Genomic DNA, 57,671 nt, shown 5'->3' on the forward strand with positions numbered 1-57,671 from the left:
CGAGGTCGCCGAGTTCGGCGTCAAGGTCACCATCATCGAGCCCGGCGGCTTCGCCACCCGGGGCGGCAAGAACCCCAACCCGCTCGACAACGGCCACGTGGCCACACCCGACCCCGCCTACGACGGGTTGCGCCGCCGCCTGGGCGCCATGGCCGGCAAGCAGCCCGCCGGCGACCCCGCCGCCGCCGCCCAGGCCCTGCTCACCCTCGTCGACTCCGACAACCCGCCCCTGCGCATCCTGTTCGGCCAGGGCTTCCGCCCGATGATCGAGCAGGCCTACGCCGACCGGCTGAAGACGTGGGCCGACTGGCAGGATCTGTCTGCGCAGGCCCAGGGCCACCTCGACCAGGCGGCCGCGCTCTGAGCCCCTCCCGCCGATCCGGCGGCGGAATCCGGTTGCGAGGCGCCGATGGGACTGGTGTGGTGCACGCATGAGAAGTGCCAAGAGCCGGCACGACGGACGAGGACCGGAAGGGATCCGCACAGGCACGCGATCACCGGCGCCATGGCACGCCTTGGCGGTGCTCGGCGCCCTGATGCTGGCCGCCCTCACCTTCAACACCGCGGAGAACCTGCCGGTCGGCCTCCTGGGGCTCATCGCCGACGACCTCCAGGTCTCTCTGTCGGCGGTCGGTCTCCTGGTCACCGGGTACGGCGTGACAGTGGCCGTCGCGTCCGTGCCGATCGCGCACCTCGTGCGGGCGGTGCCCCGGCGCCATGTGCTCTCGGGGCTGCTGGGGGCGCTCGTGGTGTCCAGTCTCGTCGCGGCGCTGGCGCCCTCGTACTGGCTGCTCCTCGTGGCGCGGCTGCTGACGGCGCTCGCCCAGGCGCTGTTCTGGGCCGTGATGGGGCCGGTCGCGGTGGGCCTGTTCGCGCCGCGGGCGCGGGGGCGGGTGATGGGGGCGTTGTCCGTCGCCGGTTCGCTCGCCCTCGTGCTCGGGGTGCCCGCCGGGACCTGGCTGGGCCGGCAGAGCGGCTGGCAGGTGCCCGTCGCCGTGCTGGCGGCTCTGGGGCTGGTCTCGCTGGTGACGATCGCCGTACTGCTGCCGACGTCGCGTCCGGACGAGGAGCCCGCCGCCTACGCGACCAGTCCCGACGTACGGCGGTTCGGCACGGTGCTGGCGGCCGGAGCCTTGTCCGCCACCGGGGCGTTCACCGGATACACCTACATCGTGACGTTCCTGGGTGACGTGAGCGGATTCTCCCCGGACACGGTCAGCGTCCTGTTCGTGGTGTTCGGTGTCGCGTGCCTGGCCGGGGTGAGCGTCACCGGGGCGTTGCTGGACCGCTTCCCGCAGTCCGCGCTGGCCGCCGCCGTGGCCACGCAGGCGGTGGGCATGCTGGGCCTGTACGCGTTCGGCGCTCACCAGGTGGCGGCGGTGGTGTTCCTGACGCTGATGGGGGGTGCGCTCGGCCCGGTGTTCATGACGACGCAGAACGCGATGCTGCACTGCGCCCCGGGCCGCACGGACATCGCCCTGGCGGCGAACTCCGGCGCCTACAACGCCGGCATCGCGGCGGGTGCCGCGCTGGGGGCGTTGGTCCTGTCGCTCGCCGAGGTGCGGGGCACCTTCCTCGCCGGCGGGCTGCTGACCGCCGGGTCCTGCGTGGTCCTCCTCGGGGGCCGGCTGCTGCGCGGGCGCCGTCGTCCGGAGCGTTCAGCACGCCGATGAGCCGCCGGCCGGCCAGCAGCCGGCGGCTCAGGCGACCGCCACGGGCCGCAGCCGGGGACTCGGCGTCTCCCCCGCGACGTCCCGCGACGCCGGCGGGCAGCCGGCCGTCAGGCGGTGATCTCGGCGGTGGCGGTCAGGACCGCGCGGCCGAGGATGTGGCCGGACATGGTGAAGCCGAGGAAGGCCGGAGTGGCGTCGGCCGGGACGCCGATGGACTCGACGTCGAGGGCGTGCACCACGACGAAGTAGCGGTGCGGCCCGTGCCCGGCCGGCGGGGCGGCGCCGATGAAGCGGGCCACGCGGGCGTCGTTGGGCAGTTGGTAGGCGCCCTCGGGCAGGCCCGAGCCGGTGTCGTCGCCCGCGCCCTCGGGCAGGTCGGTGACGGTGGCGGGGATGTCGGCGACCGCCCAGTGCCAGAACCCGGACCCGGTGGGGGCGTCGGGGTCGTAGACGGTGACGGCATAGCTTCTGGTGCCTTCCGGCGCGCCGCTCCAGGACAACTGCGGGGAGATGTCCTGCCCTCCGGGGACGCCGGAGGAGAACTGCTCGGCCGGCCAGGGAGCGCCGTCGGCGACGGTGGTGCTGGTCACGGTGAAGGAGGCCGCCTCGGGAAGGCGGGCGAAGGGGTCGTTGGCGCTCATCGCGTCGGTCCTCTCAAGTCGCGGAATTGAATCGACCATAACACGGATAATCGATTATTTGCTCAATCGTCTACGATATGGCCATGACGGACCACACCCCGCCCCCGCCGGGGAAGCAGATGCTCTCCGAGCAGGTCTACGTGCGCCTGCGGGACGCGATCATGCGCGGCGACTACGCCCCCGGGGACGCCCTGAAGCCGCAGGAGCTCGCCCGGCAGCAGGGCGTGAGCCTGGCCGTCGTGCGCGAGGCGCTCGTGCGGGTGGTCGGCGAGGGCCTCGCCGACCGGCTGCCCAACCGCGGCTTCGCCGTCCCGTCCTTCTCCGACCGCCGCTGGCAGCAGATCGCCGAGGCCCGCCGGACCGTCGAGCCGGCCGTGCTGCGCATGTCCGTCGAGCGGGGCGACGTCGACTGGGAGGCCCGCGTACGAGCCGCCCACCATCGTCTGGCCCGCACCCCGCCGTACCCGCGGGGCGAGAGCGAGCACTACAGCGAGGCGTGGTCCGAGGCGCACCGGGTCTTCCACCGCACCCTGCTGGAGGGCTGCGGCAACCCCGTCCTGCTGGAGACCTTCGACCGGATGTGGACCGCCGGCGAGCTGGCCCGGCGCTGGTCGGCGCACCGCGATCCCGGTCGCGACGGCGTCGGCGAGCACCGCCGGCTGGAGGAGGCCGCGCTGGCCCGCGACGCCGACGCCGCGGCCGAGCTGCTGACCCGGCACCTCACCCAGACCGCGGCCGCGCTCACCGACGGCGCCCACTACGACGCGGCGAAACGACCAGAATAAAGTTCTGTGAATGAGTTGGCTTCCGGATGTCGAGAACGCGGCGCCGGCTCCGTCCCAGGGGCACGAGCGACCACGACGGGCCGCGCGACGGACAAGACGAACCAGGAGAACCACCATGAAGTACCTGCTGCTGAAGCACTACCGGGGCGCACCGGCAGCCGTCAACGACGTGCCGATGGACCGGTGGACGCCTGAGGAGGTCGACGCGCATGTGCAGTACATGCGCGACTTCGCGGCCCGCCTGACGGAGACGGGCGAGTTCGTCGACGGCCAGGCGCTGTCACCCGAGGGCGCGTTCGTCCGGTACGACGGCGAGGGGCGGCCGCCGGTGACCGACGGCCCGTTCGCCGAGACCAAGGACCTCATCGCCGGCTGGATGATCATCGACGTGGAGTCCTGGGACCGCGCGGTCCAGCTCGCCGGGGAGCTCTCCGCCGCCCCCGGGGCCGGCGGCGAGCCGATCCACGAGTGGCTCGAGGTCCGGCCGTTCCTCACCGAGTCTCACACGGTCACCGAGTGAACGAGTCCCTGCTGCGGGAGCTCGTGCCCGCGGTGATCGGCGTCCTCGTCCGGCGCGGAGCCGACTTCGCCTCGGCCGAGGACGCCGTGCAGGAGTCCCTGATCCGGGCCCTGGAGACCTGGCCGGACGACCCGCCGCGCGACCCGAAGGCGTGGCTCGTGGCGGTCGCGTGGCGCAAGTTCCTCGACGCCGCCCGCGCCGAGGCGTCGCGCCGGGGGCGGGAGCTCACCGTGGAGGCCGAGCCTCCCGCGGGTCCCGCGCCCGCCGCCGACGACACGCTGCGGCTGTACTTCCTGTGCGCGCACCCCACCCTGCCGCAGGGCTCGGCCGTCGCCCTGACGCTGCGCGCGGTCGGCGGCCTGACCACGCGGCAGATCGCCGCGGCGTACCTCGTCCCCGAGGCCACCATGGCGCAGCGGATCAGCCGGGCCAAGCGGCGTATCGCGGGACAGCCGCTCGACCGGCCCGGCGACCTCGGGACGGTGCTGCGGGTGCTCTACCTCGTCTTCAACGAGGGGTACGGCGGGGACGTCGACCTGGCGGCCGAGGCGATCCGCCTCACCCGCCAGCTCGTCGCCCTGACCGGCGAGCCCGAGGCCGCGGGCCTGCTCGCGCTCATGCTGCTGCACCACGCGCGCCGCGCGTCCCGCACGGACCCGGCGGGCCGGCTGGTGCCGCTCGCCCAGCAGGACCGGTCCCGCTGGGACACCGCCCTGATCAGCGAGGGGGTGACGATCCTGCAGGCCGCGCTGGCCCGCGACCGGCTGGGCGAGTACCAGGCGCAGGCCGCGATCGCCGCCCTGCACGCGGACGCCCGCAGCGCCGCCGAGACGGACTGGGTGCAGATCGTGGAGTGGTACGACGAACTGCTCGCCCTCACCGGCAGCCCGGTGGTGCGGCTCAACCGCGCGGTGGCGGTCGGGGAGGCCGACGGAGCGGGCGCGGGCCTGGCGGCGCTCGCCGACGTGTCCCCTGACCTGCCCCGTCACGCCGCGGTGGCGGCGTACCTGCACGAACGCGCCGGTGACCTCGAACGCGCCGCCGAGCTGTACGCCGAGGCGTCCCGCGCCGCCACCAGCGTGCCGGAGCGCGACCACCTGACCCGGGAGGCCGCACGGGTGCGGCAACTGCTGCGTCCGTGAGCGGCCGTCCCGATGCCGGCTACCCGTCGGCCGGGTGTCGCGCCGGCGGGATGGTGTGGTTGATGCGGAAAAGGTGGTTCGGGTCGTACGTGGCCTTCACCGCGGTCAGCCGCCGGTGGTCCGCCTCGGTGTAGGCCCGCCTGACCCGTTCGGGAGCCGAGTCGTGGTCGAACAGGAAGCCGGGCAGCATGGCGCCGGTGTCCCACCGCCGGAGCCGCGCCAGCATCTCGTCGGCGGCCCCGCGCACCGCGTCGGCCTGATCGGGCGGGGCCGGCATCCGCAGCCACAGGTGGAAGGCCGCGCCCTGGGTGCTGACCGCGTGCGCGCGGCCCGGCGGCCGGTCCAGCGCCCCGCCCAGGTGCCGCAGCTCGATGCCCGGGAACGGCCCGCCGGACTTCGCGGGGTCGATGAACGAGACCAGCTCCGCCACGGCCTCGTCGTCCGGTTCGCGGAGCAACGCGCCGCGCAGGTGCGCCCCGACCGGGTTCTTGGGGTCCTGGTGGATCTCGGTGATCCGCGTGTACGGCATGGCGCCGCAGGTGTCCTGCGCCGGGCCGAGCGCGCGCAGCGGCTCCACCAGCCGCGCGCCCAGCTCCTCCTCCCCCACGTGGACCAGCGTGACCAGCACGAGCGAACGGCCGCGGAGCTCCTCGGGAAGCTGCGGCGCGTCGGGGAAGCGCATCAGCGTCACCGACGACGACATCTCCTCCGGCTGCTCCCTGGCCCAGGCCAGGTAGGAGCGGAGCACGCGGGTGGCCTGCTCGCGGTTCTCGACCGGGTAGTGGAGCCGGCCGCCGTAGATCGTGCGCAGCGGCAGCAGCTCGATCTCGGCCGCGACCACCACGCCGAAGTTGCTCTTGCCGCCCCGCACCGCCCAGAACAGGTCCGGCTCCTGAAGGGGAGACACGGTGCGCAGCAGGCCGTTGGCGGTGACGATGTCGAGCGAGCGGACGCGGTCGGCGGCGAAGCCGTACGTGCGGCCGGTCAGCGGGAGCCCGCCGCCGGTCAGGAAGCCCATCACCCCGACCTGGCCGGAGGAGCCGCACAGCGGCGCGAGGCCGTGCTCGGCCGCCGCGGCGACCACCTCGTCCCAGCGCAGCCCGGCCCCGATCCGCGCGGTGCCGGCACGCGGGTCCACCGACAGCTCGCGCAGCTCGCCGGTGGCGATGAACACGGCTCCGTCCGCGGGCACCGACTTGCCGTGCCCGGTCGACTGCACCGCGACCGGCCGCCCCGCCTGCGCCGCGAACCGGACGGCGGCGGCCACGTCGTCGGCGTCGGCGGCGACCACGACCGCCGCGGGCCGGTGCTCGACCGTCAGCAGCCAGCCCGAGCAGGCCTGCTCGAAGCCCTCGTCGCCGGGGTGGAGCGTGCGCCCCCGGATCGACGCGCCCAGGCTCACCACGTCGTGCCAGGCCGCCGGCTCCCCCGCGAGGCGGTCGGCGGTGAACTGCACCGGGGCGGCGGCGCGCGCCGGAGCGCCGCCGGCGCTGACGGTGCCCGTCCCGTGATACGCGGCGCCGTCCAGGTGTGCCTCGACGTGGATCCGCCGGCGACCGTGGTGGTCCGCGTCCGGAGCGGGAGTCTCGGTGAGCTCGTAGGAGAAGCGGCCGGGCCCGTCGGCGCTCCAGACGCCGGTGCCCACGCCGTGCGGGGTGCGCAGCGCGACGGTGCCGTCGGGGGCGAAGGAGATGGTGAAGGGGCCGGTCCGGTCGTCGTGGCGCGTCCGGCCGGTCCAGACGCCCGTGAGGGTCTGGAGGGCGCCGGCCGTGGAATCGGTGTCCAGCATTGGGTGATCCGCCTTTCCAAAGAACGTTGGTATGGCCAACGTTGGCGCGGCCAACAGTACACCGAATCGTGGGTGCGGCCAACAAGTTGCTAGATTGGCCCCGTGGACACCCCAGAGGGCCCGCCGCCCGAGCGGCTGCGCATGCTGCCGAGCAGGTTGGCCAACCATGCGGCGATGACCGCCAACCGCATCGTGGATCGGGCGCTCGCCCAGGCCGGCGTCCGGCGCTACCACTACGCCCTGCTCGCCGCGCTGGAGGAGTACGGCCCCGCCAGCCAGGCCGCCCTCGGCCGCCGCATCGGCATCGACCGCAGCGACATGGTGGCGACCGTCAACGAGCTCGCCGAACGGCACGTCGTGGAGCGCGCGCCCGACCCGGAGGACCGCCGGCGCAACATCGTCACCATCACCGCCGAGGGCCGGAGTCTCCTCACCGACCTCGACCGGCTGATCGCCGCCGCCCAGGACGAGTTCCTCGCCCCGCTGCCCGCGGCGGACCGGCGGCACCTGATCGACCTGCTCACCCGCCTCGCCGAGCATCGCGACTGACCGGTCACCCGGTGACCGGGGAGCACCCGGCGATCAGGCCGGCCGCGGCGTCGGGTCAGAGGCGGTGTCAGCACGGCGACGGCCCGGTATCAGCGCGGCCGGCGATGGTGAGTGCGTGAACGGTTCAGCGATCGCGGCCCGAGGCCGGGTGCGATCCGCCCGGGCGGCCTGGCCCGAGCGATCCACCTCTCGGCGCCGTTCGCGGTATCCGTCCGTCCATCTTGACTTCCGTGCCAGAACGAGGGAGCACGCCGCCATGTCCATCACCCTGACCGACCAGGACAAGCTCACCCTGCGGATCGCCGCGTGGGGCGCCGTCTCGCTGATGTCCGCCGCCGGTGTCGCCGACTCGGCGCACAAGGTCGCCACCAGGGGCTCCATCGCCCTGACCGCCGCGACCGGCCTGGTCGGGCACGTGCTCGCCAAGGGGCCCAGGGGCGTGAAGTACGGCAAGTCCGTGGCCGAACTCGCCGACCAGGTGTTTCCGGCGCTGACGGCGTCCATGAACCTGCTCAAGCAGCACGATCCGGCAGAGGCCGAGAACTTCCGCCGCACCGTCATCGTCGCCACCGAGGCATCCGCCCGGGCCCAGCAGGGCGAGCCCAGCCCGCCCCTGGCCGAGATGGCCCGCAAGATCACCGAAGCCCTCGACGCCGCCTGAGGATTCATCACGCCTGAAGGTCCACCGGGGCACGGTCAGTCACGCGACCAGGCGCAACCAGGCCGCCGCGAGTGCGGCGTGACCGGCCGGCGTCGGGTGCACGCCGTCCATGGCCCAGTACTCAGGCCCGGTCGTCGCGGCGAGCTCGGCGAACATGCCGTCCGCGGCGAGCAGGTGCGCGCCGTACGTGCGGGCGAGCTCGCGCACGGCCTGGATCTTCGGGTCCAGGTCGGCGCGCCACTCCTTCCGCTCCTCCTCGCCGATGTGGGCATCGCCGACCTCGACCAGGCCGCGAATCGGCAGGAGGAACGGCTCGATGAGGATCAGGCCGGCCCCGGCCTCGGCGAGGGGGGCGAGCAGCCGGTCGTAGCCCGCCGCGTACTCCTCCGCGGGGATCACGTGTCCGTCCGGGTCGTACGTGTGCCAGCCCATGTCGTTGCCGCCGACGAGGATCGACACCACGTCCGGGCGCGCGTCGAGCACGTCCGCCTGCCAGCGGGCTTCGAGGTCCATCACCTTGTCGCCCGCGACCCCGGTGTTCAGCCAGGTCACGGGCCGGTCGGGGTGCCGCAGGCCCCACTCGCCCGCGATGCGCAGCGGGTAACCGGACCCGAGGCCCTCTTCGCTCTCCAGCCGCCGGCAGTCGGTGACCGAATCGCCGGTGAACATCACGGTGCTTCCCGGGCGGAGGGTGATCGTCATGTGGTTCTCCTGGACATCGGTCGAGGGGAGGAAAGGTTCACCGTTCGAGCGGCTCATCATCCGGTTGCCGGCCGGCCGAACCAACGGCTCGCGGCCCGCTCGAACCCGTCACGATCGGGCTCGTGATCGCCCACCCAGGCGACCACGCCGTCGGGCCGGACAAGCACGGCACCCGATCCGAGGTCGTCTCCCGCCGGCCCGGCCACGTACCGGATCCGGCCCGTCCACCCCGTCGCCGAGTCGGCCAGGCGCCGGTCGACGCTGAAGTCGAGAGCGACGCCGCGTCCGTCCCGCATCAGGTCGCCGAGGCGAGTGCCGTCCCCGAGACGAAGGTCCGGGGCGTTGCGGCCGGTCAGCGGATGCCCGCCGCCGAGGGCGTAGCGGATCGACGATCCCGACGTCTTCTCGAACACGTACGTCGTCCCGTCACGGGTCCCGATCAGGTCTCGGACCACGCCCTGGATCGCCTGGGCATGCGCGTCCGGCCGCATGACCGCCGTCTGGGCGCGCGTCCAGTCGAGCGCCCAGGCGCCGACCGGACGGCGCTCGCCGGTGTAGGTGTCGAGCAGCCCGTCCGGCGCGTGCCCGTGCACGGTCGCCGCGAGCTTCCATCCCAGGTTCATGGCGTCGCCGATGCCGAGGTTGAGTCCCTGCGCCCCGAGGGGAGAGTGGATGTGGGCGGCGTCGCCCGCGAGCAGGACGCGCCCCCGCCGGTAGGTGGTCGTCTGCATCGCCCGATCGGTGAAGCTGGAGGCGAGGCGGACGTCGCTCAGCGTCACGTCCGTACCGGACACCCGGCGCAGGACCGCCTGGAGATGGTCGCGAGTCGGCCGCTGCGAGCGATCGAACGCGCCGCCGTCGAACTCCAGCATGCCGACGTACCCCTCCGCCGGCGTCCGGAGGTACATGCCCGTCGGCGTCAGGTTGAAGCCGGGGCGCAGCTTCTCGGGATCGGCGACGGTGGCGAGCACGACGTAGCCGGTGAACTGCGGCTCGGTGCCGAGGAACTCGAAGCCCGCGAGCCCGCGCACCGTGCTGCGTCCGCCATCGCAGCCGACGACCCAGCGCGCCGCGTACTCGTGCTCGCCGGCTCGCACGACCACGACCCCGTCGTCCTCATCGTCCCGCGCGATGCCGGAGACGGCGACGCCGCGCCTGACCTGCACGCCGAGCACGGACGCCCGCTCGGACAGCACCGTCTCGACCGCTTCGAGGTCGGTCATGACGCCGTCCATCGCCGGGCCGGGAAGCCGGAACGGCAGGGCGGCGATGTCGACGTTGGCCGGATCGAGCATCATGCCGGCGAAGTGGCCCGCGCCACGAGGCTGTGCCGGCTCCTCCGCGACGGGACGGTCGCCGACGCCCGACGCCTTCAGCAGCGGGTGCAGCATTCCCCGCCGGTAGAACGCCTCGACCGACGCCGCGGACAGGCCCCGCATCCCGAGCGGGTCCGCCTTCCACGGGGAACCGGGCTCCGGCTCCCGCTCCAGCACCAGGACAGAACAGCCCGCGAGGCCGAGCTCGCAGGCGAGGAGAAGACCCACCGGGCCGGCGCCCACGATCACTACGTCATGCATCAGAACTCCCTTCCGAAGCCTGTCTTCCGATGCACGCCAAGACTGACCCGGGCCGCTCACATGGGGCGCACACGGCGCTGACATGGCGGTCACGCACGGCACTTGCCGGTCCTGCCATGATTTGGGGACTCGAAGGTGCGCACGCCAAGATTGGGAGATGGACGGGGATGCGCCGCTTCGTGTCACGCTGCTCGGCGCTTTTCAGGCGTCCCGCGGTGACGCCGCCCTGCCCGTTCCGGGTGCCCGGTTGCAGGCTCTGCTCGTACGGCTGGCGCTCGCCGGCGGGCGCCCGATCGATCAGGGCGTCCTGGTCGACGCGATCTGGGCCGAGGACCTGCCCGCCGGCCCCGCCCACGCCCTGCAGGCCCTGGTCTCGCGGCTGCGCCGGGCCCTCGGCTCGGCCGGCGACGTCGCGCAGGTCGCCGGCGGCTACCGGCTGAACGTGGACGCGGCCGACGTGGACGCGCTGCGGTTCGAGCGGCTCGCCGCCGCCGGCCGTGACCGCGTGCGCGCCGGCGACACGCATGCCGCGGCTGCCTTGCTCGCCGAGGCCGTGGCGCTGTGGGGCGACCGTCCCGGCGCCGAGCCCACGGCCGTCGCCGCGGTGGCGCCCGCCGCCGCGACCCGGCTGGCCCACGCCTCGGTCGAAGCCGTCGCCGACCTCGCCGGCGCCGAGCTGACGCTGGGCCGCGCCGACGCGGCCGCCGCCCGCCTGACCGCCCTGCTCACCGAGCACCCCGTCCACGAGCGGGCGGCCGCGCTGCTCATGGACGCGCTCACCGCCCAGGGCCGCCAGGCCGAGGCCCTGGCCCTGTACGAGCGGGTCCGCGCAACCCTGGCCGACGTGCTCGGCGCCGACCCGGGCGCCGCGCTGCGCGAGCGCCACCTGCGTCTGCTGCGCGCCGAGCGGCCCGCCCCGGCGTCCGGCACCGCGCGGACCGGGCCGAGCAACCTGCCCGCCCCGGCGTCCGGCACCGCGCGGACCAGGCCGAGCAACCTCCCCGCGCCGCTGACCGGCTTCATCGGGCGCGACGACGACCTCGCCCGGATCGACACGCTGCTCGCCGCCGGGCGCCTGGTCACCGTGCTCGGTCCCGGCGGCGCCGGCAAGACCAGGCTCGCCGTCGAGGCCGCCCGCCGGCACCACGACGCGTACGGCCACGACGCCTGGATGATCGATCTCGCCTCGGTCACCGAGCCGGCCAAGGTCGGCGCGGCCGTGCTCGCCGGGATCGGGCTGCGCGGCGGCGCGATGTTCGAGGCCCGGACGCGGGTCGAGGGCTCCGACCTGGACGTGCTCGCCGACCAGCTCGGTGACCGGGAGAGCCTGCTGCTGGTCGACAACTGCGAGCACCTGATCGACGCCGTGGCCCACCTGGTCGCGGCCCTGCTGCCCCGATGCTCCGCGCTGCGCGTGCTGGCCACCAGCCGCGAACCCCTCGCGGTCGACGGCGAGGCGCTGGTGCCGCTCGGCCCGCTCCCGCTGCCCGGGCCGGACGACGGCGTCGAGCAGACCCGGCGGGCGGCGTCGGTACGCCTGTTCACCGAGCGGGCCGCGGCCGTGCGCCCGGGCTTCGAGGTGGACGAGACGACGTTGCCCGAGGTCCGGCGGGTGGTCCGCGGCCTGGACGGGATGCCGCTGGCGCTGGAGCTGGCCGCGGCCCGGCTGCGGACGCTGTCGCTGCCCGAGCTGGCCGACGGGCTGTCCGACCGGTTCCGGCTGCTCACCACCGGCAGCCGCACCGCGCTGCCCCGGCACCGCACGCTGCGCGCGGTCATCGCCTGGAGCTGGCAGCTGCTGAGCGAGCACGAGCGTACAGTCGCCGAACGCGTCTCGATCCTGCCCGGCGGCGTCACACCGGCCTCGGCCACCGCGGTCTGCGCCGGCACCGCGGTGCCGGCTGCCGACATTCCCGAGCTGCTCGCGGCCCTGGTCGACCGGTCGCTGCTGCAGCTCGCGCCCGATCCGGGCCGCTACCGCATGCTGGAGACGCTGCGCGAGTACGGCACCGGCCGCCTGGCCGAGACGGGCGACCTCGGCACCGTCCGCGACCTGGCCGCCGGCCACTTCACCGCGCTCATGGCCCGGTACGATCCGCAGCTGCGCGGCCCCGGCCAGCTCGCGGCCATGCGCGTCATCAGCGCCGAGTACGACAACGCGCTGGCCGCCCTGCGCCGGCGGTGCGACACCGGCGACGCTCCCGGCGCGGTCGCGCTCGCCCTGAGCCTGACCTGGTACTGGCAGATGTTCGGCCGACACCGCGACGCGGCCTACTGGCTGGGCGAGGCCCTGGCGGTGCCCTGCGGGGAGCCGACGCCCGACCGCGACTGCGCCCAGGCGATCTACCTGTCCAACCGGCTCGACACCCGGCCAGGGATGACCGCCGGGGAGGCCGCGGGCGACCGGGCGCGGATACGTGAGCTGACCAACCGGCTGCTCGCCCACCCGGAGCTGCCCGGCCCGTACGGCGCGTACGCGCTCACGCTCGCGTTCCTGCAGGAGGAGAAGGCCGCGCTCGCGATCGTCGAGCACCTGGCCGACGGCGACGACGTGTGGCTGTCCGGGCTGGCCCACATGTTCCGGGCCCGGCTCGCCGAGAACGCGGGCGAGCTCGGCAGGACGCGCACCGACGTGACCGCGGCCCTGGCCCGTTTCCGGCAGGTCGGCGACCGCTGGGGCCAGGCCGCCGCCCTGCCGATGCGCGCCCAGCTGCGGCAGTACGACGGCGACCTCGGCGGCGCGCTGGCCGACCTGCGCGAGGCCCGGTCGCTGGCCGGCGAGTTCGGCCCGCTCGGCCTCGGCGACCAGGTGTTCAGCGACCTGCGCTGGATCGACCTGCACCTTCGGCGCGGCGAGAGCGACCTGGCGATCGCGATGACCGAGTCGGCCCGCGAGCGGGCGCGGCGGGCGACCTCGAAGGAGCTGCTGCTCCTCTTCGACGCGTGGGAGGCCGGCTTCCGGGTGCGGCTCGGCGACCTGGACCGGGCGCGGGCACTGCTCGACGACGCCGAACGAGAGCTCGACGGCGACGCCACGTTCGCCGGTGACCACGTGCGGACGCTGGTCGGCAGCGCACGGGCCGCGCTCTGCCTGGAGACGGGCGACCTGGCCGGCGCGGAGAAGGCGCTGGAGAAGGCGTACGCGGCGGCGTCGGCCAGCCGGGACCTGCCGATCCTGTCGCTGGTGGCGGTGAACGCCGCCGCGTACGCCGGGGCGCACGGACGGCACCACGAGTCGGCCGTCCTGCTCGGCGCCGCGTCCCGGCTGCGCGGCGCTCACGACCACACCGATCGGCAGGTCCTCGAGCTCACCCGCCGGGGGCGGGCCGCGCTGGGCGAGGACGCCTTCGCCGCGGCGTACGGGAAGGGCTGGCAACTGGACGGGAAGACGGCCACGACCGCAGCCGACCCGGCCCGGCTGCGCGGGGAAACTGGTCCGCGCTCGATGTGAGTCACCTGGCCACCGGCACGTCTCCCACACCTCCACCGCGTTTCGCGACCTGACCGCCGACGGCACGTCCACAACCTGAAGGAACGCCGCTCGCCGCCACCGCCGCCCGCACGGGCTCAGAACCGGTAGCGGAGAATGCGCACTCCTTGCCGGGACAAGACCGTGCTGCGGGCGGTGAGACGGGTCAGCGCCCGCAGGGGTTGCGGGAACCGGGCTATTTCCGGTGCGCGGGTGAGGATCTGCTCCTCGATCAGTTCGAGGCCGGCGCCCCAGGACTCCGGCTCGTGTGGGTCGTCGAAGCCCTGGGCGGCTTTGATGCCGAGCGCCTTGATGGTCGGGTGGTACTTCATGGCCCAGGCGGCGAAGCGGGTGTAGCCGTTGAGCGCGAACTCGCCCGAAGGGAAATGGCCGGCCAGCGCGCGGGTCATCGCCTGGAAGGAGTCGCCGGGCATGAAGGGAAGCAGCCCCTCGGCGACGATCATGGCCGGCCGGTCGCCGGGGATGGCTGTGAGCCAGTCGGAGCTGGTGAGGTCGGCTCCGACCAGGTGGGAACGGCCGGGCAGACGTTCGGCCCGCAGCTGCACCACTTCCGGGAAGTCGATGTCGTACCAGTCGACGCCGGGCGGAGGATCACAGCGGACCATCCTGGTGTCCAGGCCGCAGCCCAGGTCGAGCACCACGCATCCCGGATGAGCGGCGATGTAGGCGCGGACGACGCCGTCGAGCTTCTTGGCGCGCAGTGCTGTGGTGAGGACGAGGTTGGGTTTGACCTTCAGCTTGCCGAAGTCGTAATCGATGGTGCCGGCCAGGTCGGCGGAGAGCGTGTCGCCGAGGATCGGGCTGGGCCGCCCGGCGTCCAGGGCCCTGGCGTACAGAGTGAGCAGCAGCGTTTCCTGGATCAGCCCGAGCTTGGGTTGCCAGCGGTGCATGGGGATTCCTTAACGGCGTAGCGGATGACGGGCCGCGAGATTCTGCAGCCACGTCAGGGAGTCGTGGGCGGCCTTGATGCGCTCGGCGCGGTGCCCCTCGCCGCCCACGATGTCGAGCCCTTCGTCGGCGATCTCGCCGAACGCGCTCAGGCTTTCGAGCTTGCGCTGGATGACCTTCTGCCAGGCGTCGTCTTCGATGCGGTAGTAGGAGACGCGATCGCCGGGCCGTCTCACCTTCTTGACCAGGCCGATGGCCGTGAGGAAGCGCATGTTCGAGGTGAGCGAGGCCCGGCTGGCCTGGATGACGTCCGCGATCTGGCCGGCGGACTGCTCGGCCGGGTCGCAGATCATGAGCCATCCGAGGATGCGTCCGGTGATGGGTGGCAGCCCCCACTCCTCGACGCAGAAGGCGGTCACCCGCTCCACCCAGCGGAGCAGCCGGTCCTGCTGTTCCTCAGTGCTCATCGTCGCGTCCTCCGTTGTTGATCGTGTGCCGGTTCACTGTGTCATGGCGGCCACCGACTCGTAGGTGGGTGTCGGGGTGATGTCCGCGAGCCGGGTCCTGCGCAGGTAGAGGTCGAACCAGTCGATCGCGAGCGCCGTCGCCTCCTCCAGGCCCGGGCCGGTGTACAGGCCGAGCACGTCGTAGGGCAGCACCGCGAGCCGCTTGGGCTCGCCCGCCTTGGCGAAGGCACTTTGCGCCTCCTCCAGCATGTGGTACGGGTCCCAGCCGCCGTTGGCGATCATCAGCAGCGGCGTCGGCGCGAGCCGGTGGATGAGGTCCTCCGGGGCGAAGGTGAGCAGGTGCTCGGCCGAGTCGAGGGTCTTCTCGTTGCGGTAGGTGGGAAACAGGCGGGTCGACATGTCCGGGGTGTCCTTCACGCTGTCGCCCTCCAGCGTCAGGTGCGGCACGCGAGCGCTCTCCCCGCCTTCGTAGCGCCGCTGCCAGTCCTGCTGCAGCCGGTCGCGCAGCGCGTGGACACCGGCACGGCCCAGGAGGCGTTCCATGTACCGCCATCCGTTCCACACGCTGGGGCTCTGCACGACGACGCACTTGATGCGCCGATCGAGCACGGCGGCCTGGGCCGCCACCGAGCCGCCGACGCTCACCCCCCACACCCCGATCCGCTCCGGCTGCACTTCGGGACGGGTCTGCAGGTAGGACACGGCGCTGCGGAAGTCCTCCACCTGCCGCTCCGGGTAGTCCAGGCCGCGCGGCTCGCCTTCGCTCGAGCCGACCGTGCGGTAGTCGATGGCCAGCACCGCGAAGCCGGCCTTGACGAAGTACGGCGCGAAGAACGCCAGCGCCTCTTTGACCATCACCCCGCTGTGCCCGAGCACCAGCCCGGGGACCGGGTCGCTCGTGTCGGGCAGGTAGAGGTCGCCCGCGCAGCGGGTGCCGAGGCTGTTGAAGGTCACGTGTTCCATGGTTTGCTCCATGCCTGTTGGCTAGTTATTTCAAACATGACTGAAATATCTAGCAATGTCAATCCGGTAGACCGTTACCGAGTTCCGCCACGCCCGCGTCCGCTCCAAGGGCGGCGCCATCGAATACGTGCACTGGGCCACCGCCACCGCCACAGCCCGCCTGCCGCCTCGCCTGCTGCCCCGTCTGCTCGCCGGCCGCGCCGCCGGCCCGGTGTTCCTGGCCGACCGACGCGCCCCCGCCTCCGGACGACGCGCGCCGGCGGCCGCCGACACCTGCCCCCCACCTACGGCCACGGCCGCCTGTCCTGCCTGCGCGCCGAGCACCTGTTCAAGACAGCCTCAGCCGAGCTCGACCCCCACAGCGACGGCTGGACCCTGCACCAGCTGCGCCACAGCGCGCTGACCCACCTGGCCGCCTCCGGCCCAACCACGCCCGAACTGCAGGCGAAGTCCCGCGGTGGACGACGGCGACCTCGGACACGGCCGGGTCGCCCTGCACCTGGCCGGCCCCGGCCGCTACGTACGCCTGGGTGAGGAGACCTCCGCCCGCGTCACCGCCGAGCACGACCCCGCAGCCCGACGACGCAAGCGCCCGAACCCACACCACTGGGTGATCTTGCATCGTCGGAGCAGTCCCGATCAGACTGCTGGACGAGTACGCCGGGTGACGCAGGCGCGGTCCTAGCCGAGGCGGGCGCGGCCGGCGTGCGGGCAGACGCCGGCCGCGGCCGGGTGGCGCACGGGAACGGGGCCGCGTTCGGTCGGCCAGGCGAGCACTCAGCCGCCCCGGCCGCTGCGGAGCTCCGCCGCCACAGCGCGTTCCCGCAGCTCCGCCGCCTCGCCACGCGCCGCCTCCAACTGCGCCCGTACGTCGTCCAGCCGTGCCCGTTCCAGCCGGAGCTCCACCCGCAGCTCGTCACGCTCCCCGGACAGGGCGTCGGCCCTCTCACGTTCGGCGGCCACGGCCTCGGCCCGGTGCGCGGCCTCCCGCTCGGCCAGCTCGGCGGCCTCACGCCGGGCCGCCTCCAGGGTCTCGGCCAGGGCGGCGAGCTCGCGCTCCATCCGTTCGCGCTCACGCGCGGCCTCCGCCACCTCGGCGGCGGCGTTCTCCTGCGCCTGCGCGACGAGCGCGGCGGCGTTGTCACGGGCCTGCTCGGCCTCGCTCAGCGCCGCGGCCCGCTCGTTGAGGGCCACAGCGCGGTCGCGTTCCGCCTGCGCGGCGGCACGCTCGGCGCTCTCCGCCCGCGCGACCGCTCGGTCCCGCTCCTGCTCCGCGGCCTCCGCCCGAGCCCGGGCCGCCGCCACCTCGCGCTCGGCCTCCTGCCGCGCGTGTGCCGCCGCGGCCACCTCCTCCCGGGCCCGGTCGCGCTCCGACCGCGCCAGCTCGGCGTCCTCACCAGCCTGTACGGCCTGCTCCAGAGCCTCCCGCGTACGGGCCTCGGCCGCCTCCACCCGCTCGGCCAGCTCCTGAACCGCCTGGTCACGGGCTCGTTCGGCCAGCTCGACCCGGGTCACCGCCTCCTTCGCCCGCCGTTCGGCCTGCTCGGCGCGGCGCGCGGACTTCTCGGCGTTCTGCAACGCCTGCCGTTCGGTGCTGGCCGCCTCACGCAGCGCCGCGAGGGCCTGTTCGCGGGCCCGCTCGCCGTCGCCGAGGGCGGTGTCGCGCTCGGTCTCGGCCTCCTCGACCCGCAGCCGCATCTGCGCCGCTTCCCGGCGGGCGTGCTCGGCCGCCTCGCGAGCCAGCCGTACCTGCTCGAACGCCTGCTCCCGTTCGGCACGCGCCACCGCCACGCGCGTGTGCGCCTCCGCCTGGACGGCGCTCAGCTTCGCCTCCACGCCGGCGGGGCTCAGCTCCTGGGCGAGCGCGTGCGCGAGCGGCTCGATGGCGGCGGCGAGCCCGCTCTCCATCCGCTCGTACAGCTGCTCCGCCCTGGCCAGTGCCCCCTCCAGCCCCGGGGTGGCACGACGCAGCTCTCTTTCCCGCTTGGCGGCGGCCTGGCAGTCGCCCTCGGGACAGTACGCCTTGGGACGGCCTCTCCCCCGCCGCTGCTCGATCGGCGCCCCACAGTGCTTGCACGGCGTCACCACGGTGACTTCTCTGTTGATCTGTCGAGTGCTGGCATCACTGACCTGCGGTTCGCCATTTGTGTCCGGGATGGTCACTGGTCTTGCCTTCTCATCTGAAGCGGCGGATTTCGTGGAACGGGATGCCGATGGCCAAGGTGTAGCTGCGCTGGGCCCAGAACCGGTGCCCCCTGTACGACGGGAACGAGCGAACCGGCCGCGCCGGCGTCTCGACCTCCTCCGCCAGGAGAGCCAACGACACCCGTCGTTCTGTGCCGTCGTCGCTCAGGTATACCGCCTCAGAGCTGTCTCGTCCGGGCGCACGTGGCACGGGCAGATGCGCCTTCACATCGGCACCATCGACTTCATGACAGCGCGGATGGAGGCGTCTTCGAATCCACATCTCTGCAGTTCGCAGATGTAGCGCACCTTGAGCAGCTGACCACGTCCCGTCACGGTGAACAGCACGATTTCGCCGGTGGGGAAGCTTTCCATGTCGGAGGCGTACTCAACATAGGAACTACGCAGCAGGTAGCCCGGCGCACCGGTGCCCACCACCACTCTCTCGCGTTCCTCCAGGACGACATCGTGGTAAACGTCGCGGACGTCCTTGAGATGCTCCTCCACCGCCTCTTCCAACGAAGCTCCATGCGGGAGCAGGGACACCTGATACTCGGCAAACCAACCGAACGGCCACCATGGCGGCTCGGCAGTCATGACCATCGGCGGGCGCAAGTCAGCATCGACGTCGACTCGCCAGCCTGCCGGGTAGCCGACTCGAAGGCCCTGCGCGACGTAGTACCGCACCTGCGGCCCCGCCTTGTCAGCACCCGCCAGCAGGCACACCATGACGACCGCCAAGATGATCCGTCGGAGCCGTCTCGTTCCTACCGCCACCTCGGGGTTCTCAGAAGAAGAACCGGGAGATCGCACACCCATCGGGCGCCCCCCTCTCACCTGATCATCCTCGTCACGTCAGATGAGAGCTCGCCACCTGCTTCGTCAGATCGCCTGAGAACTCGCCACTTCGGACGAGAACCCACAGTCACCACGCCTGTCTCTGCGGTCACAGTGGCACCATACCATTATTGATTTTCTAGAAAATCAAAATAAGAAAATCAGATCTGTTGTGTCGCGCCAGGCGGCAAGCAACTTGCGGGAATGCAGAATTCTCGCAAGTAACTGTCACGCAACGCTCGCCGACTTTGAGTGACTGCGGATGGCCGAGTACGGCCACGTGCCTGGCCATGGGCTCGAGGCACCCGCCTCCAGGTGCGGATCGCCACGAAGTTGGCCCACAGCACACCCTCTAGCCCGTGCCCGTTGCCCCGGGTCTACGGCCGCGCTCTACAGATGGATCGTGACGATCTGCCTGTCAGTAGGTCGTGCCAGCCAGCGTCAGTGTCGCGTTACCGCTCGTCAGAGGCCGACGTTGCGCATGGCGTTGTCCCGCCACCGGTCGACGGCCCGGATGTAGCGCAGCACCACAGGGGAGGCCAGCGCCCAGCGGCCGTGCTTGGCGATGACGGCGACCGGGACGCCGGCGGCGTAGGCGACGGTGGCGCCGCCGGCACGCAGGCTGTGCGCGGTGACCGCCGCGCTGGGCACGCCGGCGCGGACGGCCAGGTCGCGGACGATGACGTTGACCGCGTCGGCGCCGAGCGAGGGGCCGATGGTGCCGTGCCGGTTGATGCGGCGCAGCAGCCGCCCGGCGGTGTGTCCGGCCTGGTCCAGCACCTGGAGCCAGTCGCGCCAGGCGGCGACCGGATCGGTGACCGGATGGCTGCCGCGCGGGATGGCGATGGTCTCGCCGGCGGAGTCCTTGTCGGTCTTGGAGGTGCGGATGGTCACCTCCAGTCCGTCGGCGACCTCGCGCACGTCGTCGCGGGTGAACGCGACGAGTTCACTGCGCCGGCCCATCAGCGCCAGGCCGAGGACGAGCAGTAGCCGGTCGCGCAGACCTCTGGTGGTAGCCAGGTCGCAGGCGGAGACCATGGCGCGCAGCGCATCGATGGTGATCGGCGGGGCCTCGCGCTGGCCGCGGCCGCCGTCCTCGGCGCGGCGGCGCTTGTAGGCGCGCAGCGCCAGCCGGGCGGCCTCGGTGCCGGGCCGGCCGGGGTGGCCGGACAGCCGGTGCATGGTGCGCATGGCGGCCAGGGCCTGCTCAATGCTGGCCGGCGCCTGCCCCGCCGTACACAGATGGGCGGTGTATTCGGCCAAGGTGGCGTCGGTGGCGGGCAGCGCGAGCCGGCCGTGGGTGGCGCACCAGGCGGTGAAGGCGGCCCATTGCCGGGCGTAGGCGCGGCGGGTGTGCTCGCTGAGCGTGTGGTCTGCGGCGGTGTGCGCACCGCTATTTTCCAGTGGCCCGGAAATGGGCCGCCACTCCCCCGCCGGTAGGGCGTGAATGCAAGCTCCTAGCGGCTGATCAAGCCCGCGGCCCGTTTCTGCCGTATTCCGGTGGCACCCCCACAGGTCCTGTGGCGGAAGCCGCCCGTGCTCGCGCTCGCCGCCGTCCCGGGCACGGCGCTCGGCCGCCTCGGCGAGCCGTCGACCGCGTCGCCGGCGGCGTGGGTCGCGGCGGGTGCCGCCGTACGGAAGCTGCACGACGCGCCGCTGCCGCCGTGGCCCGGCCAGAGCCTCGACGAGATCGCATCCCGCCTCGACGGCGAATGCGAGTGGCTCGTCACGAACGGGGTCCTTCCCGCCGACCTGGTCACGCGCAACCGCCGGGTCGCCGAGGCCGCGCTGCGGCCGTGGACACCGGTGTTCACGCACGGCGACCTGCGGCTCACCCACGTGTTCGTCGACGGTGGCGAGGTCACCGGCGTGATCGACTGGTCCGAGGCGAACCGGGGCGACGCCCTGTACGATCTCGCCATCCTGACGCTCGGACACGAGGAGCGCCTCGGCGACGTCGTCGCCGGCTACGGCGCCGACGTCGACCTCGACGTGATCCGGGCGTGGTGGTCGCTGCGTAGCCTGGTGGCGGTCCGCTGGCTGATCGAGAACGACTTCGACACCTTCTCGCCGGGCTGCGAGGTCGACGTGCTGAGAGCCCGGCTGTGAGGCCGCACGAGCCGGCGATCTGCCGTCAGGGCGCCGTCACTGGCCCAGCCGCCACACTGCCCTGCCCAGCGCGTACAAGTGGCGCCCGTCCTCACTGGCAGCCAGCTCCATGATGTCCGCGTGCGTCGTGTCCGGGTTCATGACGTGCCGAGTCTCGCGCGGCCGTTCCCTGGTCCAGCGCCCATCGGTCAGGTGCCACAGTTCGCCGTCGTGGGTCACCGCCCACAACCCGCCACGCCCGTCGTGGACGGCATCGGCGAAACGGGCGTTCCCCTCCTCGTCGGTGGGCCCGAACAGGCAGCTCCACCGCCCGGCCTTCCAACGCAGCGCGAGCAGCCTGCTGCGTGCCAGAGGCTCGAGTTCCGCGTCCTCTTCGTCCCACGTGACCATGCCGAGCGCCCAGAACTCGCCCGGCCGCGTGGGCACCACCGCGCTCAGCTGAACCCACTTCCCCTTGACGCCGGGCACCCGCACGAGCCGCCAGGCGCGTCCGGTCCACTGGGCCAGCGGCGCACGGGCCTCCTCGTCGAGGACGACCCAGGGGGCCTGCGTTGTGCCGGTGAGCGAGGCGCCGACGTCGGGCAGCGGCGTCTGCCGCCAGGCGCGGCCGTCCCAGCGCATCGTCCGGTCGCCCGCCATCACCCACGGACCGCGGCCGTCCACGTCCACGCCGCCCGATGCCAGCGGCCCGCCGTACCACGTGCCAGCCTCCCGGGAGCCGAGGCCGTACTTGTCCTGTCCGGCCCCGGTCAGCACCCAGAGGCGCTCGCCGCTCGCCGCCAGGCCCAGGCTCTTGCCGGGCCACGGGGTGGGGACGGGCTCCAGCGTGTCGCCGGTCAGGCGCCGCACCTCGCCGATGCCGCCGGGGTCCTGCACGGTCAGGAGCGAGCCGTCGGCGCTCACGTTCCCCTGCCTGAAGAACCCGGAAGGGCTGTCCGGGGTGACCTTGCGCCAGCCGGCGGTGACATGGCGGGCGTGGAACTGGTCGCTCCGGCGGGGAGGGCTCTGGCAGGACGCCGGTTTCGCCCGCGTCGCAGGAGCCACGCCGGTGGCCAGCGGACTGCCCGTGGGGTCGGCTCTCGTCGCGGCCGGCCGGCGCGCGGCGGGGTGAGCGTCCGTGCAGGCACTCAGCGACAGTACGGCCAGCGCTGCGACCACCCCACAGGTGACGGCACGAGCGGACAGCGGAGCCTCCATGATCGTGATCTTGATCCGTGGTCCACGATTATGCCTTCCGGGAGCCGCCGGCAACCAGGTGCGCCCACCATCGGCTCGTACACCATCGGCTCGGGCGTGGCCGGACCGGGGAACGTGACTCATGCGGGGTCCGGCAGGCGCATCGACGCGAGTCTCGCGGGATCGGCCACGATCACGATGGCGGTGGTCCGGCCGCCGGCGACCGTGAAGGAGATGATGGACAGCGGGGTTCCGTCCTCGCGCCACGCGACGTACCCGGGAAGGCAGTTGACAGGGCGCGGACGCCCGCCGTCATCCCCTCCAGGTCCGGCCCCGCCTGGTCGTACGCCTTCGTGGTGCTGGACGGCACCCTGATCCCGATCGATCGAGTCGCTGCCGACCGGCCCTACTACTCCGGCAAGCACAAGAAACACGGCATGAACATCCAGGTCCTGGCCGCCCCCGATGGCACGCCGCTGTGGACCTCTGGCTCCTTGCCGGGCTCGGTGCACGACCTGAGGGCCGCCCGGATCTGGGGCATCGTGCGCCGCCTGGAGGCGGCCGGAATGATCGCCCTGGCTGACAAGGGCTACGTCGGCGCCGGTGAGCCCGTGCGGGTGCCCTACAAGGGGAAGAACAAGCCGGCCTCGCAGAAGGCCGCCAACTCCTGCATGCCAAGCTCCGCGGACCCGGTGAACGCGCCAACGCGCAGCTGAAGACCTGGCGCATCCTCCGCAAGCTACGTTGCTGCCCTCTTCTCGCAGGTCAGCTCGTCAAAGCCATCCTCATCCTTCAGTTCCGCGAGGCGGGATGAAAAGCACTCAATGAGCTCTTTCCAACCTGACGGTCCAGGTCACATCGGGTTGGCACAGAACGGTGGCGGCTGAGAGGAGACTCTCGGCAGCCCGAGTCCAAGGTCGAGTTGTACGCGGCGATCCGCCGTGATTTCGAGCGGGGCTGTCTATGCGGGCCACCCAAAGCAAGTACGACGTGGGCTTCCACATGGTGGGGAAAGATCGGCCGGGAACCGTTGAGCACGGGCGTTTCCCTGACATGAGCGATCGTCGTGACTCCCGGCCGCCCACTTGCTATGAAGCCGAGTGAACACGTCCTGCAGCACGTCTTCCGCCGTCTTGTGGTCGTCGACGAGCAGCACCGCGAACCGCACAAGACTGAGCCGATGCAGACGATAGAAGGCGACCAGGTCAGCATCAGGGATGCGGCTGGCGGAGCGGACACTTTCGGTGCCGGCTCCGCCAGCCGCAGGATTTCACTGTCCCTGATCTATGAACGCCCGGGCCCTACCGATCCGCTGCTTCTCCACGTCGAAGATCCGGAGAAGGATCCAGTCCGCCCCCGGCAAGGATCGTTTTCGCCCAGCATGTTCAAGCGAGGGGTCTTGGTGCGGACGAGCCGGGCCTGCGAGGTCAGCCCGGGCCGATGGCGTAAGCTCGGATGATCGTCTGGGCCAGGGTGGTGCCGGACGTGCCGTGGGCAGTAGCCCTCAGCGAGACGAACCCGGGCGTGCGCGGGTTCGGTATCGTGGCGGTCCATCCCGTGGCGGTGCGCTGGGCCGGGATAGTACGCCAGCTCGTGCCGTCGTCGGAGGAGAGCTCCAGCTTGAGCGTGGAGGGAGCGCCCTCGACCTTGATGGGCAGTTCGGTCAGTGAGCCGGGTCTGGCGCGGTTGAAATCGTCGAGTCCGCCGGGCGCGTAGCGCACCGCCATCAGCGGTAGCGGCCGCTCCGCTTCCGTGCGCGCTGACCGGAAGGTCCACACGCTTTCCACCGCCGTGGACAGCGCGGAGTAGGGCGCTTGGCTGCGCATGGACGCCCGCAGCGTGTAGAGGCTCGATTCCGCCGGCAGCGCGGCTTGGAGGCGGCAGCTTTCCCACTGGTCGAGCGCGCAGCCGGCGAGGGGTGTCTCGGTGAGCACGTGCCCGTTCCGGCTGAGGGTGGCGGTGCCGGTGGCCGCGCTGTCCGCTCCAACCCTGCCAGGGGCGGGGTCGGTGAACAGCCCGACGGTGGAGAAGGTCAGCGTATTTCCGGTACGGCTGCCGCGAATCCCGGCTGTCGCGGGACCGGTCACCGCGGCGTTCCAGGTTTGCCGGGTGTGCTGTCCGGGCTTCATGGCTTGGCCATCGTCGGCGAGGGTGTACGTGCCGAGTTCGAGCATGCTTTCCCAGATCAGGCCGGGCGTGCGGTTGTAGGTGAGAGTGCCGGGCAGGTCCAGGTCCTGGGGTGGCGAGGCCAGGGACGCCGGCCAGTCGTCGCGGAAGCGTGGGCCGCTGAGGGGCAGGCCGGTGGCCGCCATGGCGGACGCGCGGAAGGTCGCGCTCACCGTGGCGAGGTCCTTGCGCCTGGCGGCGTAGGTGGGATCTTCGGGTAGGCCGCCGGCGCGGTGGTCGGCGAGGTCGTACAGGTACGGGCTCGGCACGGCGTCCTTGCTGAACCAGATGGTCCGCAGCAGGTAGCGCAGGCCCTCCTGGCGTGAAGGGACGATGAAGAGCCTGGTGTTGGGGTCCTCGCTCGACGAGCTCGCGATACCCCAGGCGCCGTGTGCCAGGCTCAGCCAGTGGCCGCGTCCGGGGGCCGCGCTCGGATCGTCCAGCGTGACCCGTACCGGATTGCCCTTGCGTGCGTCCACGACCACCTGCTGGTCGCGATCGGCGATGCGCACCGCGGTGTGCGCGACGGTCTTGCCGTACGCCCGCTCGCTGAAGTCGGTGTAGACATCCCACTCACCCACGGGCAGGCGGGCCTTGCCGATGCCGTCCTGGACGGCCAGTTCGTGGATGACGCCGGTCTTCGGGTCGTACAGTTCGACGTACGGATGGGCGGGGTTGCCGTCCCTGCCGATGACGCTCACGGTGAGGTTGTACGACTCCGGCTCGACGTACGCGCCGGCCGGCGTGCGGATCACGCTCTGGCCGGACCTGGCGGTGATGATGCCGGGGTAGTCGCCCGGCGCTTTCTGGCGGGCGTCGACGGTGAGGGTGAGCGACGCCTCGCCTTTCGCGGGCACTTCCAGCCGTTGGGTGGACAGCTTCAGCGTCTCCCCTTCGGCGGCCAGGTCGATGGTGGCCGGGGTCTCTGCGGTGTTGGCGTAGGTGAGTGTTCTGGTGGCCAGCCGCTCATCCGGGCCGTTCCAGGGGAAGGTGGCCCATAGATCGCCCGGTAGGGCCACTATCTGCTGGTCGACGGCGCGGGCCACGTCCACCCGGCCGGTGCCTTGCTGGTACGGCGTCGCGCCAGCGGAGGGCGCGGCGCTGCCGATGAGCGCCGCCTTGAGCTGCCGGCCGGTCCATTCGGGGTGCTTTTGGGCCAGGATCGCGGCGGATCCCGTCACATGGGGCGCGGCCATCGAGGTGCCGCTGAGCGTCTGGTAGCCGCCACCGGGTGCCGCGGCGACGATGTCCACGCCCGGCGCGGTGATGTCCGGCTTGATCGCGTGATCGCCCTGCCGCGGTCCCCGGCTGGAGAAGTCGGCGATCCGGTCCGACCTGTCGACCGCGCCGACGGTGAGAGCGGCGTCGGCGTTGCCGGGGCTCGATATTGTGCCGGGCCGGTCACTGTTGCCGGCGGAGATGACGAACAGCGTGCCCGTCCGCTCCGACAGGGAATTTACGGCCTCTTCCAGGGGGTCGAGTTCCAGCGTGTCGGGCCCGCCGAGACTCATGTTGACGATCTTGGCCTTGACTTCGAGGGCGGCCCATTCCATGCCCGCCAGGACGGCAGAGTCGGCGATACCGTCCACGCCGCCGACCTTGCCGATGGCCAGCTTGGCGTCGGGCGCGACGCCCCGGTATTTCTCTCCGGCTCCGGCGACGGTCGAGGCGACGTGGGTGCCATGGCCGAGGGTGTCGCGGATGTCAGGGTCCTCGCTGAAGTTGCGTTCGTAGGCCACTGTCCCCTTCAGATCTGGATGGTCGGGGTCGTAGCCGGAGTCGAGTACGGCCACGGTCACGCCCTTGCCGGTCAGGCCGAGCTCCCAGGCCGTGGTCGCTCCGATCTGCTTGACGCTCTGATCGAGGTCGAAGGAGCGGCGGCCGTCCAGCCAGAGTTTCGTGTTCCTAGTGCCGAGGGCGCGGGCGCCGCTGGTCAGGTCCTTCCACGTCTGGCCCGCGCTTTCCTTCGGCACACGCAGCGTGGTCATGCCGGCGCCGGCAAGCCGCCGGGCCTGGCGGGCGGCCGCGGGAATCTGCCCCGACTGGGCGATCAGCGGGATGTCGGATCTGCGGGCATCGTCATAGCGCCAGGCCAGCAGTTGGGTGACGTCGAACAACCGCCGGTCGAGCGCGCCTTCGACCACCAACGGGCGGGCGTCGGACGGAATCACGTACAGATGCCCTTGGCGCATCTGGCTGGTGAAGTCCACCCGCCGGCCAGGGCCGGGGACGACGCGGAAACCGTTGCCGGCGACCATCACCCGGTCGCCGGTGATCAATGTCACACTGCTCGACGTGCCGGTGCCGGCGGGTGCGGCCGATGAGGGCGTGGGGATGGTAGTGGCCGCTCCCGCCAGCAGGGCGGCCATGAGCGCGTTGCGTAAGGTCATCGTGGGCCTCTCGGGCACGGGAAGATCGTCTGGCCTGTTGTTGCCCGCAGGCCCTGGACGGGTTCACGCACCGGGCTCGCGGCCGTCGAGAACTCGATTCGTCCCATCGGGAAACAGCAGGCATGACACGAACCCCACCGGAGGAGATGGTCGAGGCGGATGACGCCGAGCTCATCCGCCGGTCAATTGACGACCCGGAGCAGTTCGCCGGCGTGTTCGACCGGTATGTCGAGCAGATCCACCGCTATGCCGCGCGGCGGTTGGGCGTGCAGGCGGCCGATGACGTCGTGGCGGAGACGTTCCTGACCGCCTTCCGCTCCCGCGCCTCCTACGATCACGCGCAGCCGCTGGCCAGGCCGTGGCTGTACGGCATCGCGACGAACCTCATCGCCAGGCAGCGGCGCGATGAGGAGCGCTTCTTGCGGGCGCTGGCGCGCACCGGTGCGGAGCCGCCGCCTGAGTCGATGGCCGACGCGGTGATCGAGCGCGTGGCCGCGCAGGCCGAGGACCGCCGGCTAGCGGGGGCGTTGACGGGCCTGGCCAGCGGTGATCGCGACGTGCTGCTGCTGGTGGCGTTGGGAGAACTGGCCTACGAGGAGGTGGCGCAGGCGCTCGACATCCCGATCGGGACCGTGCGCTCGCGCCTGCACCGGGCTCGCAAACAAGCGCGGGCCACCCTCGGCACCGGCCTTCACACGAGAGAGGATGCATGATGGATGAGTTCGGACGGTTCCTCGAGGCCACCCCGGCGATCACCGGTGAGGCGAAGGAGGCGGCCCGCACCCGGTTGCTGCAGGCCATCCGTGAGCCGGTCCCCGTGTCGCCGATGCCCTCGCTGATGACCCCGCCGAGGCGGCGCAGGCCGCGCCTGGCCTGGCGTCTGGCGCTGGCTGCGTCGGTCGCGATGGCCGTCGGCGCGGGCGTCCTCGCGGTGCGCGGCGATGAACAACCTGCCACCACCCCGGTCGCCAGCGTTCGGGATCTCGGCGACAAGGCGGCCAGGAGCGCCGAGACCGACCCGTACGAGATCACGCCGTCGCCGGGCCGCTGGCTGTACGTGAAGCAGACGATCGCTCCGCTCCGCAAGGAGCCGGAGCCCGAGGTGGATCGCGACAAGCGCATGACTCTTGAGACGTGGCACAGCTTGGACGGCAAGCAGATCGCGTTGGACAACGGGCGGGGCAAGCTCGTCACGGAGGAGTACGGCCCCGGCGTCACGGGCGCGGACCTGGCCAGGGCGCCGGTCACCCCCGAGGAAATGATCGCCAGGATCGGGGCGAGCGTCGATGCGACCCCCGTGACAGAGTTCGACGACGCCGACGCGACCAGGCAGGAGCGGATCTTCCGGACGATCTCCCAGTTGCTGGGCGAGCAGCCGTTGGTCGCCGACGTGCGGGCCGCGTTGTTCCGCGCGCTGCCCATGATCCAGGGGGTTTCGGTCAAGCGGGACGCGATCGACGCGGCAGGCCGTCACGGGGTCGCGTTCGGCTACACGGGAGCCTGGGAGCGCTCCGAGATCATTGTGAGCGCGCAGGACTACCGGTTCTTGGGGACGTATGGCGAGACCGTCGCCGATCGCACGTTCCCCATCAGCAAGATGACGGTCAGGGCAGGCACGCCGACAGTGTGGACCGCGAACATGGAGAGTCAGGTTGTCGATAGGCCGGGGGACCGGCCGCAGGGGAACAGCCACGACGCAGAATGATGCGATCCATCGCTCGACGCGACGAGGCGTAGTCATGTCGGACGACACTTGATTGCCACGGGAGCCCAACGATGGGCGCGGCCATCAGGCCGCGCCCATCGTCATTGGTGCGCCCAGCATGGGCGATTGCCTGGGGGTGAAATGCGACGACCCCGACAAGCCGGGCGACCCGGCCAGCGTCCGCGACAAGGCGATGCTCGGCACCCTCTACGGTGCCGGGCTCCGCCGCCAAGAGCTCGTCGCGCTCGCCCTGGCCGACTGGGACCCCGACAACCACGAACTCCGCGTGCTCGGCAAGGGCAACAAGGAGCGCGACAGCTACGTCCCCGACCAGGTCGCCGACCTCATCGCCGCGTGGATCGCCGTGCGCGGCCGCACCCCCGGCGCCCTGTTCCCCCCGCTGTCCAAGGCCGGACGGATGCGCACCACCCCAGACGGCCGCCCCGCCCACATGACCGGGCAGGCGCTGCGGAAGATGCTGCTCAAGCGCATCAGACAAGCCGCCCAGCGCCAGCCGACGATCAACGGCAAGACGTACCGGCCGTACGACTTCCGCCGCACGTTCATCGGCGACCTGCTCGACCAGGGCGTGGACCTGGCCACCGCGCAGGCCCTGGTCGGCCACTCCTCCCCCGTCACCACCGCGCGGTACGGCCGCCGGCCGAAGGCCACCCGCCGCGCTGCGGTCAACCGGCTCCGCCTGCCCGAGCGGCAGCCTCCAGCACGCTCTGACGAGGTCCGATCCTGATAGTTTCCCGGGGCTGATCTGCAACTCCATGCGAGGATCAGCCCATGGTGGTGAGGCTTCCCCCTGGGGGCAATCGAGAGAACGCCCTGGCAGCACTAAGAAGAGTGGAAGACAACGCGTTCTGCTTGCTGAAGATGCGCGAAGACCTGGCTCCGCTCGAGCTCCATAGCGCCTATCTGCAATGGGTAGACGGCGCCGTCTCCCTCCTACGACACGAGATCAGCGAGTCCGATCTAGACGATCTTGTCTTGACGAAGCGGTACTGGATCTTGCAATCGATGCACGGATCAGCCCTTCTCCCAGACCGGATGAAGGACCTCGTCATCACGGAGCTGGAGGGAAGGCAGATAGCTGTGGGCCTGGCGGCGCTACAGCTTGCAGAGCAGATCGAACGCTGGGCACGGCCGGGAGTGTTCGTCATGTTCGACACCTCTGTCTTCATCCAGCACGAGGACAAGCTGGAGAGCATCGACTTCGGCCAACTCCTCCAAGTCCGCGCCGAGCCCGTACACCTGCTGATACCCATGATCGTCATTGACGAGCTGGACAGCCTGAAGCAGTCCAAGGACAAACACGTTCGCTGGAGAGCACGACACAGCCTGGCGGTGCTCGACCGGCTCCTGCCCAACCCCACCCATGCCGCGCTGCTGCGACTCGCGGACTACGAGCCGCTGGAGAGCGGCGGGATTCCCCGCGGGGAAGTGTCAGTCGAAGTCGTCCTCGACCCTCCCAACCACGTTCGCCTGCCCGTCGAAGATGACGAGATCGTGGACCAGGCGGTGACGGCACAGGTTCTCGCAGGACGCCCCATCACCCTGGTCACCTTCGACACGGGCCAGTCGATGCGGGCCCGCGCGGCGGGCCTGCGATGCACCAAGATCGCGCAGCCCCCCGGAGACCCTCCGGAGCCTGCCTGAATCGGAGGCAGACGCTAACCCGAGCAGCCTCATGCGGTCCTCTCCCCCGCTACGGAGAGGACCGTCTCTCATGCCTGGCCTGTTCCTCGCACCGTGCAGCTTCGCCGGCATCGGCGAAAACACCCATTGCGCCCGCCGGGCCGGCGGGTCAGCGAAGGGGTGCGACAGGTCGCTGGCGGGCTGACTCTGCCCGGCGCAAGGGGGAGCTTGCGGCCGGTGCACTAGCGCTGGTCGTCGCCCACTTCCGGCAGCCGCTGGCCCGGGCAGTCAGCCGCGAGCTCGGTCAGGGCCTGCTGCTCGGCGAGGTCGATGGACAGGCTCCCCGGCCCGCACGAAACGAGCCGTCCGCGATCTTCTCAACGCCGGGCAGCCCATGTCCTTCGCCGGGGTGGCACGAAAAGCCGACGTGTCGACCTGGTTCGTCTACAACACCCCCGCTATCAGCGCCGCGATCCGGCAGGCGATGAGTGAGCAGGCCCTGCATGGTGTGCAAGCAGCCGCGGTCCCCCGGCCCGAGCGCGCCATCCCCGCCAGCCTGCACACCGACCTTGCGATAGCACGCCAAGAAATCCAGGAACTGAAACGAGAGCGCGAAGCCTTGAAACACCGCCTTCAGCTTGCTCTGGGCGCGGAAATCGACAACGCGGTTCAGCCCGAACTCGTCCAGAAAGTGCAGGGTCTGGAACGCCACACCCAGGCCTTGACCCGAGACCTCGCCGAGGCACGCACCCAAGCTGCACGCCTCACCGAACAACAGCAGGAATCTGACGAGACCATCGCCTCACTCCGGCTCACCCTGCGCAAGGCGATGCGTACCCTCCCATGAGCTGCAGATTCATGCTGGGAGTGCCGAAACCGCCGCGACTGCCCAGACTGCCGCCGGGCGGTTGATAGATCGGGAGGGTGGCGAAGGACCAGGGAAAGGCCGGAGGCGTGGACTCGAAAGCCGACGCCGGCGGCGCGTGCCGCCTGAAGCCGGCCACCAGCGTCCGGGAGCCGCCCTCTCTCATCTGCCTGCCCCGGCCCTGCCCCGACCGCAGTGCATGCGTGGTGGACCGCTGCGCGCACGTCGCCGGCGGTGACCATCAGGCGATCCGGTAGGCGGCGGCGCCGTTGTGCAGAAAGCGGGCGCGGCCGTGGCCGTCGGAGCCGACCAGCGACAGGACTTGGTGGCCGGAGGACTTCGGTTCGGCGGTGATGACCGAGCTGTGGTTGAGGCGGACGACCTCGACGCGGTTCTCAGACCCCCCGAGGAAGGACTCGGCAATGTCATTGCGTGGGCGGTAGGTGAGGAACGCACGGTCGTGCTCGCTGGCAAGGGTGATGTCGTACAGGGTGGAGCGGTAGGTGCCGCACATGCGGTCCGCGTCGATCCCGGTCGGGTTCAGGGGTGGCACGGGTCGTGGTGCCGTCTCGACGCCGGCAAGGTCCCTGAGCGCCGCACCGAAGATCTCGTAGGCCAGGGGTTCGCCGCCCGTGCTGTTGGTCAGCACGGCCACCGCCACGCCCGCCGATGGGGCGACGCGAAGCCATGCCTTCTGCCCCTTGGAGACGCCGGTATGGCCGACGACGCCGTCCTGGTAGAGCATCCAGCCAAGTCCCCAGCCGATGACGCCGCCGCCGAAGTCCGGGACGGGTTCGACCTGGGGTTCGCGCAGTGCCGCCAGCGCGGGGTCGGTGAGATGCAGGCGGACGAACTCCAGCAGCTCGCGTGCGCTGATCGCAAAGTGTGAGCCGCTGGGCGCGGAGTAGTAGGAAACCGCCCACTCTTTGGCCGGAACGACCTTTCCGTCGATCTGGACGTGGCCGACCGCGGCGCGGTGCAGGATCGCCTCGTAGGGGTCGGTAGCGGCGGTGCGCAGACCCAGTGGTGTCACCAGGCGTTCGCGGAGCACGTCGTGGAAGGGCTTGTCGCACAGCACCTCCACCAGCCTGCCGAGCACCACGTACCCGCTGTTGGAGTAGGAGAAGACGGTGTCAGGCGGGAGGAGCTGGTCCGCCTCGGCGAGGGTGGCGACGAACTTCTCGATCGCGTCGTCGTTGCGACCGGTGTCGGTGAAGTGGTTACCGTCGATACCGCCGGTGTGGGTGAGCAGCTGGCGGGCGGTCAAAGATGCGGTGGCGGCCCGGTCGCTCAGCCGGAAGCCGGGCAGGTAGTCGCGAACGGGACAGTCGAGATCCAGCACACCGTCGTCCACCAGTTGCTGGATCAGCGTGGCTGTCCAAATCTTCGTGATCGAGCCGATCTTGAACACCGAGTCGGTCGTGGCCTCGACCTGGGTGCGCAGACTCAGCACGCCCGCAGCCTCGTCCTGGATCTCCCCGTTGGCCAGAACGGCGACCTGTGCGCCTGGTACGTCGTATTTTGCGACAAGCTCGCCCAGATCCCATTCCATCCCACCAGGCTAGCTCCATGATCGAAAGCCTTCGCCGAGTTAGGGGACGCACTGTTAGGCCGCACCGATGATCCTGTGGTTGCCCGCTTTCGACCTTTCTTGTACCTCATGTGCCTCAAATCCGCTCACAGGCTAAGATCGCAGTACACCGACGGCCTCGATGTGCTCCCCCAGTGGGATCGTGCAGATAACGCGCGTGGAACAGCCGTCGCGATCTTCGTCGGTCCGGTGGCGGAATGAACTGCGCTGGTACCCGTCGCGCTGCTCGGTGGCGATGGGCAGGGCGGCGACCGCCTCGGCCAGCAGCAGGCCTTCTGCGCGGCGACCGTCATCGGTAGCGGTCTGGGCGGACGGGTGGCGGCGGGTAGGGCGGGGGTGATGGCTACAGCGGCGACCAGGAGAGCGGTGGTCGTGGCGGTGCGGCGTGGTCGGTGTGGCATACCCGATCCCTTCACAGTCACTACTGACTGAGACGATCGGTCACTCACTGTAGCGATCGAGGGGCGCGGACAGCGGCCTATCGAGAGCCACACCGCCGCGTCGGCGCTGCCCCAGCCGCCCAGGCCCATCCTTCGGCCCGATGCTCGCCCTCACGGGCAGCGGAACTGCCGCCGCCCGGAGTAATCTTGGTCTTGGCCGGTCACGCCAGGCCACACTCCGAGTCGCCCGCGCCCACGGAGCAGGCGGCATCCGAGGACAAGAGGCCGTCGCCTCCCGTGACGAGACAGTCCGAACCCCTGCCAGACGCTCTCTCATGTGCTGGCCGGTGACGTGGGGACCTGCCAGAGACCACGGAGACCCGTCATGGTGGATGTGCGTAAGCGCCTCGTCCGCGACCTCCAGGCCGCTGTGCCCGGGATGAAGCCCACCGCGGCCGTCCGGCTGCTCGACCAGGCCGCCACGCTACGGCCCGAACCTCCGCAGGGGTGGGCGCGGCTGATCCCCAGCCGGGACCGCGACATCACCTACTGGACGCCCGAGAACAGGCCGGTCGGCGGAACCTGGGGAATCAGATTCGCGCCCCGCTGGGTACCGCAGACCCGGCCCAACTTCGCCAACCAGATCCGCGAGATCCTCGACTTCGAGGGGTGAGCCTCCCCGGCGGCTGGCCGGCGGACGCCCCTAACGGCCCTCAGCTCCCGAACGTGTCCCCAGCCGTCAGGTAGCGGCGTTTGGTTCGGCTGATCTAACAGGGCTGAGGGCAGGGCGAGCCGTATGTGCGAAAAGTGATTGCCGCTGGTTGTCCGCGTGGATGATCATGGGTGGATGGACCTTGAGAGCGCGGCGCGGGACTGGCTGGCCGATGGCTTCGTGATCCTCCCGGGGTTCATCCCCGCCGAGGAGTTGGGAGCGGCGGTGAGCGAATTGGAGCTGCTTTTTCCGTCCGCCGAGGGCTTCCATGACGGCACCGACCCGCGCCGCGAACGCTTCATCGGCGACGAGTTCGCCGGGATCGACACCTTCCCGTTCGCCAGCACCGAGATCAGCCTGCTTGCGGTGAACCATCGCATCCTGGCGCTCGCCCAGGCACTGCTAGATGACAACAGCATCCACCTCTACACGGCCGAAGCCTGGGCGAAGTACACCGGTGCCTGCGACTACGACCAGGACCTGCACCGCGACTACCTCAACCACACCCTGCTAGTGCCCAGCACCGCTCCGGGCTGCCGACAGTTGGAGATGTTCGTCTTTCTGTCAGATGTCCCCGAAGAGCTCGGGCCGCCGCACCTCCTTTCACGCAGGCACACCGCGGACATCCCCGCCGTCCCGAACTGGTTCCTGCGGCCGGGGCAGGAAAGCGACTGGCGATTCAACGATGACAGCGGCAGCCCCGAGATGTACGGCGCCGAGGTCTCCGGTGCCGGGCCCGCAGGAACCGTCATCGCTTTCGAAGCCGGCACCTTCCACCGAGGCACCCGACTGACAGCGCCTCGCGGCGCCCGCTACAGCATGCACCTGGGCTTCCGGCCGTCCAGCCTCTCATGGGGTCAACGTGCCGGCTGGGCAGCGCGCGGCTTCGAACGAGAATGGGTCGCGTTCGTCCACCGCGCTACCCCTCGCCAACTCCAAGCCTTCGGGTTCCCCCCACCAGGCCATACCTACTGGACGCCGCAGACACTGACCGGCATGGCGCTGCGGTATCCGGAACTCGACCTCACACCCTGGTCGACCTCTGCTCCCGCACTGCATGGGTCGTGATGGCGCTCCGACGCCTTCGCGGGCTGTCGGTAGACCGTATTCAGACGCGTGTTGAGACGGCCGCCCCGCTCAAGCCATGCGCGGCGACCAGCCGCGCACTGCCGTCGGCCAGCCGATACGACAGGCCCACCACCGCCAGGCGGCCATCGGCCACCCGCTCGGCCAGCACGCGAGAGCGCTCCAGCAGCAGGTCGGCGCTGTGCCGGATGTGCTCATGCAGGATCTGCTCGCCCTGATCGTGTCCGGCGGCGCGGGCCGCCAGCACGCTCGGCATCACCCGCTCGACGACGTCACGGACGAACCCGGCCGGGGTGCTGCCACCATCGGCGGCGGCGCAGGCCGCCGCGATGGCCCCGCACGACTCGTGGCCCAAGACCACGACCAGCGGGCAGCCCAGCACGCTCACCCCGAACTCGATGCTGCCCAGCACCTCGGTGCCGGCCACGTGCCCGGCCGTGCGGACCACGAACAGATCACCCAGGCCCCGATCGAAGATGATCTCGGCGGCCAGCCGGGAATCGGAGCATCCGAACAGCACCGCGAACGGGCTCTGCGCCGGCGCGGTCTCGGCGCGGCGGGCGGCATCTTGGTTGGGGTGCTCCGGCGTGCCAGCGATGAACCGCCGGTTCCCCTCCATCAGCATCGCCAAGGCATCATCGGGTGTCACCCTCAGGATCTCAGTCATGACCGCAGGCTACTGGGTACCAGGCCACGGCCCACACACTGTCCTCGGGGGTAGACCAAGTAAGCCGGAAAGGGGCAACGGCGGTGGTCACACAGGACAGAGCTGCGATTCTGTCCGGGTCCCGAGATGGCATCTGGCAGGTCAGCGCAGCCACACCACTGAGGTACCCAATCCGGCCCCACGTCGGGCGCGGCTATCCACAGCCGAAACCTCGGCTTCCGCCCCACCGCCTGACCAGCTCTATTAGCCCCATCCCGTTGAGGATGAGGGCGGCGCGGACGATGTCGCCGATCCGGCCGGGGCTGAGCGTGTCGTACTGCAGGGTGCGCCATCGCTGCTTGGGTTCGGCGGCGGTGCGCTCGCCGAGGGCCCGTGCATGCCGCGGCAGGGTGTTCGCTGCCGTACTGCCACAACCCCGAACCCCACGTCCCCGAGGCAGGCACATCGACGATCGTGTCGTGGGGGCCGGCATCCTCTATCCCAGCTATCGGATGCTCCTGGGCCACCAGCCGACAACGCGTCCTTGCCTGTTCCGGCATGACTCGGGCCCGATAGTGCTCACCCAGCCGAGGGTATGCCCGCGGTGGCGGGCTGCCGCTGCCGACTCGGGAGGGCGGCCAGCCCGGCGAGCCAGCCCAGCGCGATCCCCCATAGCAGGCCCGCGATCAGTCCGCCCACAAGATGTCCGGCGTATGCCCCCAGGTCCGCCGAGGCGATCTGGGACAGCACGACCGCTCGCAGCAGGTTGACGACCACCGCCCCGAGCACGAACGCCCCCCACGTGCGCCAGAAGCCGCCCCGAGCCCGGGCCACCATGACGACCAGCACCAAGGCGAGGACGCTGTCGGTGAGCGTGACGAGCCAGGTCGTCTCTCCCAGCGGCACCGCACGCAGACCCGGCAGCCCGTACGGCAGGCCGAGCGCGGACGGCACGGCCAGGTAACCCACCCGGGTGACCAGCGCGCTGCCCCACAGTCCGAAGGCCAGGACGATCGCGAGCGTGACGATCGCGGGGAGGCTATTGCGACTAATGCTCATGTTCGGCAGGCTAGCCGCGACCGCGATTCTGGCGGAAGACCCCCGTTCCCGGTGACCGGAGTTCCTATGAAGAGTGCTCGGCTTATCACGGCCGTCGCCGTGCTGGCCGTCCTGGCCGGGGGCGGTGTCGCCGCGGCGACCAGACCCACCCCGAAGCCCGTCACCCGGTTCGTCACGGACGATCAGGGCAGGGTGCTGCTCCTGCACGGCTTCAACACGGCCAGCAGCGCCAAGAGCACGCCCGACGGCCTGCCGACGTTCACCGAGGCGGACCTCGACCGCGAATACCGGGACATGGGGACGAACTTCGTCCGCTTCCTGATCCAGTGGCGCACACTCGAGCCCACCCCAGGCACCTATGACACGAAATATCTGGACAAGGTGGCTGAGCGCGTCGCCTGGTACGCCAAGCGTGGCTACCACGTGATGCTGGACATGCACCAGGACCTGTGGGGCAGCGACATCACCCCGGGCAAAGGCGCGGGCAACGGCGCGCCCGGGTGGGCCACACACCTCGACGGCCTCCCGGTCAGCACCGACCAGCCCACCTGGGAGATGTACTACCTGGAACCCGGCGTCATACGGGCCTTCGACCACTTCTGGAACACCACCGGTGACCACCCCGAACTGATGGACCACTACGCCAAGGCGTGGAAGGCGGTGGCTGCCAGGTTCAAGGACGACCCCGCCGTCATCGGCTACGACCTGATGAACGAGCCCTGGGGCGGCACGATCCAGGGCGCCCAGTTCGAGACCGGCCCGCTGGCCACCCTCTACCGCAGGTCGATCGCGGAGATCAGGTCGGTCGACCCCGACGGCTGGATCTTCCTCGAGCCCCAGGCCGTGGGCGTCAACTGGGGTTTGCCGTCGGCCCTGCCCCACTTCGACGACCCGCGCGACGGCCTGCCGCGCATCGGCCTGGCCCCGCACCTCTATCCGCTCCCGCTCGACCTCGGCGACGACTACACGGCCGGTTCCCGCCGGTGGACCGATCGCACGCTGGGCTGGTGGCGGGACAACATGCTACGCACCGCCGAACGCGTGGGCGGCCCTGTGGTGCTGGGCGAGTTCGGGCTGGACATGTCCCGGCCGGGCTCCCCCGACCTGGTCAAGCGGGTGCTCGAGCTCACCGACCAGGTGAACATGGGCCACGCGTACTGGTCACGCGACCCCGGACCCTGGGGACCCTACGACGACAAGGGGAAGCCGGGGCCGCTGGTCGCCGCGATGGCCCGGCCGTACCCCAGGGCGGTCGGCGGGGTGCCGGTGAGCGTCGCCTACGACGAGAAGTCCCGCGCGCTGACCTTGGTCTTCGACGCCAACGCGACCGGCCCGACCGAGATCTATCTGCCCGCACGCGACTTCCCCCACGGTGGGCGGGCCTCCATCGGCGAAGCCACCTGGGACGCCGGCAGGCGCGTCCTCACCGTGAAGACGAAGACGGCCGGCCGCCTCACCCTCACGATCACCCCTGGATAGATGCGCAGGATATTGAGCGGGAGGCGAGTACAGAGGCGAGCTGCCGCAGAGCAGCGATGATCGCCGCCACGGGCTCTCCCTGCCGGCCCTCGGCCCGGATGAGCCGGTAGACCCGCCAGGATCTGAGCGCATATGTGGCGCTGTGCTCTACCTGGAGGTCTCTCCCACCCGCCACCGTCACCACTAGCGCTCCTGCGTCAGCGCCCGCCACCAGCCGGTACGTGCCACGTTCGACCGAACGATGAAACCAGCCGTCCGAGTGTGACCACGGTCATGATGCTCCCTGGGCTCCGTCCGCAGATGAGCGGGCGGGGTCGGTGGTCGCGGTGTAGGCGGGACGGGGAAGGGGCCGGTCGAGCAGGAAGGCCGTCAGGAGGCTCCGGTAGAGGCCGGGACGGCCGTTGGCGATCGAGTGTCCGGCGCCGGGAACGTAGACCAGGGTCGACTCGGGCAACGTGCGCCGGTAGTCGTAGGTGACCTCCCACTTCAGGTAGTCGCACTGCCCGCGCATGATGAGGGTGGGCACGTGGACTCCGCGCAGCTTCGGCCGCGGGTCGGCGACCGCCGCGGCGTCCGCGGACGTCATCTGGTTGCTGTAGAAGCCAGGCAGGTTGCCATGCACCGGAGCGGGGCGTGCGTTCCTGCAGCCGGTGGCGTCCTTGCCGATGAGCAGAAGCTCCCGCATCCGGGCGTCGGCCTCTGCGTCGGGCACCATGGCGTGCGCGGCGGCGGGGTTGAGCTGCAGGAGCAGTCCCTGTGTCAGCATGCGCGGGTCGCTGGTCAACTCGTCCGCGCGAGCCTGACGGTCGGCGGGCAAGGTGTCCCAGGGAGAGCCGATCCCCTTCGGGAAGGCGGGGTCCCAGATGGCGCCCGGTGAGGTGAGCACGGCTTTGAGGACATGGTCGGCGTGTGTGGCGAGGTAGGCGGCCGAGAGCGTGCCACCCCAGGAGCGGCCGACCAGAATGATCTTCTGGGCGCCGATGGTCCGGCGAATCGCTTCAAGATCGGCCACGTGCCGGGCGACCGTGTAGCCGCTGGGGTCGGCCAGCCGGGTGGAACGTCCGGCGCCGAGCTGATCGTACGCGTAGACGTCGAAGCCGGCCGCCGCCAGTTCCCGGCTGCCCTCGGGCAGCCCCTCCCCTGGCGTTCCAGGACCACCGTGCAGGAAGATCACTGGCGGGCGGTGGATCATCCCCTCTCCCCCGAGCTTGACATAGGCGATGGTCGAGCCGGTCGGCAGCCGCCAGAACGCGACCGACGCAGGGGGCACGGCCGGCACGGGCACCGGGGATGCCCGGAACACCGTGAGCGCCGCGAGGGCGGCCATCGCAAGGGTATTGATCACGACATAGGGCATGACGAGCCGTGGCACGCCCAGCCGCCGGAGCGCGAACCGTCCCAGCAGCCAGCTGATCGCCGCGACCGCTGCCAGCCCGGCCGCCGCGAACACCGGCACGCTCGACGTCACCATCGCGGTGAGGAAGAACGTGACCACCCCGGCCGCCACTGCAGCGATCTCCGCGCCGACCAACAGGGCCGCCCCTGACACATGTTTCATGGGGCAACGCTATGAACGGCCGGCGGGTTTTCCCTCCTGCCCAGGACCGATATGGACCTCCCCTGCGCGGCGGGGTGTCAGTGGTTCCCGGGACGGATCAGGCCCGACTCGTAGGCGTAGATGGTGGCGTGCAGCCGGTCGCGCACGCCCAGTTTGGCCAGGATCACCGAGACATGGTCCTTGACCGTGGCCGGGCTGATCCGGAGAGCATGGCCGATCTCGGCGTTGGACAGCCCTCGAGCCACATGTTCGAGTACCTGGCTCTCGCGTGGAGTGAACCTGCCCGGCGCGATCACCGGCGCGGGGGAAGACGCGGCGAGGCGGTCGAGCAGCCGCCGCGTGATCGCCGGGTCCACCAGCGCATCGCCTCGCGCGATGACCCGCACCGCGTCGATGACACGCGTCGGCTCGGCATCCTTGAGCAGGAAGCCGGACGCTCCCGCGCGCAACGCTCCGAACACGTACTCGTCAAGGCCGAAGGCCGTCAGGACGATGATCCTGGTGTCGGACGTGCTGGCGGTGATGGACGCGGTGGCGGCCAGCCCGTCGAGCACCGGCATCCGGACGTCCATGAGCACGACGTCCGGCCGCAGCGACGCGACCATGGCGACGGCGGAGTGGCCGTCCGCGGCCTGCGCCACCACGTCGAGATCAGGCTCGGCGGCCAGCACGGCGCTGATTCCGGCCCTGACCACCGCCTGGTCGTCGGCCACCATCACTCTGATCATCTGGGCAGCCACACCCGTACGGTCCCGCCCGTCCCCACAGTCAGTGCGCCACCATACGCGTCGGCCAGGACGTGCAGTCGTCTCCGCGCATCCCGGCTCGTCGCGCCTCCGACGAGCACACCGTCATGCCGAAAGGACACGGTGACCGTCCTTCCGGAGCACTCCTGTGCGACTCGGAACACACCCACCTCCAACTCGGGAACCAGGCCGCGCGGATCACCGATCTGATGCACCGCCACCATCCGCCGCGCGGCCAGGACCGCCAACCCGGCGAGCGTCGGCGGCGGATCGTCGGCGCCCAGAGGCCGGCGCAACTCCTCCAGCAGTCCCCTCACCGCGCCGAGCCCGGCGCGGGCCTCGTCGAGCACCGTGCTGAGCCGGCCTTCCTCGGCCGCCACCACGACTGCTTCCGCATGTCGAGAGGCCGTACGACGCAGTCCCGCCGCGATCCGCTCGCGCTCCGCCCGCGCGACAGCCGACAGCCCCTGCCTGTACAGGTCGCCGGCCGCGCCGTCCGCCTCGCGACGCCGTGCTCTCATCCGAGCCACCATCGCGCCCATCGCCCAGGCCGGCACCGCCAGAACGGCCACGCTCAGGGCGAGCACTGCCCAGACGGCAGCGCGGTCACCGCTGATGCCCGGCCCCATGGCCAGCGCCAGGCCGCCCGCCGCAGCGACGAGCAGGACCGCGAGCAGACCCCCGACCCGATCGCGACAGACGCCGAAGGCGTACACCTGCGCCAGCTCCACCCAGAAGCCCCACAGGAAAAGGTCGCCCGCGGGAATCGAAGACCATCCGGCTACCCACACCGCCCATGCGATCGGGTGGACCGACACCATCGCCGCGAGGCTCCACAGAGGCGATCGCGTACGCCACCACAGCGGTATGGCATGCATCATGAACATCGGTACCAGCACGGTCAACTGCTCCGTGGAGACCATCGTGGAGCCACCCGGCAGCAGGGCCGCCCCCATCGACAGCGCGAAGGCGAGCCCGACCAGCGCGGCGTCCCACGCACGCGGGCCGCGCCACCACTCGGCCCGCACCGACGGGACCTCGGCTCGAACCGGAAAACGCGCGCACACCGTCCAGCCGGAGCCGTCAGGGCCCGCCGTGAAGGTACCACCGCAGCTCGCCACTGTCGTGACCAGCCCCGTCAGCCCAAGCCCAGAACCGAGGTCGTCATGCCGTGCCTCGCCGCCGCTGTCCCTGATCACCACTGTCAGGCTTCCGGAATCGTGCCTCACGCCGACCCACACCTGTGCCCCGCTCGCGTAGCGGGCCGCGTTGGTCAACGCCTCACGGACCACCCGGTAGGCAGCGGCCGCGACCTGCGGCGACACATGGTCAACAGTCCTGCGATAGGTGAGGCTCAGCTCCGGCCACGAGCCGATCAGCCCGTCGATCGTCGCGAGATCGGACACGGCGTTCTCCACGACGGCCAGTTCGGCAGCGGCCAACCGGCCCTCCTGTCCGGCGTGGCTCAGGGCGTCTTCCTGGAGCCTTCGATCGGTCAAGTGCAAGGCTGAAGCAGCACTCACCGCGATGCTCGTGAGGCGGTGAGCGGCCGTGTCGTGCACTTCGGCGGCCAACCTGAGCCGCTCGGCATCCGCCGCCGCCGACCACGCCGCCGAGCGCGCCGCGCGGTACGCGACCCGCGCGTCTCGCCTCACGCGGCTCCGTCTGCGTGACCGGCCGAACGCCCAGGTGATCGCCACCAGACCACCTGACAGCAGCGCCAGTCCGCCCACGGACCGCAGCGACCCTCCGGCCATCGCGGCCTCGCCCGCCACCGCCACAACGATCACGCCCGCCGCTACGGCCGCGGCTCCCGCGGTGCGTCGAACGGCGATGCCGTACAGAATCATGGCTCCGACGAGGAGGGTCCACGACACGACGCCCACCACCCGATCATGCCATGGCGTGCTTGCGCTCCTCGATCACCTCGGCACCGGAACATGGGCGCTCGGCGGCATCGGCGGCTACCCCACGGGCTCCTCGCAGCGCCGACGGCAGGAGGCAGCTCAGCTCAGCATGACCCCAGCAATCGGTCATGGTCGGCCACCACTGGGGCCTTTGCCGCTCCGCTCACGCGCGCGAGCCGCGGAGACTACGTCGCCCCGAACATGTGATCGGGAAGCAGAGGTCAGTGCCCCGTTCCCGCCTGGTCCATCATCGAGCCGATCGTCATGGCCATCCGCCGTCGGCTGACCAGTCGTCCCGCTTGCGCCATCAGCCGGTTCCTCGTGCCCGTGATCACGCTGGGGGGCGGGGTGCGCCGGTCGAGGGCCTTCAGGGCGATCGTGACGACCTCGTCGGGGCGCATCCGGCTGGTGCCGCCGTCGGCCTGGGCACCGGCGACGTCGAAGAACTCGGTCTCGGTGGCACCTGGCGACAGCGCCATCACGCGCAGCCCGGTGCCGCGTGATTCGTACCAGAGCGCCTCGGTGAAGCTGAGCACGAACGCCTTGGTCGCGCCGTAGACGGCCATGGTGGGGGTGGCCTGGTAGGCCGCCATGCTCGCGACGTTGACGAGCACGCCGCCCCCGTGGGCGCGCAGCCGTTCGATGAAGACGCGGCTGAGGGCGACGAGAGTGGTGACGTTGACGGCGATCTCCGCCTCCAGCCGCTGCGGGTCCTCTTGGTGGAACGGCGCGTTGGTGGCGAAGCCGGCGTTGTTGATCAGGCCGGTGACGGTGAGGCCGCGCCGGGTGAGTGCGGTGTCGAGCGCCGCGGCGACACCGGGAGTGGCCAGGTCCATGGCGATCGGGGTGGCGGTGATCCGGTACGTGGTCGCGAGCTCGTCCGCGAGGTGTTCGAGCCGGTCCAGCCGCCGGGCGACGAGCACGACGTCGGAACCGCGTGCGGCAAGCTGCCGGGCGAACTCGGCGCCGATACCTGCGCTGGCGCCGGTGATGAGGGTGGTCTGGCCGTGGTAGTCCACGGGGGTCATGGCTCCTCCAGGGGTTCGGTTCGGGACAACGGGTGCCACCGTAAGCCTCTCTGGCACTGAGTGTCAAAGAGTCACTGGGGTGCTATGATGCAGGCATGCCGACGACCCCTGATCAGAAGCTCTGGGCCCGCACCCGCCAGGCCGTCCACGCGGAGGTCGCCCGAACCGCGATGAGCCTGTTCTTGGAGCGCGGTTTCGAGGCGACCACGATCGACGACATCGCCGCGGCGGCCGGCATCTCCCGGCGCTCCTTCTTCCGCTACTTCGGCACCAAGGAGGACATCGTGCTCGGCGACCTCGCCGCCCGGGGCGAGCTGATCCGCAAGGAGCTGGAAGCCAGGCCCGCCACCGAGGACGCCTGGACCGCCCTTCTCAACGCGCTGCGCCACACGCCTCGGCCCGGCCAGGACGACGCGACCACGTTGCAGATCTCGAAGATGCTCTACGGGACCCCGTCCCTGCGGGCCCGCAGCCTCGAGAAACACCTCCAATGGCAGGCTCTGCTCACCCCGGAGATCCGCCGCCGCCTCGGCGTCGCGCCGGACGACGAGCACGACCTGCGCGCCGACGCGATCGTCGCCTGCGTCCTCACCTGCCTTGACGTCGCGGGCGAGGCCTGGACCAGGAGCGATGGCAGTCAGTCGCTGGAAGACCTGGTCCTCATGGCGGTCGCGGCAGTGCGCGGAAGCGCGGCAGACACCTGAAGCAAGCATGTGGGCGCTCTCCAACTGTGGCAGTCGCGGCAGCAAAACGGCTCATCGTTCCTCGCCCGCCTCCAGCGCGGCGAATCCATCCGCACCATCGCCGCCGGCGTCAAGGTCTCCGTCGGCGTCGTCCACAAGACCCTGACGGCCGCCCATGCGGAACAACAGCAGAGAAGGACGCCGGATAGGGCGCCGGTGCGTCTTCAGCGGAGCCCGGCTGTCCCATCCGGACGGCATCGCCCTGAACGCGGAGAGGCTCGGTGTCGAGGGCGGGCTGCGCCTCGATGACGGCTTCTCGGCCGAAGGTGAAGTCCTTCTGCGCGGAGCCCGCGTGGCCGGCTCGCTCCGTTTCGCGCAGGCGAGCCTCGCCAATCCGGGAAGAGGCGCGCTGAACGCCTGGCTGATGGAGATCGGCAGCGGACTGCGGATCACACCGGGTTTTGTGGCGAACGGAGAGGTCTTTCTGGACTCCACCCAGGTCCGCGGATCGGTCAACCTCGACGGTGACCTTCACCTTCGTGGTGTGGAAGCGGCTTCGCTGAAGATCGGGCCCCGGACGTAACTGCTGCGGGCCGTCGACCTCCGCCACAGTCGGGTCGGCGTGCTCGATGACGCTCCCACCCGGTGGCCTGCTCACGTCCTGATGAACGGCTTCACCTATGACAGCCTGGAGGCTCCCCCGCCTGTCCAGGAGCGACTCGACTGGCTGGCCGGGGAGGCCTACCAACCTCAACCCCATGAGCAGTTGGCCGCCGTCTACCGCCGGCAGGGCCACGATGAGGCTGCTCGGGACGTGCTGCTGGCCAAACAGCGTCGCCGCCGGTCTGGGCCGCGCGCGCTCTGGCTCGCAGCCCTTCTCCTTGTCGGCACGGTCGTTTTCACCGCCCACCAGCCACTGGCCTTCCAAGCCGGGCGAGGCTCCCTCCTTCAACGCCTTCCTCTACACCCTGGACCTGCTCCTCCCGATCATCAGGGCCCGCGCGGCGCACAACAGTGGCTCGCCGCGGCGCTGATCACTGCGGGGTGGATCCTCGCAACGACCATCCTGCAGGCCTCACTCGCGCACTCTCCCGCCAATAACGCGACCGGAAGCGGCCACCTCGACGCCGGCCCCGGGTGACGCGGACCCGAGTGGGAGGCCTCAGGCCGGCACCTGGTCGTGGCGCCTGTCAGCCGGCAGGGTGCCTTCGACCACGTCGCGCAGCTGCGACCGGGCGGTGACGCCCAGTTTGGGGAACACCCGGTAGAGATGGGAGCCGACCGTGCGCGGCGAGAGGTAGAGCCTTTCGCCGATCTCACGGTTGGTCAGGCCGCGCGCCGCGAGCCGGACGATCTGCTGCTGCTGGGGACTGAGCTCGGTGAAAGCACTGGGCACGACGCCGCCGGCGGCCTCGATGCCGGCCGCTCGCAGCTCCGCCTTCGCCCGCTCGGTCCACGGGCGCGCGCCGAGCCGCCGGAAGGTGTCGAGTGCGGCGGTCAGCAGCGGGCGGGCCTCGGCGATGCGCCGTCGCCTCCTGAGCCACTCGCCGTACTCCAGCCGGGTCTGGGCCCGCTCGAACGGCCATTGCTCGCCCGTGTCGCCCGCCAGCGCCGCCCGGAAGCAGGGTTCGGCGTGGTCGGGTTCGGCGAGCAGGGCGCGGCCCCGGTCGAGCAGCGCGGCGATCCGCGCCGACCTGTTCGGCCCGAGCCGCCGCGCCGACCGCTCCAGCAGTTCGGCGGCGTCCGCCCGCCGCCCCCGGCGCACGGCCGCCGCGGCGAGTTCGCCCAGGACGGTATAGGAGACGTGGTAGTGAACCGGGTCGCCGTCGTCGGTGAAGGCGGAGCGGAACTGCGCGTACGCGGTGTCGTAGTCGCCCTCGGCCACGGCGGCCAGGCCCAGGGCCCGGCGGGCGAAGACGGCGACGGAGCGGCTCTCCAGCGGGTCGACGAGGACCAGCGCTCGCTCGGCGCGGCCCCGCGCCTCGTCCGCCTCGCCGAGCAGCGCGAGCGCCGTCGCGTCGAGCACGTGCGCGCACGCCTCGGCGTGGCCCAGCCCGGCCACCGAGGCCGTCGCCGAGATCTCGGCGGCCACCGACCGGGCCTCGGCCCACCGGCCCTGCTCCAGGTAGGTCCAGCCGACCGCGCTGCCCAGCCCGTCCGGCAGCGAGCCGTAGGCCTGCCACCGCTCGTACGCCTCGTCGAAGGTCCTGGCGGCCAGCGCGGTCTCGTCCAGGACCCAGGCCACGATGGCGAGCGCGGTCAGGCTGCCGGGGTCGTCCTTGGCGCCGGCGATGAGTGCGGGCAGCGCCGGGGCGAGCGCGGCGCCCGCGCCGCCCGGGTCGCACACGGCCCGCACCCAGGCGTGCAGGGCGCCACTGCCTGGGGAGCCGGGCAGGGCGGAGAGCAGGTTCGCGATCCGGTGCCGCTGGGACTCCTCGCCCGAGTAGTAGCGGACCACCGCGGCCGCGGCGAGCGCGTCGAGCGCGTGGGGCGAGCCGGTGGCCGCCGCCTGTTCGGCGATGCGGGTCAGCAGGGCGAAGGCCGCCGCGTGGGGCCGGCGCAGGGCCATGAGCTGCCCGGTGGCCAGCGCGGCCCTGCTGATCAGCGCCGGGTCGTCGCTGTGCTCGCGGACCTCGGCGGCCAGGCGTTCCACCCAGCCGAGCTGGCCGGTGAACACGGCCATGGCGGCGGCCTCGGTCAGCAGCCGCGCCTGGTCCGAGCGGCGCGGACTCAGCTCCGCGGCGCGCTGCAGAGCGGCGGCGGCGGCCGCGTGGCCGCCCCGGCGCCGCGCCCGGTCGGCCGTCCGTCGCAGGGCGGCCGACACCTCCTCGTCGGGACGCGTGGTCGCGGCGGCGAGGTGCCAGGCCCGGCGGTCGGGCTCCTCGCTCAGCTTCGCCAGGGCCAGATGCGCCTGCCTGCGCTCCTCGAAGGAGGCGGCGTGGTAGACGGCCGAGCGGATGAGCGGGTGACGGAAGGAGATCCGGGGGCCGTCCTGGCGTACGAGATCGGCCCGCTCCGCGGGCGCCCACGCCCGGTCGCCCGCCTCGGGGAGCCCGCGGGAGGCCGTCGGCGCGTCGGCCCCGTCGGCGGCGGCGAGCAGCAGCAGGGCGCGGCGGGTCGCCTCCGGCAGAAGCGCCGCCTGCCCGGCGAAGATCCGCTCCAGCCGGTCGGTGACGGGCAGCGGGCCCTCCACGCCGCTGCCGCCGGGGTGCAAGCTCGCGCCGGCGCGGGCGAGTTCGACCAGGGCCAGTGGATTGCCGGCCGCCTCCTGCAGGATCCGCACCCGGGCCCGGCCGGTGGGCGGAACCGGCTGCCGGTCGAGCAGCCGGTTCGCCGCCTCACCGCTCAGCGGGCCGAGCTCCAGGCGCCGGTAGCCCTTGTCGAGCCCGGGCAGCGCGGCCGCGGCGCGCACGCCCACCAGCAGCGTGACGGGTTCGCTGTCCATCCGCCGGGCCACGAAGGACAGAACGTCCAGCGACGCGCGGTCGATCCACTGGGCGTCGTCGACCACCACGAGCAGCGGCGCCGGCTCCGCCAGGTCCGACACCAGGGTGAGAACGGCCTGGCCGACGAGCATGCCGTCGGGGGCCTCGGTGCCCTCCTCCAGCCCCAGGACGGTCCCGAGCGCCGCGCGCTGCCGCGGCGGCAGGCCGTCCAGCTCGGCGAGCACGGGACGGAGCAGCTGATGCAGGCCCGCGAACGCCAGGTGCGCCTCGGACTCGCTGCCGAGCGCCCGCAGCACCCGCCCGCCCTCGCCCCGCACGCGGCCGGCCGCGAAGCCGAGCAGCACGCTCTTGCCGGCACCGGGCTCGCCCGTGAGGATCAGCACCTCGCCGTGGGACCGGCCGGCGGCGATGCGCCGCAGGATTTCCGCGGTTTCGGTTTCCCGGCCCACCACCGACACGTCGTGTTCGCGTGCCGATCCTTGCGCCGTTCCACCTTTTTCCACGGATTCTCCATGAATTGCCATTCGCTCGGATAACGCGTGTTCTCAACGTGTGCGACGCCCCGGACTATTCCGGCCGGCCGAGGTCTGTAGTGCAGTCGGGTGACTGATACCGGCCGGCGCCTGCCCTGAGCACGATGGTCGGTATCCGGAAAGCGGCCTGACCTGACCCTGCGTGGGTGCGGATGAGGGCGGGACGCGATGAATGATTCCATCGGAGTGCGGAAATGAGCAGCGTAAATCCTTCACCTTCCCTGACCCGGCGCGGGTTCGTCGCAGCCGCGGCGGGCCTCGGCGCCGCCGGGCTGCTGGGCGGCGCGCCGGCCCGCCCGGCCGCCGCGGCGGCCACGAAGGTCGAGACGATCCGGCTGGGCAAGGTCACCGTCACCCGCGTCATGGAGTTCAGCGGGCCCGTCGGGCTGACGTCGCGCGAGTTCTTCCCCGGCAGTCCGAAGGAGCTGTGGGAGGAGAACGAGGACTGGCTGAGCCCGGACTTCTGGAAGCCGGGCACCGACATGGTCCACTCCGCCCTGCAGACCTGGGTACTGCGCAGCGAGGGCAGGACGATCCTGGTCGACACCGGCGCCGGGAACGACAAGTTCCGCCCGTACGCCAGGCAGTGGCAGTACATGGACACGAACTTCCTGCGCCGGCTGTCCCGCGCGGGCGTCCGGCCGCAGGACGTCGACGTCGTCGTCAACACCCACCTGCACAACGACCACGTCGGCTGGAACACCCGGCGCGAAGGCCGTGACTGGGTGCCGACCTTCCCCAACGCCACCTACCTGATCCCGAAGGTCGAATTCGACTTCTGGAACCCCGCCGGCCCGGTGCGGCCGAAGTACAGGCAGGGCAATCAGAACGTCTGGGAGGACAGTGTGCTGCCGGTGCACCAGGCCGGCCTGGTGCAGCTGTGGGAGGACTCCCACACCCTCGGCCCGGGCCTGAAGCTGAACCTCGCCGCCGGGCACACTCCCGGCTCCTGCGTGCTGCGGCTGGAGTCCGGCCGTGACAGGGCGGTGTTCATCGGCGACCTGCTGCACACCCCGCTGCAGCTCGAACACCCCGAGTTCAACAGCTGCTTCGAGGAGGACGAGAAGCAGGCGCTCGCCACCCGGCGCCGCGAACTGGAGTGGGCCGCCGACCACAAGGCGCTCATCCTGCCCGCGCACCTTCCCGGCCACGGCGCCGCCGAGGTGGAGCGCAGCGGCAGCCACTTCAAGATCAAAAAATGGGCGGGTTTCAGCCGCGGCTGACCCCCGGCGGCTCTGCAGCTCACGGAAGGATCGTCATGCCGCTCAGAAAGACGGCGTCGCTGTGGGAGCGCCTCGCCGCCGCCGATCCCGGGCTGATGCGGCTGGTCTCCGCGATGCGCGCCGTCCTCGGCGCCGCCGTGTCCCTGACCGTGCTGGCGGCCCTGGGACAGCCCGACACGTCGTTGCTGGCTGGCGGGTTCACCGCGATGGTGACCTCGCTGGCCGTCAGCGAGCTGCACCCGCGCAACCAGCTCATCACGCTGGCGCTCGGGGCTCCGCTGTCCCTCGCGGCCCTGGCCGGGGGAGCCGTGCTGAGGCCGTACCCGGTCGTGGCGGGATCGGTGTTCCTGCTGCTGATCCACGTCGCCGTCCACGTCCGCCGGTACGGCCCCAGAGGGCAGGGGGCGGGCGTGTTCGCCTTCATGGCCTTCTTCCTGGCGCAGTTCACCGGGGCACGAGCGGTTCAGGTGCCGCAGCTCGGCGCGGCGGTGCTCGTCGCGTTCTGCGCCGTCGTGGCCGTTGGCCACTGCCTGGGGCACATGACGTCGTCCCGCGTCCTGGCCCGGTTGCGGCGTAGCTTCGACGGGCGGCTGCGTGACGTCCTGCGGGACACGGCCGCCGTGCTCACCGCCGGACCGGACGCCGGCGCACTTCGCCCGTCGATGCAGCGCCGCCTGGACAGGCTTCACGCGGCCGTGCTCCTGATCGGGGACTTTCTCGGTGAACGCGCGGTCGATGGGGCAGCCGACGGCCCGCTTCTGGGGTACCTCGCCCGCGTGGAGGTGGCCGCCCAGCGGCTGGCCGTCCTCGTGTTCCGCGCCGCCCGCACACCGGTCGCCGCAGGCGATCTCGCCGAGGCGGACGGGCGGCACCGGCTCGCGGCACGGATCACGATCCTGCGCCACCAGCTCGCCTCCGGCACGCCTCCCACCTCCGGCCGGCGAACGCGGGAACGTGAGATTCCGCCGGCCGCGTCCGCCTCGTTGCGGGACTGTCTCCAGGGGCTCGACGAACTGGCCGCTCTGCTCCGGGGCACCGCCATCCCGCCGACCGGGGCATCCTGCGCCTGCCGGTGTCGCAAGGCGGGCTTCCAAGAGCGCGGACGGGGAACGACCCGGCAGGCCCTGCAGGTGACCACCGCCTGCGCGCTGTCCATCCTCGGCGGCCACCTGGTGTCCCCGGAGCACTGGTACTGGGCCGTCATGGCCACGTGGGTGGTGTTCGTCAACACCGAGAGCACCGGCGAGGTGCTGCTGCAGAGCGTGCGCCGGCTGGCGGGCACCGTGCTCGGCGCGGCGTTCGGCTACGGCCTGGCCACCCTGGCCGCACCGTACGGCCCGCTGCTCCTGGTGCTGCTGCTGGCGTGCATGTTCGGGATGTTCTACACACCGGCGGACGCCTACTGGGCGGTCACGTTCTTCATCACCGGCATGCTCAGCATGCTGCTCGCGCTGCTGGACACGTTCTCTGCGGACGTGCTCCTCGTGCGCGTTCAGCAGACCGCGCTGGGAGTCTCCTGCGGCGTCCTCGCCGCCGTGGTCGTGGCGCCCCTCACGGTCCGCCGCGCCCGCGAGGAGGAGCTGGCCCACGTCCTGCTGATCCTGCGGCGCCTGCTGGACGCGACGACGCCGGGCCCGGGCACCGGCGGCACGACGAGCCTGATCCGCGCGGCCCATGACTTCGACCGGGCAGTGGAGTCCTTCCGCAGGGCCTGCCTGCCGGTCGTCCACCCGCTCAATCCCCGGCGCGGCCGCCGTGATCGCGCCCGCCACCTGCTGGAGGTGCTGGACGCCGCCGCCTACCACGCACGGAGCCTGGCCGCCGTGGCCGGGCGACTGCCGCCGGGCGGCGACGCCGCGTACGCCACCCGGGTCACCGCGGCGGCCGGCCGCGCGCAGGAGAGGGTGACGCACCTGATCCGGCTCACGGGCCGCCGGCCGGGCGCCGCCTGCCTTCCGGCACGTCCCGAGGTGGCCGGAGCGCTGTCCCTGCTCTCCGGCGAACGGCGGATGCGTCGCGGGCGCGTGTCGCCGCGGCGGCGTCTGCTGGTCCACCTCCACCGTCTCGACCTGACGCTGGCGACGCTCACCCGAGCCCTCGACCCGCCCCAACCGGCTGCCGCGCAGGTGCAGTCACGTGACGCATACCGCGGCACCTGCCAGCCGTCGCACCATGGGTGAGCAGGGCCGTCATGGAGACGGACGCGTACCGGACGGCCCTGTTCGGGCCAGCGGTCAGGCGGACCGCCCCGCAGGCGAACGGCACCCCTCATCCGTCATGAGCGACCGCTCCTCCGCGTTGCGGCCCGAGCCGCGAAATCCATCGAACTGGAGACAACCATGGACACCATCACCCTGGGCGACGTCACGCTGACCCGGGTCCGGGAGTACTTCGGCCCCGTCGACATGACACCCGAGACGTTCTTCCCCGACAGCCCGGAGCGCGCGTGGCAGGACCACCGTTCCTGGCTGGTGCCGGACTTCCTGAACGCCGAGACCCGGATCGTCAACTCGGCGATCCAGACCTGGGTCCTGCGCAGCGAGGGCAGGACCATCCTGGTCGACACCGGCGTCGGCAACCACAAGGAGCGCCCGTACGCGCCCGTGTGGAACCGGCTGAACACCGACTTCCTGGACAACCTCGCCCGCGCCGGAGTCCGTCCCGAGGACGTCGACCTCGTCATCAACACGCACCTGCACATCGACCACGTCGGCTGGAACACCTACCTCGACGGCCGGACCTGGGTGCCGACGTTCCCCAACGCCACCTACCTCATGCCCAGGGCGGACTTCGACTTCTGGAACCCCGCCAACGAGCACAAGCCCCGGCTGGGCCGCGGCAACCAGAACGTCTTCGAGGACAGCGTCGCCCCCGTTCACGAGGCCGGCCAGACCCTGCTCTGGGAGGACGGCCACCGCATCGACGGCAACCTGCGCCTCGACCTCGCCCCCGGCCACACGCCGGGCTCGTCGGTGCTGACACTGGAGTCCGGGGCGGACCGGGCGCTGTTCGTCGGCGACCTGCTGCACAGCCCGGTCCAGATCCACGAGCCCGACTCCAACAGCTGCTTCTGCGAGGACCCCGCCGGGGCCCGCGCAACCCGGCGCAAGCTCCTGGGTTGGGCGGTCGACAACAACGCCCTGGTCATCCCCGCGCACCTGGGCGGCCACGGCGCCGCCGAAGTGGTCAGGGAGGCGGACAAGTTCGCCATCAAGGGCTGGGCGCCCTTCGCCCCGTACACCGAGCAGGCCTGAGCGCCTGCGGAAAGGCACGACCGTGAACCACCACCCCGACCCCGTCGCCACCACCGCACAGGGAGCCGTCCGCGGCCTGCGCCAGGGCGCCGCCCTCACCTTCCGCGACATCCCCTACGCCGCCCCGCCCCGCGGCGCCGGCCGCTTCGCGCCGCCGCGGCCGCACGAGCGGTGGGACGGCGTACGGGACGCCACGGCGCCGGGGCCCAACGCGCCGCAGTCCGAACGCAAGCTCGGCAACGTGGACATGTCTCCCTACTTCGGCGCCGGTTGGAGCCGCGGGGAGGACTACCTCACCGTCAACGTCTTCACCCCCGCCGCCGGCGGTACCGGGCTGCCGGTCATGGTGTTCGTCCATGGCGGCGGGTTCGTCGCCGGCTCGACGCGGTCCCCGATGTACGACGGGTCCGCCTTCGCCCGCGACGGCGTGGTCCTGGTGACCCTCAACTACCGGCTCGGCATCGCCGGGTTCCTCGACCTGCCCGGGGCGCCCGCCAACCGGGGCCTGCTCGACGTGGTCGCCGCGCTGCGCTGGGTGCGGGAGAACATCGCCGCCTTCGGTGGCGACCCGGGCAACGTCACCCTCTTCGGCCAGTCGGCCGGGGCGACCATCGTCGGCGGCGTTCTGGCCACCCCCGAGGCCGCCGGCCTGTTCCGCCGTGCGATCGTGCAGAGCGGCAGCGGCCTGGGCGCGTTCACCACCGAGCAGGCCGCCCGCGTCACCAAGGCGGCGGCCGAGGTGCTGGGCGTCGGGCCCCACGCCCGCGACTTCGCAGGCATCCCCGACGAACGCCTGGTCGAGGCCGCTTCCCGGCTCTCGGGCATCGACCTGCGGACCGAGACCCGCCACGACCCGTTGATCGGGCTCAGCCCCTTCAGCCTCGTCCTGGACACGCAGCCGGCCGAGTCCGTCGCCGCCGGGCTGGGCGCCGACGTCGACCTGCTCGTCGGCACCAACGCCGAAGAGGGCAATCTCTACCTGGTGCCGGTGGGCGCCTACGCCACCTCGACCGCCGCCGACGTCCACGAGGCGGCGGCGCGCTCGCACCCGGATCCGGCGCGGCTCGTCGGGACCTACCGGGCCTCGCGTCCCGGGGCGTCCCACGCGGAACTGCGCTCGGCCATCATGGCCGACGCCCTGTTCGGCGCGGGCAGCCGCGCCCTGGCCGGCGCGCACGCCGCCCATCCCGGCTCCGCCACCTACGCCTACGAGTTCGCCTGGCGCTCCCCGGCCCTGGACGGACAGCTCGGCGCCACCCACGCGGTCGAGCTGCCCTTCGTCTTCGACCTGGCGGACCGGCCCGAGCTGAACGGCCCCAACGCCCTGCTCGGCCCCGGCCCGGTGCCCGTGGGCCTCGCCGCCCGCGTGCACGAGACGTGGATCCGGTTCGCCAGGACCGGCGAGCCCGGCTGGGACCCGTACGAGAACGAACGCAGGGCGACCATGCGCATCGACACCGAGTGGACCCAGATCGACGACCCCCGCCCCCAGGAACGCCAGGCCTGGAACCAAGGGCCTGCAGAGAAATGACTCGTGGCATCCCGGATTCCCAGCCGATGGTCTGGTATGAGCGCGTCGGCGGAGACCGCGATGCGCGGTTCTGCGTCCTCAACGAGCAGGTCCGCGCGCACCGCGATACCGGCAGCCGGTGATCGGCGTGGACGACTTCCCGCCAAGCACCGTGGGTCAGCTGATGGGCAGGTCCTTGCGGGCCTGTTCCAGGTCGGTGGCCCAGATCCACAGTCGATGCGGTGGCGGCACCCGGCGAGCCGTGCGGGCCGACCTCGGTCAGCGTGCGCAGGTCGACGCACGCCCGCTGAAGCGACCTTCATCGACAGCGCCCATCTTCAAGGAAGCGACGGGGCTGGAGCTGGCGATGCTGGACGGCGTGCGGGTGGCGCCGGATTTATCCCGCTCTGTTCGAGCCGGAACCAGCCGCGCCGTCCTCCGGTCCCCGCGCTTCGCCCCCGGGTTCACCCTGGCCGAAGAACTCTCACCGTGAGAGCCCTCGGGTTCGGCATCGGACGCGAGAATCCCGCATCCGATACGAGTCCACGCTGATCACTAAGGCCGCCTGACCTGCTCAAAGAGCGAGTGACAGCAGGTCGGGGGCATATCCGTTGGATTTTCCGCGATTACTACCGGTACCCCTAGGGCGGAGGCCGGGGCGTTGCGCGAGCCGGTCGGGCAGCGTCGGGGATCAGGCGTCGGTGGACCGCGACAGCGTGACACCGGCGGGCCTGACCTCCCCCGCCCGCGCGAGCTTGCCGCGGATGACGAGAGCCATCCCGGCCAGCGTGAGCCCCATTCCGGCGAGCTGCATCGGCGCGGGCGCGCCGGCGAGCCGCGACAGCGCCGAGCCGACTCCCACCAGCGGCGGGACGGCGAGACCGAGCAACGCGGAGTAGGACGGCCCGCCGGTCAGCAGGATGCGGTGCTGCAGGAGATAGGCCGGCACGTAGACCACGATGCCGAGCACGGCGAGCATGCCCAGCGCCGCCCAGCCGACCCGCTCCCCCGCCGAGACGTCCGCCGCCGCCCACGCGGCGAGCGGGACCGTCCCCACCGCGAAGATCGGCAGGATGCGCGGCGCCATCGCCCCCTGGTAGCCGCGGTTCGTCCTGCTGAAGTACAGGCCGTAGAAGGCCATGGACAACATCGCGGCGAGCGCGACCAGCGAGCCGAGGGCGACGTCGTCGCCGAGTGTCCCCGCCAGCCGCGGGATCGTGTACAGCGCGGCACCGGCGACCGCGACGACCGTTCCGGCGACGATGCGCGGCGCGGGCCATGTGCGCAGCATGACGCTCTCGGCGATCAGCACCACGGCCGGGGTGAGGGAGAGGGTCAGCGCGGGCAGCGCCGGCCCGGCGAGGCTGATCGCGACGGTCGAGAGCACCGTGTACGCGGTCACGCCCGTCAACGCGAGCAGCACGATCTGCCACCACCGGTACCTCACGCCCTTCCGGCCTCTCGCGGCCGGCGCTGCCCCGGCGGACGGCCACCAGGTGAGCGCGAGCAGGCCCAGGACGGTGAAAGCGGTACGGCCGGCCGACACGATCGCGGTGCTCGCGCCGCGCAGGGACGCCTCCACGATCAGCCAGGTCGAGGCGAGCAGGACGACCAGCGCGGCGGACTGCCAGATCAACCTCCCCCTGCCCCCGTGCCCGCTCACCGCGCGAGGGTCTCGTAGACGGCGCAGGTGCCCTCCACCATCCGCGCGGCCGTGTACAGCCGCTGGTGGCGGTCGCGCGCGCGACGCGCCATCCCCGCGCCACGTTCCTCCCCGGTCAGGACGCTCAGCGCGGCCCCCGCCAGGGCGGGCGGGTCGTCCGGAGCGACCAGCAGGCCGTCGATCTCGTGCCGGACCAGCTCGGGGATGCCGCCCACCGCCGCCGCCACGATCGGGATCCCCGAAGCCATCGCCTCCAGGACGACGAGGCTGGCCGCGTCGCCCCGTGACGGCACCAGGAGCACGTCCGCACCGATCTCCGCGGTCAGGGCGCCCGACACGCTGCCGTAGAAGCGCGCGTGCTCGGCGATCCCGAGAGCGGAGACGAGCCTGCGGAGGAGTGTCTCGTCGGGGCCCGTCCCCACGAGGTGCAGTTTCGCGCCCGGCAGTTGGCCGAGCATGAGCTCGAACGCGAGGATCGCGACATCCGCGCCCTTCTCCGGCGACAGCCGGCCGCAGTACAGCACCTGCGGCCCCGAGCCCGGCTCCAGCCTGAAGCTCGACGCGGCGGGGACGTCGACGCCGTTCGGCACGTGGTGGACGCGGCCCGCGTCGCCGAGGAACTTGCCGATGGCCCTCTGCGCGAACTCGGCGACGGTGATGACCGGGAAGTCCGCGCCCGTGGCCAGGGCGGCCTGGAGGAACGGGTCGACCGGGTGGTACATGTGCTGCGTGTACAGCAGCGGCGCCCCGATCGCCGTCGAGAGCTCCGCGCCGCGGAAGCCGGCGTGCATCAGGTGGGCGTGGATCAGATCGGGCCGCCAGGCGGCGCCCGTCGCGAAGAGGACGGCGGGGTCGGCGGATTCCCCCGGCGCGGGCAACAGGGTCGGGTCGACGAAGACGTCGGCGCCCGCTCCGCGGCAGTGCTCGGTCAGGACTCCGTCGCTTCCGGCCACCACGCCGACTTTCAGTCCGCGGGCGATCTGGTGGGTCACCTGGGTGGCGACGTGGCTGACCGTTCCACCGGTCGTGGGGCCGCACTGCACCAGATGCATGACACGCATGTGTTGCGTCCTTTCCTGAGGGGGCCGTTAGGGCTGGCGTCGGTGTCCTTCGGTGATCAGCTGCCTTCGACGGAACGGGCCATCAGGGCGTTGCCCGCGGTGAGCCCGCCGTCGACCGTCAGGACCGAACCGGTGATCCAGCCGGCGCTGTCGGAGGCCAGGAAGCAGATCGACGTCGCCACGTCCTCCGGCTCCCCGACCCGTCCCAGCGGGTACCACTGCTTGAGCGCCTCGAAAGTGGCGGGGTTCCTGGCGACCTGCTCGTCCCACGCCGGGGTGCGGATGGTTCCGGGGCTGACGGCGTTCACCCGGACGCCGTGCCCGCCGTACTCCACGGCCAGCGAGCGGGTCAGCGAGACGATCGCCGCCTTGGCCGCGCTGTAGGAGGGGTGACCGAAGAAGGCGAAGGCGTTCACCGAGACGACGTTCACGATCACGCCGTCGCCGCGGGCCATCATGCTGGGGAGCGCCGCCTGCGCGCAGCGCACTGCGCCCTTGACGATCACGTCGAGGTCGGTGTCCCAGAGGGACTGCGGAGCCTCGTGAAAGCGGGGTGGCACCGGGCAGGCCACGATGGCGTTGTTGACCAGGACGTCCACCGGGCCGCCCAGGTGTCGCGCGGCCGCCGCGAACCCCGTGGACACGCTCTCGCTGCGGGTGACGTCCAGCCGCAGACCGATCGCCTCGCCGCCGTCGGCGATGATCTCCTCGGCGAGATCGACAGCGCCGGACTCGTCGATGTCGGTGACGGCCACGGCCGCGCCCGAGGCCGCCAGCCGCCGCGCCGTCACCCGGCCGACTCCCCCGGCCGCACCGGTCACCAGCGCCACCCTCCCGCTCAGGTCGAACCGGTCTTGACGTCCGCTCATGCCGGCTCCACCTGCCCGTTGCCGAAGTAGGCCCGCAGCGATTCGTCCAATTCGGGCACCCATAGGAGGGCCCCGCCGTCCCGCAGCGAACGGGTGGCCAGGTCACCGGCGGCCACCGCCGTCCGCGCGTCCACCGGTGAAGTGTCGGTGGGCCCACCCTCGCGTACGAACCGAACGAACTCCTCGATCACCTTCGCGTCCGCCCCGCCATGCCCCTCGACCGGGCCGGGGATGCGGAACTCCGCGTCCCCCGCCGGGTCGTAGTCGCTCCGGCCGGTGTTCCACAGCCGGATCGTGCCGCCCGGCCCGTCACC

Annotated in this window: 48 protein-coding genes and 3 pseudogenes (1 of these 51 running past the window's edge); 27 read left to right on the forward strand and 24 right to left on the reverse strand. The window is 71.6% G+C overall.

Annotated elements, in window-relative coordinates:
• Both HT134_RS38655 and HT134_RS38660 read left to right on the forward strand, forming a co-directional pair.
• On the forward strand, positions 1-364 hold a 364-nt coding region (locus HT134_RS38655; RefSeq protein ID WP_512698723.1), incomplete at its 5' end, for an SDR family oxidoreductase.
• A gap of 157 nt (positions 365-521) precedes the next feature.
• Positions 522-1,673, forward strand: a complete 1,152-nt coding sequence (locus HT134_RS38660) for an MFS transporter (protein WP_312888773.1) — start codon at positions 522-524, stop codon at positions 1,671-1,673.
• A 107-nt stretch (positions 1,674-1,780) separates the two neighbouring features.
• Here the strand turns inward: HT134_RS38660 and HT134_RS38665 are convergent, their stop codons facing one another.
• Complete coding sequence (locus HT134_RS38665) at positions 1,781-2,314, reverse strand: YbhB/YbcL family Raf kinase inhibitor-like protein (protein WP_175605464.1); 534 nt, start codon at positions 2,312-2,314, stop codon at positions 1,781-1,783.
• An 83-nt stretch (positions 2,315-2,397) separates the two neighbouring features.
• On the opposite strand from HT134_RS38665, the gene HT134_RS38670 reads away from it, so the two are divergent.
• The 3 genes from HT134_RS38670 to HT134_RS38680 all read left to right on the forward strand — a co-directional run bounded on the left by HT134_RS38670 (position 2,398) and on the right by HT134_RS38680 (position 4,761).
• Positions 2,398-3,099: a GntR family transcriptional regulator gene (locus HT134_RS38670; protein ID WP_217708869.1), complete on the forward strand. Its 702-nt coding sequence runs from the start codon at positions 2,398-2,400 to the stop codon at positions 3,097-3,099.
• Between the two features lie 115 nt (positions 3,100-3,214).
• Positions 3,215-3,619 carry a YciI family protein gene (locus HT134_RS38675; protein WP_175605465.1) on the forward strand — a complete coding sequence of 135 codons (405 nt, stop codon included), beginning with the start codon at positions 3,215-3,217 and terminating at the stop codon, positions 3,617-3,619.
• Positions 3,616-4,761 carry an RNA polymerase sigma factor gene (locus tag HT134_RS38680; RefSeq protein WP_175605466.1) on the forward strand — a complete coding sequence of 382 codons (1,146 nt, stop codon included), beginning with the start codon at positions 3,616-3,618 and terminating at the stop codon, positions 4,759-4,761. The genes HT134_RS38675 and HT134_RS38680 overlap by 4 nt, the downstream gene beginning before the upstream one ends.
• 19 nt (positions 4,762-4,780) lie before the next feature.
• Here HT134_RS38680 and HT134_RS38685 read toward each other — a convergent pair whose 3' ends face one another.
• The gene (locus tag HT134_RS38685) at positions 4,781-6,550 is read right to left on the reverse strand and encodes an FAD-binding oxidoreductase (RefSeq protein ID WP_217708870.1); all 1,770 of its coding nucleotides are present in this window, start codon (positions 6,548-6,550) and stop codon (positions 4,781-4,783) included.
• Positions 6,551-6,652: 102 nt separating this feature from the next.
• Between HT134_RS38685 and HT134_RS38690 the strand changes: the two genes are divergently transcribed.
• The gene (locus tag HT134_RS38690) at positions 6,653-7,099 is read left to right on the forward strand and encodes a MarR family winged helix-turn-helix transcriptional regulator (RefSeq protein ID WP_175605467.1); all 447 of its coding nucleotides are present in this window, start codon (positions 6,653-6,655) and stop codon (positions 7,097-7,099) included.
• Between the two features lie 256 nt (positions 7,100-7,355).
• Positions 7,356-7,760, forward strand: a complete 405-nt coding sequence (locus tag HT134_RS38695; RefSeq protein ID WP_175605468.1) for a hypothetical protein — start codon at positions 7,356-7,358, stop codon at positions 7,758-7,760.
• A 39-nt stretch (positions 7,761-7,799) separates the two neighbouring features.
• Here HT134_RS38695 and HT134_RS38700 read toward each other — a convergent pair whose 3' ends face one another.
• Positions 7,800-8,462: a GDSL-type esterase/lipase family protein gene (locus HT134_RS38700; protein WP_175605469.1), complete on the reverse strand. Its 663-nt coding sequence runs from the start codon at positions 8,460-8,462 to the stop codon at positions 7,800-7,802.
• Between the two features lie 56 nt (positions 8,463-8,518).
• Positions 8,519-10,039 (reverse strand): FAD-dependent oxidoreductase, encoded by a 1,521-nt coding sequence (locus HT134_RS38705; protein ID WP_175605470.1) that lies wholly within the window; start codon positions 10,037-10,039, stop codon positions 8,519-8,521.
• Between the two features lie 157 nt (positions 10,040-10,196).
• On the opposite strand from HT134_RS38705, the gene HT134_RS38710 reads away from it, so the two are divergent.
• Positions 10,197-13,490 carry an AfsR/SARP family transcriptional regulator gene (locus tag HT134_RS38710; RefSeq protein ID WP_175605471.1) on the forward strand — a complete coding sequence of 1,098 codons (3,294 nt, stop codon included), beginning with the start codon at positions 10,197-10,199 and terminating at the stop codon, positions 13,488-13,490.
• A 116-nt stretch (positions 13,491-13,606) separates the two neighbouring features.
• Here the strand turns inward: HT134_RS38710 and HT134_RS38715 are convergent, their stop codons facing one another.
• The 6 genes from HT134_RS38715 to HT134_RS44980 form a co-directional block, all read right to left on the reverse strand.
• Entirely contained in the window at positions 13,607-14,419 is an 813-nt protein-coding gene (locus HT134_RS38715; protein ID WP_175605472.1) for a class I SAM-dependent methyltransferase, read from the reverse strand.
• 9 nt (positions 14,420-14,428) lie between these two features.
• Positions 14,429-14,884: a GbsR/MarR family transcriptional regulator gene (locus HT134_RS38720; protein ID WP_175605473.1), complete on the reverse strand. Its 456-nt coding sequence runs from the start codon at positions 14,882-14,884 to the stop codon at positions 14,429-14,431.
• A 33-nt stretch (positions 14,885-14,917) separates the two neighbouring features.
• Positions 14,918-15,847: an alpha/beta hydrolase gene (locus HT134_RS38725; RefSeq protein ID WP_217708871.1), complete on the reverse strand. Its 930-nt coding sequence runs from the start codon at positions 15,845-15,847 to the stop codon at positions 14,918-14,920.
• Between the two features lie 777 nt (positions 15,848-16,624).
• Positions 16,625-17,935: a coiled-coil domain-containing protein gene (locus HT134_RS38730; RefSeq protein ID WP_175605475.1), complete on the reverse strand. Its 1,311-nt coding sequence runs from the start codon at positions 17,933-17,935 to the stop codon at positions 16,625-16,627.
• Between the two features lie 321 nt (positions 17,936-18,256).
• Positions 18,257-18,772 (reverse strand): hypothetical protein, encoded by a 516-nt coding sequence (locus HT134_RS38735; protein WP_175605476.1) that lies wholly within the window; start codon positions 18,770-18,772, stop codon positions 18,257-18,259.
• 558 nt (positions 18,773-19,330) lie between these two features.
• Positions 19,331-20,383 (reverse strand): site-specific integrase, encoded by a 1,053-nt coding sequence (locus tag HT134_RS44980; RefSeq protein ID WP_312888774.1) that lies wholly within the window; start codon positions 20,381-20,383, stop codon positions 19,331-19,333.
• On the opposite strand from HT134_RS44980, the gene HT134_RS46440 reads away from it, so the two are divergent.
• Complete coding sequence (locus HT134_RS46440) at positions 20,369-20,977, forward strand: phosphotransferase family protein (protein ID WP_312888752.1); 609 nt, start codon at positions 20,369-20,371, stop codon at positions 20,975-20,977. The two genes, HT134_RS44980 and HT134_RS46440, sit on opposite strands and share 15 nt — an antisense overlap.
• 36 nt (positions 20,978-21,013) lie before the next feature.
• On the opposite strand, the gene HT134_RS38755 is transcribed toward HT134_RS46440, so the two are convergent.
• A complete protein-coding gene (locus HT134_RS38755; RefSeq protein WP_175605477.1) occupies positions 21,014-22,174 on the reverse strand; it encodes a hypothetical protein in 1,161 nt (386 codons plus the stop codon).
• 326 nt (positions 22,175-22,500) lie between these two features.
• Here HT134_RS38755 and HT134_RS38760 point away from each other — a divergent pair.
• Positions 22,501-22,967, forward strand: a pseudogene (locus HT134_RS38760) (HARBI1 family protein); the annotation flags it as partial.
• A gap of 613 nt (positions 22,968-23,580) precedes the next feature.
• On the opposite strand, the gene HT134_RS38765 reads toward HT134_RS38760, so the two are convergent.
• Positions 23,581-26,688 (reverse strand): S8 family serine peptidase, encoded by a 3,108-nt coding sequence (locus tag HT134_RS38765; RefSeq protein WP_175605478.1) that lies wholly within the window; start codon positions 26,686-26,688, stop codon positions 23,581-23,583.
• A 167-nt stretch (positions 26,689-26,855) separates the two neighbouring features.
• Between HT134_RS38765 and HT134_RS38770 the strand changes: the two genes are divergently transcribed.
• The 5 genes and pseudogenes from HT134_RS38770 to HT134_RS38790 all read left to right on the forward strand — a co-directional run.
• On the forward strand, positions 26,856-27,422 hold the full coding sequence (locus tag HT134_RS38770; protein ID WP_246366334.1) for an RNA polymerase sigma factor: 567 nt from the start codon (positions 26,856-26,858) through the stop codon (positions 27,420-27,422).
• Positions 27,422-28,414, forward strand: a complete 993-nt coding sequence (locus HT134_RS38775; RefSeq protein WP_175605480.1) for a CU044_5270 family protein — start codon at positions 27,422-27,424, stop codon at positions 28,412-28,414. The genes HT134_RS38770 and HT134_RS38775 overlap by 1 nt, the downstream gene beginning before the upstream one ends.
• A gap of 118 nt (positions 28,415-28,532) precedes the next feature.
• The gene (locus HT134_RS38780; protein ID WP_175605481.1) at positions 28,533-29,162 is read left to right on the forward strand and encodes a tyrosine-type recombinase/integrase; all 630 of its coding nucleotides are present in this window, start codon (positions 28,533-28,535) and stop codon (positions 29,160-29,162) included.
• A gap of 104 nt (positions 29,163-29,266) precedes the next feature.
• Positions 29,267-30,079, forward strand: a complete 813-nt coding sequence (locus tag HT134_RS47920) for a PIN domain-containing protein (protein ID WP_175605482.1) — start codon at positions 29,267-29,269, stop codon at positions 30,077-30,079.
• 340 nt (positions 30,080-30,419) lie between these two features.
• Positions 30,420-30,905 (forward strand): annotated as a pseudogene (locus HT134_RS38790) (hypothetical protein); the annotation flags it as partial.
• A gap of 259 nt (positions 30,906-31,164) precedes the next feature.
• Here HT134_RS38790 and HT134_RS38795 read toward each other — a convergent pair.
• On the reverse strand, positions 31,165-32,475 hold the full coding sequence (locus tag HT134_RS38795; RefSeq protein WP_175605484.1) for a serine hydrolase domain-containing protein: 1,311 nt from the start codon (positions 32,473-32,475) through the stop codon (positions 31,165-31,167).
• Between the two features lie 804 nt (positions 32,476-33,279).
• Between HT134_RS38795 and HT134_RS38800 the strand changes: the two genes are divergently transcribed.
• Both HT134_RS38800 and HT134_RS38805 read left to right on the forward strand, forming a co-directional pair.
• Entirely contained in the window at positions 33,280-33,567 is a 288-nt protein-coding gene (locus HT134_RS38800) for a hypothetical protein (RefSeq protein ID WP_175605485.1), read from the forward strand.
• Positions 33,568-33,741: 174 nt separating this feature from the next.
• A complete protein-coding gene (locus HT134_RS38805; protein WP_175605486.1) occupies positions 33,742-34,674 on the forward strand; it encodes a phytanoyl-CoA dioxygenase family protein in 933 nt (310 codons plus the stop codon).
• A 40-nt stretch (positions 34,675-34,714) separates the two neighbouring features.
• On the opposite strand, the gene HT134_RS38810 is transcribed toward HT134_RS38805, so the two are convergent.
• Together HT134_RS38810 and HT134_RS38815 are read right to left on the reverse strand one after the other, a co-directional pair.
• Positions 34,715-35,359 carry a carbonic anhydrase gene (locus HT134_RS38810; RefSeq protein WP_175605487.1) on the reverse strand — a complete coding sequence of 215 codons (645 nt, stop codon included), beginning with the start codon at positions 35,357-35,359 and terminating at the stop codon, positions 34,715-34,717.
• A gap of 558 nt (positions 35,360-35,917) precedes the next feature.
• A complete protein-coding gene (locus HT134_RS38815) occupies positions 35,918-36,397 on the reverse strand; it encodes a hypothetical protein (protein ID WP_175605488.1) in 480 nt (159 codons plus the stop codon).
• Positions 36,398-36,463: 66 nt separating this feature from the next.
• Here HT134_RS38815 and HT134_RS38820 point away from each other — a divergent pair, with 66 nt between their 5' ends.
• A complete protein-coding gene (locus tag HT134_RS38820) occupies positions 36,464-37,876 on the forward strand; it encodes a cellulase family glycosylhydrolase (protein ID WP_175605489.1) in 1,413 nt (470 codons plus the stop codon).
• A gap of 271 nt (positions 37,877-38,147) precedes the next feature.
• Here HT134_RS38820 and HT134_RS38825 read toward each other — a convergent pair whose 3' ends face one another.
• The 4 genes from HT134_RS38825 to HT134_RS38840 form a co-directional block, all read right to left on the reverse strand.
• On the reverse strand, positions 38,148-39,434 hold the full coding sequence (locus HT134_RS38825) for an alpha/beta hydrolase (RefSeq protein ID WP_175605490.1): 1,287 nt from the start codon (positions 39,432-39,434) through the stop codon (positions 38,148-38,150).
• A 77-nt stretch (positions 39,435-39,511) separates the two neighbouring features.
• On the reverse strand, positions 39,512-40,174 hold the full coding sequence (locus tag HT134_RS38830; protein WP_446685769.1) for a response regulator: 663 nt from the start codon (positions 40,172-40,174) through the stop codon (positions 39,512-39,514).
• Entirely contained in the window at positions 40,159-42,066 is a 1,908-nt protein-coding gene (locus HT134_RS38835) for a sensor histidine kinase (RefSeq protein ID WP_175605491.1), read from the reverse strand. Before HT134_RS38835 ends, HT134_RS38830 begins: the two co-directional genes overlap by 16 nt.
• 242 nt (positions 42,067-42,308) lie before the next feature.
• Entirely contained in the window at positions 42,309-43,115 is an 807-nt protein-coding gene (locus HT134_RS38840; protein WP_175605492.1) for an SDR family NAD(P)-dependent oxidoreductase, read from the reverse strand.
• Positions 43,116-43,210: 95 nt separating this feature from the next.
• Between HT134_RS38840 and HT134_RS38845 the strand changes: the two genes are divergently transcribed.
• From HT134_RS38845 to HT134_RS38855, 4 genes and pseudogenes are all read left to right on the forward strand, one after another.
• Positions 43,211-43,819: a TetR family transcriptional regulator gene (locus HT134_RS38845; RefSeq protein ID WP_175605493.1), complete on the forward strand. Its 609-nt coding sequence runs from the start codon at positions 43,211-43,213 to the stop codon at positions 43,817-43,819.
• Between the two features lie 9 nt (positions 43,820-43,828).
• Positions 43,829-43,936 (forward strand): annotated as a pseudogene (locus HT134_RS48210) (hypothetical protein); the annotation flags it as partial.
• A 37-nt stretch (positions 43,937-43,973) separates the two neighbouring features.
• A complete protein-coding gene (locus tag HT134_RS38850) occupies positions 43,974-44,381 on the forward strand; it encodes a hypothetical protein (protein ID WP_175605494.1) in 408 nt (135 codons plus the stop codon).
• An 81-nt stretch (positions 44,382-44,462) separates the two neighbouring features.
• Positions 44,463-44,939, forward strand: a complete 477-nt coding sequence (locus HT134_RS38855) for a hypothetical protein (RefSeq protein ID WP_175605495.1) — start codon at positions 44,463-44,465, stop codon at positions 44,937-44,939.
• Between the two features lie 21 nt (positions 44,940-44,960).
• Here HT134_RS38855 and HT134_RS38860 read toward each other — a convergent pair whose 3' ends face one another.
• A complete protein-coding gene (locus HT134_RS38860) occupies positions 44,961-47,693 on the reverse strand; it encodes a helix-turn-helix transcriptional regulator (protein ID WP_312888753.1) in 2,733 nt (910 codons plus the stop codon).
• A 278-nt stretch (positions 47,694-47,971) separates the two neighbouring features.
• On the opposite strand from HT134_RS38860, the gene HT134_RS38865 reads away from it, so the two are divergent.
• From HT134_RS38865 to HT134_RS38885, 5 genes are all read left to right on the forward strand, one after another.
• On the forward strand, positions 47,972-49,000 hold the full coding sequence (locus tag HT134_RS38865; protein WP_175605497.1) for an MBL fold metallo-hydrolase: 1,029 nt from the start codon (positions 47,972-47,974) through the stop codon (positions 48,998-49,000).
• A 35-nt stretch (positions 49,001-49,035) separates the two neighbouring features.
• Positions 49,036-51,180: an FUSC family protein gene (locus HT134_RS38870; RefSeq protein WP_175605498.1), complete on the forward strand. Its 2,145-nt coding sequence runs from the start codon at positions 49,036-49,038 to the stop codon at positions 51,178-51,180.
• A 168-nt stretch (positions 51,181-51,348) separates the two neighbouring features.
• Complete coding sequence (locus HT134_RS38875; RefSeq protein ID WP_446685771.1) at positions 51,349-52,254, forward strand: MBL fold metallo-hydrolase; 906 nt, start codon at positions 51,349-51,351, stop codon at positions 52,252-52,254.
• A gap of 22 nt (positions 52,255-52,276) precedes the next feature.
• Entirely contained in the window at positions 52,277-53,785 is a 1,509-nt protein-coding gene (locus tag HT134_RS38880) for a carboxylesterase/lipase family protein (RefSeq protein WP_175605500.1), read from the forward strand.
• A gap of 118 nt (positions 53,786-53,903) precedes the next feature.
• Entirely contained in the window at positions 53,904-54,257 is a 354-nt protein-coding gene (locus HT134_RS38885; RefSeq protein ID WP_175605501.1) for a hypothetical protein, read from the forward strand.
• Positions 54,258-54,455: 198 nt separating this feature from the next.
• Here the strand turns inward: HT134_RS38885 and HT134_RS38890 are convergent, their stop codons facing one another.
• The 4 genes in view from HT134_RS38890 to HT134_RS38905 are tightly spaced (at most 56 nt apart) and all read right to left on the reverse strand, a layout consistent with a single transcriptional unit that may run on beyond the window.
• On the reverse strand, positions 54,456-55,427 hold the full coding sequence (locus HT134_RS38890; protein ID WP_175605502.1) for a DMT family transporter: 972 nt from the start codon (positions 55,425-55,427) through the stop codon (positions 54,456-54,458).
• On the reverse strand, positions 55,424-56,488 hold the full coding sequence (locus HT134_RS38895) for a glycosyltransferase family 4 protein (RefSeq protein WP_175605503.1): 1,065 nt from the start codon (positions 56,486-56,488) through the stop codon (positions 55,424-55,426). Before HT134_RS38895 ends, HT134_RS38890 begins: the two co-directional genes overlap by 4 nt.
• Positions 56,489-56,544: 56 nt before the next feature.
• Positions 56,545-57,357: an SDR family NAD(P)-dependent oxidoreductase gene (locus HT134_RS38900; protein WP_175605504.1), complete on the reverse strand. Its 813-nt coding sequence runs from the start codon at positions 57,355-57,357 to the stop codon at positions 56,545-56,547.
• A protein-coding gene (locus HT134_RS38905) for a Gfo/Idh/MocA family protein (RefSeq protein ID WP_175605505.1) crosses the window boundary here: on the reverse strand, positions 57,354-57,671 show its end. Its footprint extends 864 nt past the window's final position; 318 of the gene's 1,182 nt are visible here — the last part of the coding sequence; its start codon lies off the right edge, out of view — the gene reads right to left on this strand; the stop codon is at positions 57,354-57,356. The genes HT134_RS38900 and HT134_RS38905 overlap by 4 nt, the downstream gene beginning before the upstream one ends.

Origin of the sequence: Nonomuraea rhodomycinica (assembly GCF_013363995.1) — a bacterium.
GTDB classification, from domain to species: domain Bacteria; phylum Actinomycetota; class Actinomycetes; order Streptosporangiales; family Streptosporangiaceae; genus Nonomuraea; species Nonomuraea rhodomycinica.

Coding starts and splice junctions, on each gene's coding strand:
- HT134_RS38685 (WP_217708870.1), bottom strand. CDS start 6,550: ATGCTGGACACCGATTCCACGGCCGGCGCCCTCCAGACCCTCACGGGC.
- HT134_RS38810 (WP_175605487.1), bottom strand. CDS start 35,359: ATGACTGAGATCCTGAGGGTGACACCCGATGATGCCTTGGCGATGCTG.
- HT134_RS38720 (WP_175605473.1), bottom strand. CDS start 14,884: ATGAGCACTGAGGAACAGCAGGACCGGCTGCTCCGCTGGGTGGAGCGG.
- HT134_RS38840 (WP_175605492.1), bottom strand. CDS start 43,115: ATGACCCCCGTGGACTACCACGGCCAGACCACCCTCATCACCGGCGCC.
- HT134_RS38800 (WP_175605485.1), top strand. CDS start 33,280: ATGGTGGATGTGCGTAAGCGCCTCGTCCGCGACCTCCAGGCCGCTGTG.
- HT134_RS38725 (WP_217708871.1), bottom strand. CDS start 15,847: ATGGAACACGTGACCTTCAACAGCCTCGGCACCCGCTGCGCGGGCGAC.
- HT134_RS38675 (WP_175605465.1), top strand. CDS start 3,215: ATGAAGTACCTGCTGCTGAAGCACTACCGGGGCGCACCGGCAGCCGTC.
- HT134_RS38865 (WP_175605497.1), top strand. CDS start 47,972: ATGAGCAGCGTAAATCCTTCACCTTCCCTGACCCGGCGCGGGTTCGTC.
- HT134_RS38765 (WP_175605478.1), bottom strand. CDS start 26,688: ATGGCCGCCCTGCTGGCGGGAGCGGCCACTACCATCCCCACGCCCTCA.
- HT134_RS38780 (WP_175605481.1), top strand. CDS start 28,533: ATGGGCGATTGCCTGGGGGTGAAATGCGACGACCCCGACAAGCCGGGC.
- HT134_RS38795 (WP_175605484.1), bottom strand. CDS start 32,475: ATGGAATGGGATCTGGGCGAGCTTGTCGCAAAATACGACGTACCAGGC.
- HT134_RS38770 (WP_246366334.1), top strand. CDS start 26,856: ATGGTCGAGGCGGATGACGCCGAGCTCATCCGCCGGTCAATTGACGAC.
- HT134_RS38695 (WP_175605468.1), top strand. CDS start 7,356: ATGTCCATCACCCTGACCGACCAGGACAAGCTCACCCTGCGGATCGCC.
- HT134_RS38775 (WP_175605480.1), top strand. CDS start 27,422: ATGGATGAGTTCGGACGGTTCCTCGAGGCCACCCCGGCGATCACCGGT.
- HT134_RS38895 (WP_175605503.1), bottom strand. CDS start 56,488: ATGCGTGTCATGCATCTGGTGCAGTGCGGCCCCACGACCGGTGGAACG.
- HT134_RS38825 (WP_175605490.1), bottom strand. CDS start 39,434: ATGAAACATGTGTCAGGGGCGGCCCTGTTGGTCGGCGCGGAGATCGCT.
- HT134_RS38700 (WP_175605469.1), bottom strand. CDS start 8,462: ATGACGATCACCCTCCGCCCGGGAAGCACCGTGATGTTCACCGGCGAT.
- HT134_RS38870 (WP_175605498.1), top strand. CDS start 49,036: ATGCCGCTCAGAAAGACGGCGTCGCTGTGGGAGCGCCTCGCCGCCGCC.
- HT134_RS38855 (WP_175605495.1), top strand. CDS start 44,463: ATGAACGGCTTCACCTATGACAGCCTGGAGGCTCCCCCGCCTGTCCAG.
- HT134_RS38715 (WP_175605472.1), bottom strand. CDS start 14,419: ATGCACCGCTGGCAACCCAAGCTCGGGCTGATCCAGGAAACGCTGCTG.
- HT134_RS38850 (WP_175605494.1), top strand. CDS start 43,974: ATGCGGAACAACAGCAGAGAAGGACGCCGGATAGGGCGCCGGTGCGTC.
- HT134_RS38665 (WP_175605464.1), bottom strand. CDS start 2,314: ATGAGCGCCAACGACCCCTTCGCCCGCCTTCCCGAGGCGGCCTCCTTC.
- HT134_RS38755 (WP_175605477.1), bottom strand. CDS start 22,174: ATGGAGGCTCCGCTGTCCGCTCGTGCCGTCACCTGTGGGGTGGTCGCA.
- HT134_RS38845 (WP_175605493.1), top strand. CDS start 43,211: ATGCCGACGACCCCTGATCAGAAGCTCTGGGCCCGCACCCGCCAGGCC.
- HT134_RS38815 (WP_175605488.1), bottom strand. CDS start 36,397: ATGAGCATTAGTCGCAATAGCCTCCCCGCGATCGTCACGCTCGCGATC.
- HT134_RS38900 (WP_175605504.1), bottom strand. CDS start 57,357: ATGAGCGGACGTCAAGACCGGTTCGACCTGAGCGGGAGGGTGGCGCTG.
- HT134_RS38805 (WP_175605486.1), top strand. CDS start 33,742: ATGGACCTTGAGAGCGCGGCGCGGGACTGGCTGGCCGATGGCTTCGTG.
- HT134_RS38820 (WP_175605489.1), top strand. CDS start 36,464: ATGAAGAGTGCTCGGCTTATCACGGCCGTCGCCGTGCTGGCCGTCCTG.
- HT134_RS38670 (WP_217708869.1), top strand. CDS start 2,398: ATGACGGACCACACCCCGCCCCCGCCGGGGAAGCAGATGCTCTCCGAG.
- HT134_RS38705 (WP_175605470.1), bottom strand. CDS start 10,039: ATGCATGACGTAGTGATCGTGGGCGCCGGCCCGGTGGGTCTTCTCCTC.
- HT134_RS38710 (WP_175605471.1), top strand. CDS start 10,197: ATGGACGGGGATGCGCCGCTTCGTGTCACGCTGCTCGGCGCTTTTCAG.